Consider the following 55,560-nt stretch of genomic DNA (forward strand, 5'->3'; position numbering starts at 1 on the left):
AACGAACGACCTCCAGGTGCGTGGCGCCGCCGGGGGCGACATAGACCTTGCCGGGCTCCAGCAGGGCGCCGTCGGTGGCTTCCTGCACCTTGGCCCCGCTGGCGCGATCCAGGCGCGCGGCGAAGCTGGCGGTGAAGGTCGCCGGCATGTGTTGGGTGATGACCGTCGGCGGGCAGGTCTCGGGGAACAGGGTCAGGATCGACAGCAGGGCTTCCACCCCGCCGGTCGACGAACCGATCGCCACGATGTCGCCCGAGGGCATGAAGTCCTTGCGGCGCGTCGGCGCGGACGCCGGCGCGGCGCCGGCGTTGGTGCGGACCGAGGCGCGCGCCGCGATCTTCACCTTGGCGACGATCTCGGCCAGGGCTTCCTGGGTGCCGGTGGCGTCGGCGGGCTTGCCCACGCAGTCCACGGCGCCCAGTTCCAGGGCCCGCAGCGTCATCTCGGCGCCGGCCTGGGTCAGGGTCGAGACCATGACCACCGGCATCGGCCGCAGGCGCATGATCTTCTCGAGGAACTCGATGCCGTTCATGTTCGGCATCTCGATGTCGAGCGTGACGACGTCGGGGTTCAGGGCCTTGATCATGCCGCGCGCCTCGAACGGGTCGCCGGCGCCGCCGACCACCTCGATCTCCGGGTCACGGGAAAGGGCCGCCGTGATCAGGCTCCGCATGGTGGCGGAGTCGTCGACGACTAGAACGCGAATCTTCGGCATCAGCGACCCACCTTCCGGTAGGCGGTCAGGCCGCTGCTCTCGAACGCGGTGATGTTGCTGCCAACACGTTCCGAGTGGCCGACGTACAGGCGGCCGCCAGGCGCGACGAGCGGCGCGAAGCGGCTCCAGACGCGTTCCTGGGTGGGTTCATCAAAATAGATCACGACATTCCGACAGAAGATGGCGTCAAACGGCCCCTTCATAGGCCACGACGGACCGTTGAGATTTAGTTCCCGGAACGCGACGAGGCTGCGGGCGGCCTCGCAAACGCGCCAGGCGCGGCGATCCGAGGCGTCGCGCTCGAAATATTGGCCGCGCGCCGCCGCCGGAATGCCTTCCAGCAGCGATTCGTCGTAGACGGCCTCGCGACCCGTGGCGAGCACGTTGGTGTCGATGTCCGTGCCCAGGATCCGGATGTCCAGATCGGCCGCGTTCGGCCAGACCGACAGCACCGTGAAGGCCATCGAATAGGGCTCCTGGCCCGACGAGCTGGCCGCCGACCACAGGCGCAGGCGGCCACCGGCGCGGACCTTGTCGGCCACCGGCTCCAGCACGTTCTGACGCAGATCGTCGAAGTGGTGCGGCTCGCGGAAGAAGCGCGTGACGTTGGTGGTCAGCGCCCGGAGCATCTCCTGGCTCTCGTCATGGCCTTTGTCGCTGGCGACGAAGCTGCAGTACTCGGTGAACGAGCGCATGCCCAGATTGCGCAGGCGCTTGGCCAGGCGCGAATAGACCAGCGTCGCCTTGCTGTCGGGCAGGCTGATGCCGGCCAGGTCGTACAGCAGCGCGGCGATGCGCTTGAAATCGGCGGACGTGAACGCGAACTCGCCATCGACGAGGGCCTCGCGGCGGTCCGAAACGGATGAGGAACCAGTGGTCATCAGGCGGCCAGGGCCTCCCGTTCAGGCAGGATGCGGTCCAAGGAGATCTCGCTGATCATGCGGCCCTCGATCGAGATGATGCCGCGCACGAAGTTGCGGACGGTGTCGCAGGCCATGTCCGGGGTCGGTTGGATCATGTCGTCATTGATCGACAGGATGTCCGACACCGCGTCGACCAGCAGGCCGACCGTGCGGTCGCCCGCCTTGACGACGATGAAGACGCTGCGGACGGTCGGCTCGATCACCGGCATGCCCAGGCGGCAGGCCAGGTCCATGATCGGCAGCACCGCGCCGCGCAGGTTGATGACGCCGCGCATGAAGCCGGGCGATTGCGGGAGCACCGTGGCCGGGCTCCAGCCCCGGATCTCGCGGACCGCCATGATGTCCACGCAGTACTCCTGGTCCCCCACGCGGAAGGAGATCAGTTCCCGGCGGTCTATCCCTGTGGCGGTGGCATGGTCAGTCATGACTTTACTCCGCGGCGATGAGGGTGGGTTCGGTGGGGCGCGGCGTACCGCCTTCACGGCGGCGCATGGCGATGGTGGCGTCGACGTCGAGGATCAGCGCGACGCGGCCGTCGCCCAGGATGGTCGCGGCGGCGACGCCCTCGACCTGCTGGTAGTTCTGTTCCAGCGACTTGATGACGACCTGACGCTGACCGTGGATGGCGTCGGCCACCAGGGCGGCGCGCGAGCCGTCTTCACCTTCGACCAGCAGCACGACGCCGTCGGTCGGAGCGGGCGAGTGAGCGCGGTAGCCCAGGGCCTGGCCGACGTCGATCAGCGGCACGAAGCTGTCGCGGACCGCCAGCACGGAGCCGACCGGGCCCAGCGGGCGAACTTCTTCCGGCTTGGGACGCAGGCTCTCGACGATGGCGGCCAGCGGCACGACCAGGGTCTCGCCGGCGACGTCGACCACCATGCCGTCCAGGACGGCCAGGGTCAGCGGCAGGCTGAGCGTGAAGGTCGAGCCCAGACCGGGACGCGAGGTGATCGAGATGCGGCCGCCCAGGGCCTGGACCGAGCGCTTGACCACGTCCATGCCGACGCCGCGGCCCGACACGTCCGAGATCTTCTCGGCGGTCGAGAAGCCCGGCAGGAAGATCAGGTTGTCGATCTCCTCGTCGGTCAGCTGCAGGTCGGGGGCGATCAGGCCCTTCTTGACCGCGATGCCGAAGACCCGCTCGCGGTTGATGCCCTTGCCGTCGTCCGAGACCTCGATGACGATCCGGCCGCTGCGGTGCAGCGCGGCCAGGCGCACGACACCTTCGGGATTCTTGCCGGCCACCTTGCGCTCCTCGGGGCTTTCCAGCCCGTGGTCGATGGCGTTGCGCAGCATGTGGGTGATCGGGTCGGACAGACGCTCGATGACCGTCTTGTCGACCTCGGTGTTCTCGCCTTCCATCACCAGGCGAGCCTGCTTGCTCGTCATGTTGGCGACTTCGCGGACCAGGCGCGGCATGCGCTGGAACACCGACTTCACCGGCTGGGCGCGGATGGCCATGACGCTGTCCTGGATCTCGCGGGTGAGCTGTTCCAGCTCATCCAGACCCATGGCCAGGTTCGAGGACGGGGCGATGCCATATTCGCCGACGCGCTGCGCCAGCATGGCCTGATTGATGACCAGTTCGCCGACGAGGTCGATCAGGCGATCGATGCGCTCGGGATCGACGCGGATGACCGACTGGCCGGGACCCGGGACTTCGACCTGGGTGGCCTTCGGCGTGGCGGCGGCCGGAGCGGCGGCGGCGACGGCGGGCTTGGGTGCCTCGACGACCGGGGCCGGCGCGGCGGGCGCGACTTCGGCGACAGGTGCGGCGACGGGCGCCGGGGCGGCGATTTCGACGACCGGAGCCGGCGGAGGCTCTACAGCCTCGACGACGGGCGCTTCGGCGACGGCCAGCAGCGAGGCCATGGCGTCCTCGACCGCGGCTTCGCCCCGGGTGATTTCCAGGTCGCAGTCGCCGTCGACGAATTCGAAGACTTCGCGGATCGCGGCTTCGTCTTCCTCGGTCTCGAGGCGGACGCTCCAGGTCACGAAGGCGGCTTCGGGATCGAGGTCTTGCAGGGCCGGCAGGGCGCGGTCGTCCAGCGTCGCCTTGATCGGACCCAGGCGGTTCAGCTCACGAAGCAGCAGCGCCGTCTCGTTGGCCTTGCGGTAGAGGTCCGACTTCGGACGGATCGACACCGTCCAGACGTTGGAGGGGACCAGGTCGGCGTCGGCGGCCTGCGCCTCGACCGAGATGGTCTGCGGCACGAACACGAAGCCGAGATCGTCATCGTCCATGGCGTCGTCGGCGGCCACGACGGGCTCGGCGACGGGAGCCGGCGCGGCGTCCTCGACCACCACCGAAGCGGCGGCGGGGGCGGCGTTCGGGTCGGTCCAGGTTTCCAGCTCGGCGGCCATGGCGGCCGAGGCGGCCATGTCGACATCGCCCAGACCGCGCGCGGCGCTGACGTGGTCGGCCAGGATGTCGGAGGCGCGCAGCAGGACGGCGGCCAGCTCGACCGTGTTGGGCACCGAACCGGCGCGCACGGCGTCCAGCAGGGTCTCGAACACGTGGGCGAAGCGCACCAGCGGCTCGAGGCCGAAGGCGCCGGCGCCGCCCTTGATCGAATGTACGGCGCGGAAGACGGCGTTGACGGTTTCGCTGTCGCCGGCGCCTTCCTGCATGGCCAGGAGACCGCCCTCGAGGTCGGCGAGGAGCTCCTCGCATTCCTGGAAGAAGGTGACCTTGATGGCCTCTAGCTCGTCCATATCCCGTACGTCCTAATTCGCGTCTAGCAACGGGTAGTCAAAAACTCGGTACGCGGTACTGGCCGGGTTTAGGCAGCCACGCGACGGATCGCGTCGACCAGCTTTTCCGGGTTGAACGGCTTGACGATCCAGCCCGTCGCGCCGGCTTCGCGAGCCCGCTGCTTCTTGGCCGGGTCGCTTTCCGTGGTCAGCACCAGGATCGGGATGGCGCGATAGTCGTCGTCGACCCGCACCGCCTCGATGAAGCCGAAGCCGTCCAGCTTGGGCATGTTGATGTCGGTGATGATGATGTCCGGGCGATGGGCGGAGAGAACCTCCAGGCCATGCTCGCCGTCGACAGCCTCGACTACGTTGAAACCGGCGCCGACCAGAGCCATGCGCAGCATGTCCCGCATGGTCCGGGAATCATCGACCGTGAGAACCGTACGCGTCACGATTCAGCTCCTTGGAATTCCGCCGAGAGGAGCGCCCCTTCGGCGCCGAAAAGACGGGTGGTTTCGACAAAGGCCTCGGAAGGCCCCTTGATGGAAAAGACTTGGCCGTCCTGGTCCCACGCCTTGCGGGCGGCCAGCAGGACCTGCAGGCACAGACCGCCGAGGCGACGGACCTGATCGGCTTCCACGGTGATCGCCGCGCCGCGGCGTTCCAGGAAGGCGGCCTTGAGAGGGGCCGCGGCCTTCAGATCCAGGGTTTCAGGCAGCGCGATCGCGGCGGCCATTTAGAATTCCTCCCAACCATCGACGGCGGGGGCCTGGGCGACAGCCGCCGAACCACTGCTCCGGCCCGGGCGGGCGAAGGTGTTCAGGCGAGCCTGCTGCTCGGCCACCGGGTTGCGCGCCGGAGCGTGCTGAGCCGTGTCGGCCACAGCCGGACGGCTGTAGGTCGAGGAACCGTTGCCCACTTGGAAGCGGGCCATCAGGCGGACCAGTTCACCGGTTTCACCCTTCAGCGAGTGCGTCGCGGCGGTCGATTCCTCGACCATGGCGGCGTTCTGCTGGGTCACCTGATCCATCTGGTTCACGGCGGTGTTCACTTCGTTCAGACCGGTCGCCTGCTCGGCGGCCGAAGCCGCGATCTCGGTGACCAGCGCATCGATCTCGCCGACCTTCGCCACGATCCGTTGCAGCGCCTCGCCCGTCTGGCCGACCAGGCTGACGCCTTGGCTGACCTGCTGGGTCGAGCTGGAGATCAGAGCCTTGATCTCCTTGGCCGCTTCGGCCGAACGCTGGGCCAGGGCGCGAACTTCCTGGGCGACGACCGCGAAGCCGCGGCCCGCTTCACCCGCACGCGCGGCTTCGACGCCGGCGTTCAGGGCCAGGAGGTTGGTCTGGAAGGCGATTTCGTCGATCACGCCGATGATCTGGCTGATCTGCTTGGACGAGTTCTCGATCTCGCCCATGGCCGACACTGCCTGATGCACGACCTGGCCGCTATGCGTCGCTTCGCCACGCGTCGTCGAGACCACGTCCGAGGCTTGGCGGGCGCCCGAGGCCGTGCGGCGCACGGTGGCGGTCAGCTCGTCCAGGGCGGCGGCGGTTTCTTCCAGGCTGGCGGCCTGTTGCTCCGTACGGCGCGACAGGTCGTCCGAGGCGTGGGCGATCTCGTCGGCGCCGGTGCGCAGGCCGTCGGTCGAGGCGGCGATGACCTTCATCGTCTCCTGCAGCGAACCCATGGCGCCGTTGAAGTCGTCCTTCAGCTTGCGATACTCGCCGGGGAAGTCGGCGGTGACGCGGAAGGTCAGGTCGCCCGAGGCCAGTTTCTCCAGGCCCTGGGCCAGGTTGCTGACGACGGTCGAGGCTTCCTGGGCGGCGGCCGCGGCGGCGGCTTCCTTGGCGCGGCGTTCGTCGGCCGTGAGGGCGGCCGACTTTTCCTGCTCGGCCCGGAGCGTGTCCAGGTGCAGCTGGTTGTCGCGGAACACCTTCAAGGCCGTGACGATGGCGCCCAGCTCGTCGCCGCGCGTCATCTTCTCCAGGTCGATGGTGTTGTCGCCCTTCGACAGCTTGTCGGTGGCGCCGGCGATGTCGGAGATCGACTTGCGGGTCGTCATGACCGAGAACCAGGCCAGGGCGCCGACGGCGGCCAGGGTGATCAGCGACATGACGATCGTGGCGGTCATGGCGGCCTTGGCTTCAGCCTCGCGCTTGACCGTCTCGGCCTTGATGCGGGCGTTAGCGGCGCCGACCACCTGGTCGAGCTGCGTGCTCATCTTGGCGTATTGTTCTTCGAACGGCGCGACGAAGCCGACGGCCATGTTGAAGTCGACGCCGATCATGCCGCTGACCGTGTCGATGGCGCTGCGGCATTCGTCGAGCGACTTGATCAAGTCGGCGATCTTGCCTTGCTCGCTGGCCGGCAGGCGCGCCTTCAGGGCCGTGAGGTCCTTCTTGACCGAGTCCGTTTCCTTCAGGACCGCGGCCATGCGAGCGTCGTTCTTGGCGACGTCGATATTGCCGGCCTTGTGGGTCAGCACGGTGTAGAGTTCACCGTTGATGTTGGAGATGCGCTTGGACAGCGCCTGAATCTCCATGTTCTCGCGCATGTCGGTCTGAACAACATCGCGCAGCGCGGCCGACTGGCTCTGCTGAACGACGATGGCGCCGCCGGCCATCAAGGCCAGCATCAACAGCGCGAAAGCCGGCGCGAAGCCGATTTTAATGATCAACGGCAGATCGACGAGACGAATCCGTTTCATCGCAGGTCCCCTCCAACCAGCGTTCCGTGCCCACGGATCGCCAACATTGAAGCCGGATAATCCCGATAGATTCCTAACAACCTCTGACTTGGTTAAAAGGAATTCGACATAACCTGCGCTGGTAGCGCCCAGGTGGTCATTTGGTCGCAGGTCTGCGCGCGATGAATCTATAAAGAGCGGATTGCTCGATGACCGTCTCGTGACGGTCGCATCGATGGTTACTTGGAAGTAAACCACAATATTATTTTCCGACTCAGATTCTTTTAACTCGCACCTGCGAGAACCCTCCTGCGTCCGATTGGCGCGTCGTCCACAGGACGTGACACTTTTACTGGGAGCAGCGGGATGAAATATCCGATCGCTATTGCCGCGGGAATCGCTGGCAGCTTTTTCGTCGCTCAGGCCGCTTCGGCCGCTGGCGGCTTTGAAGACCAAATGGGCCGTTGCCTGCAGCAGTTCGCGAACACCCGCGACGCCGCTCAGGTGATGCTGGAATGCACCGCCGACGCCGGCAAGCTGTCGGACTGCAAGGTCGTCGACAACAGCGCCGCCGGTAAGGGCTTCGACAAGGCCGCCATGTGCATCGCCGAAAAGCTGCCGATGGGCGCCAAGACCGGCACCGTGAAGGTTCCGTTCCGCTTCCCGGGCGGCGCGTAAGCTTCTCCTCCACCTCGGGGGAACATAACGCCCTCGTCGACACGGTCGGCGGGGGCGTTCTGCTGTCTGCAGGTCAAGATTCATGCTGACCCGCCGCTTTACTTAGAACTCTTCCCACTCTTCCTTGATCGCCACCGCGGCGTTGCCGCGCGAGACCGCGCCCGGACGGCTGACCGGACGAGCGACGGGACGCTCCATGGGCGGCGCGCGCGTCGGCGTGGGCATCGCCGGCGCGACGGCCTTCTGGCGCGCCGAGATCGAGAACGCCGACACCTGCTTGACCAGCTCCAGCGTCTGACCCTTGAGGGAATAGGTCGCGGCCGTCGTCTGCTCCACCATGGCGGCGTTCTGTTGCGTGACCTGGTCCATCTGGTTGACGGCCGTGTTCACCTGGTTGAGGCCCGTGGCCTGCTCCTGGGCCGAGGTCGAAATCTGCTCGATCAGCCCGTCGATCTCGGCGACCTTGCTGACGATGCCGCGCAGCGCCTCGCCGGTCTGGCCGACCAGACCCACGCCGCGATCGACCTGGGCGGTCGAGTTGGCGATCAGGGTCTTGATCTCCTTGGCCGCGTCGGCCGAGCGCTGGGCGAGAGCTCGCACTTCCTGCGCGACCACCGCGAAGCCGCGACCAGCCTCCCCGGCCCGCGCCGCTTCAACGCCGGCGTTCAGAGCCAGCAGGTTGGTCTGGAAGGCGATCTCGTCGATCACACCGATGATGTTGCCGATCGAGCGCGAGCTGGTTTCGATCTCGCCCATGGCCGCCACGGCCTGGTCGACCACGACGCCCGACTTCTCGGCCTCGGCCTTGGCCCCGACCACCACGTCCTGGGCCTGCTTGGCGCCGGCGGCCGAGCGGCGGACCGTCGAAGTGATCTCGTCGAGGGCGGCGGCGGTCTCTTCCAGGCTGGCGGCCTGCTGTTCGGTGCGGCGCGACAGGTCGTCGGCGGCCACGCCGATCTCGTCAGCGCCCGAGCGGATGCCGTCGGTGGCCTCGCTCACCCGGCTCATCGCCTGCTCGAGAATGCCGACGGCGTTGTTGAAGTCGTCCTTCAGCTTCTGGAACTCGGACGGGACGTCGGCCGACAGGCGGCCGACCAGGTCGCCCTGGGCCAGGCGGTCCAGCGCCTCGCCCAGCGCCTGGACCACCGCGTTCTGGCTGGCCTCGGCGGCTTGGCGCGTCGCCTCCAGGCGCTGGCGTTCGGCCTCGATGGTCTCCAGATAGATCGAGATGGCGAAGTCCATGTCCAGCATGACCGCCTTCATCAGCGCGCTGACCGCGTCGCCGGCCTTGTCCGGATCGCCCTTGGCCATGAAGCCCTTGGGCCACTGCTCGTTGATCGTCGCCCGGATCAGGTGCTCGCTGACCACGGCATAGCCGCCGATGTACCAGCGCGGCTCCAGGCCGATGCGGGCGTGGGTCTGGCCGATGGTGCGCACGGCCTTGACGTAGGTGTCGTCGAACTCGGCGCGCGAGATCACGTCCCAATGGGTTTGCTGGCGGCTTGATGCGGCCTGCATGTGCTTTTCGTCGCCGAAGAACTTGCGGGTCTCGGGGTTGGCGCGGACCTTGGCGTAGAAGGCGTCCAGCGCCGGGCCGATGTTTTTGCGAATGACCGGCTGCAGCTCACGCAAGGCGCCTCGCGCCTTGTCGTCCAGGCCCATGAAGCCAATGCGCTCGCTGATCGCGTGATCCTGGCTCATGGCCACCCCCGTCTCAAAATGCGGGAACAGCCTCTTCTGGCATGCTTAATGCCGCCTTAAATATTCGCCCCGCGATGGCGACAGGATGCCGCACACAATTTCAGGGCGAGCGCTCATCCCTGGATGGCATCTCTCGTGAAAACCTTTGCACGCGCTGGAGAAAACCACCCGCCATGCGGCGTGGCGCCACGTCGCCAGGGCAAAGTCGGGCGCGACATTCTGCCGCGCCCGCCGCAGGACCTAGCCGCCGCGCTTCAGGGTCTCACGGGCGATGACCAGTTGCTGGATCTGGCTGGTGCCCTCGTAGATTCGGAAGATCCGCACGTCGCGGTACAGCCGCTCGATGCCGTAGTCGGCGACATAGCCGGCCCCGCCGAAGATCTGCACCGCCCGGTCGGCGACCCGGCCGACCATCTCCGAGGCGAACAGCTTGCTGGCCGCCGCCTCCAGCACGATGCCGGCGCCGGTATCGCGCTTGCGGGCGGTCTCCATGACCAACGCCCGAGCCGCCAGGGCCTCGGTCTTGCTGTCGGCGATCATCGCCTGGATCAGCTGGAAGCTGGCGATCGGCTGGCCGAACTGCTTGCGCTCGCTGGCGTAGGCCACGCAGTCCTTGATCAGCCGCTCGGCCACGCCCACGCAGACGGCGGCGATGTGCAGGCGGCCCCGGTCCAGCACCTGCATGGCGACCTTGAAGCCCTCGCCTTCCTCGCCCAGGCGATTCCAGGCCGGCACGCGGACATTGTCGAAAGTGACGTCGTGGATGTGAGCGCCCTGCTGGCCCATCTTCTTCTCGGGCTTGCTGACCGAGAGACCGGGGAGATCGCGCGGCACGAGGAAAGCCGAGACCCCCGAACCGCCCTTGGCGTCCGGATTGGTGCGGGCCATCACGGTGAAGAGCGAGGCCTTGCCGGCATTGGTGATGAACCGCTTGCCGCCGTTCAGGACGTAGTGGTCGCCGTCCAGCGTGGCGCGGGTCTGTACGGCGGCGCTGTCGGAGCCGGCCTCCGGCTCGGTCAGGGCGAACGAGGTGATGATGTCGCCGGACGCGATACCGGGCAGCCACTTGGCCTTCTGTTCGTCATTGCCGAACATGACGAGGCCCTGGCTGCCGATGCCGACATTGGTGCCGAACACCGAGCGGAACGCCGGCGAGGCGCGGCCCAGCTCGACCGCCACCAGCGCCTCTTCTTCCATGTTAAGGCCGAGGCCGCCGAATTCTTCGGGAATGGAGAGGCCGAAGAGCCCCAGACCCTTCATCTCTTCCACGACGTCGGCGGGCACCGCGTCGTCCTCGGCGACCTTGGCCTCGATCGGCCGCAGGCGCTCGGCCACGAAGCGGGCCACCGTCTCGATCAGCTGATCGCGGGTTTCCAGATCGAGGGCCATGCGCTTCCAACTCCCTGCGTCAAACGCTTGTTTTGACGCAGACTGTAGCGATGGCCCTCAAGAATGGAAGCCTTACCCTTGGGCCTTCTCAGCCTGCGCCAGCACGCTCTTGTGCATGCCGTAGGCGAAGTAGACGACCGCGCCGATGATGTGGGCGAACAGGAAGTAGAGCTGGGTCTTGGCCGGCAGGCTGTAGAAGAGATACAGGCACCCCAGGATGCCGGCCGGGGCCACGATCTGCCAGGCCGGGGTCGAGAACACCCGCGGACGGCTGGGCTCGCGACGACGCAGCACGATCACCGACAGGCCCACGGCGATGAACGCCGCCAGGGTGCCGGCATTGGCCAGCTCCGCGATGTCCTTCAGCGACAGGAAGCCCGACAGCACCGCCGACAGGGCGCCGGTCAGCAGGGTCATGACCACCGGCGTGCCGGTCTTGGCGTTGACCTTCGACAGGGCGCGCGGCAGCAGGCCATCGCGAGCCATGACGAAGAAGATCCGGCTCTGGCCGTACATGAAGGCCAGGATCACGGTCGGCAGGGCGACGACGGCGGCCAGGGCCACCAGCTGGGCCATCTTGCCGTGCTGCAGGCTCTCCAGGATGAAGACCAGCGGGGCCTCGCTCTTGGAGAACACTTCGGTGCGCGAGGCGCCGATCGAGGCGGCGGCGACGATCATGTAGATGGCCGTGCAGGCGGCCATCGAGCCGACGATGCCGATGGTCAGGTCGCGCTTGGGGTTCTTGGTTTCCTCGGCTGCGGTCGACACCGCGTCGAAGCCGTAGAAGGCGAAGAAGATCAGGCTGGCGGCGGCCATGACGCCGATCTTGGCTTGGTCCGCCCCGCCTCCGGCGGGCACGTGGGCCGAGAAGCCGTTGGGCATGAACGGCGTGAAGTGGCTGGCGTCGAACGCCGGCAGGCACAGGGCCACGAAGATAACGAGCGCGATGATCTTCACGAAGACGAGGATCATGTTGACCGTGGCGCTCTCGCGGGTGCCCAGCGCCAGCAGGCCCGCCACCGCCATCGAGATGATCACGGCCGGCAGGTTGACGATCCCGCCGGCATGCGGGCCGGCCAGCAAAGCGTCGGGGAAGCCCGCCATCTTGAACAGGCCGTGGGCGTGGGCCGACCAGCCGACGGCGACCGCCGCGCAGACCAGGGTGTATTCGAGGATCAGGCTCCAGCCGACGAACCAGGCGACCGGCTCGCCCATCGCCGCGTAGCTGTAGGTGTAGGCGCTGCCCGCCGCCGGCATCAGGGTCGACAGCTCGGCGTAGCACAGGGCGGCGCAGGCGCAGACCGCCCCGGCGATCAGGAACGACAGGATCACGCCCGGCCCGGCCAGGCCCGCCCCGACGCCGGTCAGGGTGTAGATGCCGGTGCCGACGATGGCCCCGACGCCCAGGGCCACCAGGTGGTACCAGCTCAGGGTCTTCTTCAGTTGATGGCTGTCCGCGTGGCCAGCGGTGATGGTGTCGATCGACTTGCGACGCGTCCAGAAGCTCACTTTAGGGTCCCTCCGACTCTTGGAGCGGACCATGGAGTGGGTTTCGTTCCCCGCCAAGCCTTGATCCTAGAAGAAAATCCTCGTCAGGGCGTAGGCCAGGACCGCGACGGCCACGGTGACCGTCACCAGCATGATGGCCAGCCTCGGCTTGACCTCGAGCAAGGCCTTGGGGCCGAGCTTGGCCGAGATGGCCCCGACGCCGGCCAGCAGCAGGAAGCTGGAGCAGGTCGCCATGGTCGTCACCAGCGCCGGCGGGATCAGTCCCAGCCCGCGCGCTGCGGCGAGAGCCGCAAAGCCTAAAACGAAAAGCGGCGGGGCCTTCAGGCCGCCAACGACGCCGCCCTCCTTGGAGCGGGTCAGCATCAGGCCGATCAGGATGACCGCCGGGCCCAGCCAGACGATGCGGGCCAGCTTGGCGAGCGCGGCGGTGCTGGCCGTCTCGGGCGAGACCGAGGCCCCCGCCCCGGCCACCTGGGCGACATCGTGGATGGAGAGGCCGAAGAACACGCCGGCCTGGTGGGCGGTCAGGCCCAGCGCTTTGGCCAGAGGCGGATAGGCCAGCATGGCCACGGTCGAGAGCAGGTTGACCCCGACGATCACGAGGGCCGTCGTGCGCTGGTTGGCTGGGCTGGCCGGCGCGGCCTGCGAGGCCGCCAGCGCCGCCGAAGCGCCGCAGATCGAGCAGGCGGCGGCGGCGATCAGGGCCTCGGCGAACGGCAGGCCCAGGGCGGTCCCGGCCAGCGCCCCGATGCCCAAGCCGCCCAGCACGACGGCGCCGCTGGCGACGATGGCCGGACCGCCCAAGGCGGCGAATTCGCTCCAGCTGATCTGGGCGCCCATCATGGCCACGCCCAGCCGCAGGCCGGGCTTGGCGAAGAGGTCGAGACCCGCGCCCAGCTGGGCCTGCAGGCCCAGCGCACCGAGCATCATGCCCAGGATCACCGCGACCAGCGGCGCGGGGGCGTGCAGGTTCGTCGCCAGCAGCTTGGCCAGGACGGCCAGCAGCAGACCGGCGGCGAGGCCGGGACCCAGCTTGCCCGCATTCACCCGAAGGGCGGCGGCGGTCATCCCCGGACGGTGTCCTGGGTCGGGAAGTGCGCGTCGGCCTGATGCGACTGGGCCAGGGCGCAGCGGTTCGACAGCCGCTCGTTCAGCCGGCGCACCGTCTGGCTGCCGGTCTTCTCGAAGGCGAACGGCAGGATGCCGTGGACGATGCAGGCCAGGCCCGCGCCCAGCAGGGTGAAGCCGAAGCTCCAGGCCACGCCCATGTGCTCGCCATAGCTTTCGCCGACCGACTTGGGATGACGCGTGAAGGAGAGGTCCATCGGTGCTGCCCAGCTTGATTGTCCGAGCCTCCTAGGATGGCGAGGATTCGAAGAAAGACATGGTTTGAAAGGTTACCATTCGCGGGCTAAGGAGAATTCCATTCTCTCAATCGTGGGATCGCGAGATGATTGATCTCGATCAGATCGACCGCCGCCTGCTGGCCATCCTGCAGGAGGACGCCACCGTCGCCATCGCCGAGCTGGCCGAGCGGGTCGGCCTGTCCCAGACCCCCTGCTGGAAGCGCGTCAAGCGCCTGCAGGACGCCGGCGTCATCATGGCCCGCGTCGCCCTGCTGGACCGCGAGGCCCTGGACCTCAACCTGACCGTCTTCGTGGCGGTGAAGACCGGCCGCCACGACGAGGACTGGCTGACCACCTTCGCCGCCGGCGCCAAGGCCCTGCCCGAGGTCGTCGAGTTCTACCGGATGAGCGGCGAGGTCGATTACCTGCTCAAGGTCGTGGTCCGCGACATCGCCGCCTATGACCGCTTCTACAAGCGCCTGATCGCCACCGCCCCGCTGACCGACGTCTCGTCCAGCTTCGCGATGGAGCAGATCAAGTTCACCACCGCCCTGCCGATCTGCCCGGCCTGACACCGCGCGCGCGGCGGCGCCGCTTCACGCGGCCGGGCCGCTGAAGGGAGGGATGGAAAGGGACGCGGAGCGCCGGACAGCGTCCGGAGGATGAGTAAGTAGAGACCGTTTCGACGAAGCCAGACGCTCCGCGCGGCCGTTGTCCGAAAGCCTCCGGGGCGCGGGGTGTTGACCCGCTCCGGAAGAGGCCTTCGACGGGCGGAGGGATTGGCCATCCCGTCCGGACCGCAGACGCGATTTCAGCGCCTGCCTGCTGCGTCATCGGCCCGACATCCCACGTCGTTTCTGTGTTCCAGGGCCGACCGCCGCCAGAGGGATGCAGTTGTGGGGTTTCCCCCGCACCGACGAGCGCTTCCCGCTCGACCACCCCCGACAGCCGTCACGATCGCCGGCCGGACGTCCCTTCCAAGCCATCGGGTGAGGAAGAGTATGGGCCGGCGCTGAACGCGGATCATCCAGGGTCGCGTAAAATCGACAAGCGGTTGATTTCGCGAGGTTCGATCTCGCCAATTCCGAGGACCCAGCCCGCTGTATCCCCGTAGTCACCCTCTCCCACAGGGAGAGGGAGGGACCCGCGCAAAGCGCGGGAGGGTGAGGGGTTACACCCTCTCCGGCAAACCTGCCGGCCCCGCCGCCCCCCCAACCGTCATCCCGCGCTTTATGCGCGGGACCCATCGTTCAGCTTCCAGGTGAGAGCCCAGGCCCGCACCGCCCCTGCGGCGGACAAATGGGTCCCGCGCATAAAGCGCGGGATGACGGGATTGTTTAGATCAGCGAGAAGCCTTCCGCCCCGGAAGAGCGCCCATCTTAAATCTCACGGCGAGACGATCGCAGGGCTGTCCAGGTCACTCAAGGACGACGCTCCGCGTCGCCGCCACGCGGCCGCCGGAGGCGGTCCTTGACTGACCTGGACAGCCCTGCACGCTGCAGCCTCCAAGAGATTTAAGGAGGGCACCCGACGCTGGGGCGTCGGGCGTGACTTCACTAGGGAAGTTCGAAAGGGGCGCAGAGGACGCCCAGACGCAACCGAGAAAGGCTCGGCGCTAAGCGGCGATGCCTCGCCAGGTTTCAACCTTTTCGGGGCGCCTGACGTTTGGCCCGAAGATCATCACCTCAGACCCTTCATATCGACTGCGAGCAGACCAACTGAGCGCAAAGTTCTCGCGCTCATAGCCCCTATATAGATCAGTGATAGGATCAACATTATCGTACGATATGATCCATTTTTGCTCAATCTGACTGACGAGTTCCGCGATCGCTGCGTGGTCGTCGTGCTTATAGTGGTTCTGATATAGCTTCTTACCTTTTGTGTAGTAAGGCGGATCTAGATAGACAAGGGTGCGTGCTGGAAGGCTTGGGAGCCTTTGCTGAATGAATGCCGCCGCATCCAGATTTGTAAGGCTAATACGCGAGCCGTACTCGGCGACCTGCAAGATCCGCTGGATCAAATCATCCTTGTTGTATCTCGCATCGATCTTCCACTCGCTCGTCTGAGCGTTACCCCCAATCACGCCTCCTGCAAGAATGCCGGAACGGTTAGTACGATTGAGAAAGAAGGTCGAAAACCCAAGCGCCAAAGTTGAGGCGCTGGAATCTCGCTGCACGGCCTTTTGAAGCAGGCGCTCTTCGAGGGTGATCGGACGCTCCTCGATCAGGGCGCACAGCTCGTCTGGCTGATCGAGAACAGATCGCCAAAAGGCGTATACTGAGCGGTTCAAGTCGTTGAGGTGAACATGGCTGACATACTCAAGGTAGAGGAGCGTTAGGCCGATAGCGGCCCCCCCTGCATAGGGCTCCGCGTAGTGCCCACCCGTCAGTTCGTTCAGCTTAAGCAAATCAATCACATACTGCGATAGACGAGCCTTGCCGCCGGGATATCTAAGAGGCGTATTGAACTGCATGGCCCTCTCCAACGGCGGCACACTAGGGGCAAAAGGGTCGTGCTGGCCAGGGGCTCAACCGCGAATTTTGTCGTGGATTTTCATCAGGAGCGGATGCCAACGCTGCCAATTAAGTTTTATCTGACGCGGGTCTAGCACTTGATTGAGATCGTGCATTGCTCGATGGAGCGAACGGATCGAATGGCTCTGGCCCGTATCCTCCGAAAGCCCGTTTCGGGCATCTACAAGATCGCGATCACGGCTCTCAGCGTCCACAACGTTGAGAACCTTCCTAATCTTCGTGTCGAGATTAATGCCGTAGTCACTCCAGTGAGCGCGCCCACTTGGTAGCCGAATCCCTTCGTGGATCAGGAACGCTTCGCACGAGAGCTCAAGGAAGACGCGCAGAAGCATCGCGGATGCGTTCGGTCGTTCGTCAACGAGGATCTCTCGACACTCTCGGTAAAGCCCCGTGAGACGAGGGCCAGAGACATGGAGCGTATTCGCTCGATCGGCGGGCGCCAGCGTGGCCCGACTCAACGGATCGCGCTTGGGATGCCTACCACCCTTCTCGTCGCTTTTGCCGTCACTGCTCTCGCCGCGATTGGGATCACCTCTGTCCGCGTCAGAGTCCTCTCCGGAACCGCCACCGCCACCGCCACGATCGGAGCCACTTCCGCTGCCGCGTTCGTCACCATCGGAGTCGCGGTTACCCGTATTAGAAGCACCACCTTGTTCGTCATTAGCCCCGCTATTCTCATCTCGCTCAGTTTGCTCGCCCTCGAACTTGGCTAGCAATGAGGTCAGCAGGGTGTTGCGAAGCTGCTCGCTCTTGATGGCATCAACTGAGACGGCTGATGCGCTGAGAATTTGCTTCAAGACCTCAATAGATGTCTCGGGATTGAGGCCGAGCTCCAAGCGATAGGGCGCAACCCCAGTAAGTTTGATTCCGAATTTCCGGGCATAATTCTTGGAAAAAGTGCTTAGAAGACGATCCGCGTTCGTTGTGCGGTCTCGCAATCCAAGTTGTTCGGCATATACTTCCGCGCTGATCGGCGAGAGATGTTCCAAGACGACCATCGAGAGCGTTCGCCGTTTATCTTGAAACTTGTTCGCCCTGTCCTGCGCAAACGGGTCCCAATCCTCAAGGCCAGCGCCATCCTGTTCATTCGTATGCCTACGATAGACGTCAGGTCTCGCCTCATTGATCGATGTGTACAGGATGGCCCGCACCTGCCGGATCGGATTCTTCCGGAACTCCTTACCCAATTCGCGAAACGCGCTGGCCCAACTTGTGCCGTCAGCTAGGGCCGGTTCATTGAGAACCTTGATTGCCGTAATCCGACGATTCCCTTCGCAGACGATGAACTTACCCTTGTTTTCGGGCCTCGCGTCCGGTGCGACCCAAATGAATTCGCCACGGCTAGGTCGCTCACTCAACAAGCTCTGCGCGAGAGCGATCAGCTTTTTGCCCTGTCGGCGGACCATGGCCTTGAGCGCTGCGGGTTGATCAGGATTGGGCTCCATCCGAAAGTTGTCTTCGTCGACTAGAAGGTCGACAACGTTAAGAACCCGAACATCGTCCACATTCATAGACGCCCGCCTCGCGGTCGCGCTTCGCACCATCTCATCACCCCATCCGAGAGCGACAAGCTAAACCATTACTTTTCCGCGAGTCAAAGCGCCGATATATTGGAGGTACCGCCTCGTCCGTCGCTAAGTCAGCGCCTTAGGCAGACATCAAACCAAGTCTGCGTTCTGGCTGCTCCTGAACGATACCCCCTACTCCGGCCACAAATCCTGCACATCGCCCTTGCGGTTCAGCATGTGCGTGGCCCGCTTGATCAGCATCAGCAGGCGCTCCTTCCGGCCGTCCTTGTCATAGGTCAGGGTCGTGCGGGCCAGGCCCTCCAGCATGAACCGCGCGAGGTCGCGGCTGGCCTGGAACCTCGGACCCGCGCCGGCGTGGAGGATCTTCAGGAAGTGGTCGCCGGCCTGGGCGCGGTCGAACTCGGCTTGCGCCGGCGCGAGGAGGGCGTGGATGGCCGGGTCGGTGCGGCCGGCGTCCTCGAGCTCGCCGAAGGCCTGGAAGGGCGTCGAGTGCAGCAGGTCCCAGTAGCTGTCGATCGCGTGCTCGGTGACGTCGGCGCCGGCGGGCAGGTTCTCGGCGGCGGCGCGGAACAGGGTCGAGCGCTCGGCCTGGATGTGGGCCACGGCGGCCTCGACCAGGGCCTCGCGGGTCGGGAAATGGTAGAGCATCGCCCCGCGGGTCAGGCCCGCGGCGTCGGCGATCACCGGGTTGGTGGCGGCGTGGTAGCCGATCTCGGCGATCAGGCGCATCGCCTGGTCCAGAATCCGCGCGCGGGTCTTCTGGGATTTCGGCGTGTCCTTGGCGAGGCGGGCGGCGTCCATGGGGCTGATCTAGTGCCCGCGATGCTGCACCGCAACAGCGGAGGAACCCCAAGCCGCGAAAGGGATTGCTTATCCGTCCAGAATTTTGACGTTTGCGTCGAAACTGTTCAGTTCTCGGGCAGTTGGAAGCGGCTGAACGGTAAGCGGCGCCTTAACAACGGGTAAATCCGCCGCACCGCCATTTCATCAAAGCGACACGCAATCAGCTTAATCGCCAGCCGTTGGCCGCCATCGTTCCGATCCGGGGACTGAACGATTTGCGGCGCTTCAACGGGGGTTGACCATGAGCGCCGACGTCGCCGTTCGCCGCTACCGTTCCGTCTTCATCAGCGATCTGCACCTGGGCACCCGAGGGTGTCAGGCCGAGCTGCTGCTGGACTTCATCCGCCACATCGAGTGCGACAAGCTCTATCTGGTCGGCGACATCATCGACGGCTGGAAGCTGCGCAGCGGCTGGTACTGGCCCCAGGCCCACAACGACGTGGTCCAGAAGATCCTGCGCATGGCCCGCAAGGGCACCGAGGTCATCTACGTCCCAGGCAACCACGATGACCGCATCCGCGACTTCTGCGGCGTGCACTTCGGCGGGGTGATCGTGGCGCGCGACGTGATCCACGAGGCGGCCGACGGCAAGCGCTACCTGGTCGTGCACGGCGACGAGTTCGACGGCGTCGTGCAGCACGCCAAGTGGCTCGCCTTCCTCGGGGATTGGTCCTATAGAACCATCCTCATGCTGAACACTGTGGTGAATCGCCTGCGGCGTCGCCTGGGGTTCGGCTACTGGAGTCTCTCGGCCTATCTGAAGGTCAAGGTGAAGAACGCGTTGCATTTCATCGAGAACTTCGAGGCCGCCGTGGCCGATGAAGCTCGGCGTCGGGGGGTGGACGGCGTGATCTGTGGTCACATCCACAAGGCCGAGATGCGCGACATCGACGGCATCCGCTACATCAACGACGGCGACTGGGTCGAAAGCTGCACGGCCCTGGCCGAGCACGCCGACGGCCATCTCGAGATCCTGGAATGGGCCAAGCTGCGCTCGTGGTCGGTGATCGATCGCGCCCGTTCGCTCACCCCGCAGACCGCTGAAGGCGCCGAAGAGACGTTGCCGGAGCCCGCCGCCGCCTGATGAGAATCCTGCTTGCTACCGACGCCTGGGAACCTCAAGTCAACGGGGTGGTTCGCACCCTGAGCCGGGTGACCGAGGAACTGCGCGCCCTTGGCCACGAGGTCGACGTCGTCAGCCCCGAACAGTTCCCGACCTTCCCGCTGCCGACCTATCCCGAGATCAAGCTGGCGATCGGCGCGTACGAGCCGGTGCAGGAGCGGTTCAAGCAGTTCGAGCCCGAGGCGATCCACATCGCCACCGAGGGGCCGATCGGTCTGGCCGCGCGCCGCATCTGCCTGGAGTGGAAGCTGCCGTTCACGACCAGCTACCACACCAAGTTCCCGGAATATGTCTCGGCCCGCCTGCCGCTGCCGCTGGCGGCCGGCTACACCTACATGCGCTGGTTCCACAAGCCGTCGGGCCGGCTGATGGTGGCCACGCCGACCATGCGCGACGAGCTGGCCAAGCACGGCTTCCGCAACCTGTCGCCCTGGTCGCGGGGCGTCGACACCGACATCTTCAAGCCGCGCGAGCCGGGCGATCCCGACCCGTTCGAGGGCCTGCCGCGCCCGATCTTCCTCAATGTCGGCCGGGTGGCCGTCGAGAAGAACATCGAGGCCTTCGCCAGCCTGGACCTGCCCGGCACCCGGGTCGTCATCGGCGCGGGTCCCCAGCTGGAAGAGCTGGCCGAGAAGTATCCCGAGGTGAAGTTCCTGGGCGCCAAGTTCGGCGACGAGCTGGCCCGCTACTTCGGCGGGGCGGACGTGTTCTGCTTCCCGTCCCTGACCGACACCTTCGGCCTGGTGATCCTGGAGGCCATGGCCGCCGGCGTGCCGGTGGCGGCGTTCTCGGCCCCGGGCCCGGTGGACATCATCCCCGGCTCCAACGCCGGCGTGCTGGCCCCCGGCCAGACGGACGGGCTGAAGGAGGCATGCCTGGCCTGCCTCGACCTCGACCGCACCGTGGTCCGCAAGTTCGCCGAGAAGTTCTCGTGGCGCGCCTGCGCCGAGGAGTTCTTCCGCAACCTGCAGCCCTATCCGGAGCCGGAGAAGACGCGGTTCTGGCGGCGACTGCGGCGCCTGGCGCGACTGCGGAAGAAGACGGCGGCCTAGAACACCCTGCCCTGCAGCCACAGGATGGCCGGGTAGGTCGCCAGCCAGGTCCAGAAGAAGCGGTTGAGGCCGAACAGGCACGCATTGGCCAGGTGGAAGGCCGCCGCGACCACGAGGCCGGCGATCAGGGCCGGCTGCCACAGCAGGGTCAGCGGGAAGGCCAGTTCGAAGCCCATCACCGCCCAGGACATGGCCACCAGCAGGCGCGGCCGCTCGGCGAAGCGGCGCAGGCCTTGCGAGACCGGATAGGCCGAGAACTGGAAGACGTCCCGCAACGCCCGGCCCGAGCGCCAGTCGGGGTTCACGATCTTCACCCCGCCGGAGATGAAGTAGCTGAGCATCAGCTGCGCCCCGAGATAGCCGAACGGCAGTTCCTTTAGCGCCGGGGTCGGCAGCAGGCGCGCGGCGACCAGGCACCACAGCGCCAGCAGGCCCATGCGGTCGCTGCCGCCGTTATAGGGTCCCTGGAAACGGTGCAGGATCAGCAGCGACAGCCCCGCCAGCCCGACCAGCGGCCAGGGCGCGGCGAGGCCCGCGACCACCAGGACACACAGCGCGATCCGGGCGCCGAACAGCATCCGCTCGTCGCGGAAGCCGCGCAGGTGCTCCAGGCTCTGCTGGATCAAAGCGAGCGCCAACAGGATTTCGGTCAGGCGGGCGGCGGCCTCTAGACTCATCGGACGTCGATGTCCTTGAACAGCCGGGGCGCGGGCTGGAACAGGATCTCCTCGGCGTCGCGACTGACGAAGATCAGGCGGAAGCACAGCCACGGCCGCGCGGGGTCCTGGGACCCGGCGGCCAGGTCGGCGGCGATGCGCTTGAAGAGCTCGGCCTCGCTGTGTTCCGGCGTGCGGTCCTCGGCCAGGCGCTCGGCGCAGCTCATCACGAACAGGGTCTGGCTCCAGTGCGGGTTCCAGACCAGGCGGGTCAGCAGGGTCGCGATCGAGACGTGCCGCGGCCGTGGCCGGAACTCCCGCCAGGTCCCGGTCGCATCCCCCGGCGAGGCCAGCAGGGCGTATTCGACGCGCGGCGCCGGCGCGATCACGTCGAAGAAGTTCCACGACGGGATCAGCGCGGGGAGCAGGAGCTTGAGAGGCGCGAGCAAGGGGCCCTACTTCAGCCCATCCTGCGCCAGCGTGTGCGCGACCACCGCATTGGCGTGGCCATGGCCCATGCCGTGCTGGTCCTTCAGAAGCGCGACCAACGCCATGTGCTTGGCGGGATAGCCGTCACGCACGATCTGTTGCCAGTGGCCGATCGGCTGTCCGTATTTCTTCTCGATCGACGGGAAATAGGACGCCGGTCCCTTCACGGGGTCTTGGGTCATGAGCAACTCCTGGTCGCTCCGGTATCGCACCGGGCGACCGAGGTTCGCAACGGCGGCCTTATCGTCCCTCTCCCGCAAGGGGAGAGGGATTGGACGCTTCCCCGTGATCAGACGGTCGGCACCGTCCCGCCGTCCACGACGAATTCCGCGCCGTGAACAGAGGCGGCGCGATCCGAGGCCAGATAGGCGATGACATCGGCGACCTCGAAGGGTTCGGCCCCGCGACCGATCGAAATGCCGCCGAGGCCCCGCAGGACGAGCTGGCGCGCATCCTCGATCGTTCCGCCATTGGCGTCCTGCAGACGCTTGAGGAACACCCCGGTCGACTCGGTCATGATCCAGCCAGGAGAGACGACGTTGACCCGCACGCCCTTGGGACCCAGCTCCTTGGAGATCGACTTGCTGTAGGTCCTGAGCGCGGCCTTGGCGGCGGCGTAGGCCGTGGTCGCCTCCGGCAGGGGCAGGACCGACTGGATCGAGGTGACGTGCACCACGGCGCCTGAGCCTCGCTCGATCATCTGCGGGATCAGCAGGCGATCGAGACGCACCGCGGCCAGAAGGTTCAGATTCAGCTCGGACAGCCAGTAATCGTCCGTCAGGGCGACGAAACCGCCGCCCGGTGTGGTCGAGCCGCCCATGACGTGGGCGAGGATGTCGATCCCGCCCAGACGCTCGAGCGCCGCCTTGGCGAAGCTCTCCCCGCCCTGCGCCGTCGTCAGGTCCGCCTGGACGAACTCGACGCCGTCCATGGGTTCCAGGTTTCCGCGGGCGGCGGTGATCACCCGGGCGCCGCCGGCCAGGAAGCGCTCGACGGTAGCGCGGCCCAAGCCCTTGGTGCCGCCGCTGATGAGCACGCGCTTGCCGGCGAATTCGGTCGGATCAGCCTTGAAGGTCATGCCGTGATCTCCAGGGCCTTGATGGCGTCATTCTCGAGCGTGAAGCGGTAGGTGAAGCGGATCGGGCTGCCCTTGAAATCGCCATGGGCGGGGCCCTCGACGACGACCTGACCGTCTTCGCGCCGGGCGGTATCCGGCATGAAGATCGCCTTCACGGGGACCACCTCTTCCTCGAACAGGCGCCTCAGTTCGGCATGCCCGCTAAAGACCGCGCCATTGTCCGTGACGACGGTGTCGGCCGCGAACGGCTTCAGCATGCCGTCCACGTCGAGCCGTGCATTCGCGGCCACATAAGCGGCGATCGGGGATGGAAGGTCGAGCGACATTGTTTCTGTCCTCCTTGCTGCACGCGCAGCCAGGACGGCTGGGAAGTGCGCTTGCCAATCAAGGTAGCGGTGGACAATCCTCGCGATAATCAGGACAATTCGGAACGTTTCGTCACGAAAATCGGGACAATAATGGAAAGCAGCCTGACGGAACTGGACGCCGTTCTCATGGTCGCCCGCCGAGGCAAGTTCCGCACGGCCGCGCTTGAGCTCGGGGTTTCAACGACCGCGCTCAGCAACGCGGTGGGAAAGCTGGAGCGCACGCTGGGCGTACGGCTTTTCAATCGGACGACGCGCAGCGTCTCCTTGACGGAGGCAGGCCAGCAATTCGTCGAGCAAGTAGCGCCGGCCGTCCGGGACATCCACGAGGCGATGGACGCCGCGCGCTCTCAACAGGCGACGCCTTCGGGCACCCTGCGCATCAACGCCTTCCCGACAGCCGCGCGGGAGATCTTCTCCTGGCTGGTCCTGCCGTTCCTGCGCGCGCACCCTCAGGTCCATATCGACATCGTCACGGAGGGGCGGCTGGTGGATATTGTCGCGGGCGGCTTCGACCTCGGCGTCCGTAGCGCCGACCTCGTGCCGGTCGACATGATCGCCCTCCCGTTGGGAGGCGCGCGGCGCAATGTCGTGGTGGGCTCACCGCGCTATTTGGAGGCGCACGGGACGCCCATGATCCCTCAGGACCTCAACAAGCATTCCTGTTTCCGCGTCCGGCTTCCCAATGGCGCGATCTATCGCTGGCCGTTCGAGAAGGATGGGCAATCGGTCCATATCGACGTCGAGGGGGCCATCACCCTCGACGAAGCGAGCCTGGCGCGCACGGCGGCCCTCGCTTCCGTCGGTCTGACCCTGGCGATGGAGTCCGACGTACGGGACGACATCGAGGCGGGCCGCCTTGTGCGCGTGCTTGAGGATTGGACGCCCACCCTGGCGCCCTTGAGTCTCTACTATCCGAGCCGGCGCAACCCGACCGCCGCGTTCAAGGCCTTCATCGACTTCGCGCGGCGGCATGGTGGAACCAGCGACGCCCCGAGACCTCCCGCCTAAGCCGCCGGCGGTTTCACCGTGCGGATCTTCTCGACCAGGTCCTTCAGCTGCTCTTCCGTCAAGGCGCTGCGGATCACGTAGCCGTTGATCACCAGGCCCGGCGTGCCTTGCAGTCTCAGCAGGGCGGCCTCGCGTTCGTTGCGCAGCAGGATGGCGTCGATGTCGGCGCCGTGGGCCTTCAGGTCGCTGGTGAGCTTGCTCCAGTCGACGCCGGCTTGCTTGGCGACCGTGTCGATCATGTCCCTGTCGCTCAGCCGCGTGGGCGAGAGCATGAAGGCCCGGTGCACCGCGTCGTAGCGGCCCTGATAGGTCGCCGCCAGCGCCACGCGGGCCGCGTGCTCGGACACCTCGCCGAAGATCGGCCATTCCTTGTGGACCACGGCCAGGCGGCGGTCGGCCTTCAGGGCGTTGGCCAGCACCGGCTCCATGCGCTTGCAGTAGCCGCAGTTGTAGTCAGCATAGATCACGACGATGACGTCCGGATCGGCCGCCCCGGCGCGGGGCGCGCCCGGGCCCTGGATGAGGTCCTTGAAGCCGTACTCAAGGGCGTTGGCCGGCGCGGACACGGCAAGGGCGATCAGCGTGGCGGCCAGCGCCATGACGTGACGGAAAAGCATACTGTACTCCGGGGAAGGCGGTCGGCCGGCCGACCTACCCCTCCTGCCCGCCGCGCTTGGGCTTGCAGGGCTTGAGGATCACCTTGTCGATCCGCGAGCCGTCCATGTCGACGATCTCCATGTCGAAGGCGCCGATGGCGACGTGCTCGCCCTCTTCCGGGATGCGGCCCAGGCGATCGAGGATCAGGCCGGCCACGGTGTGGTAGCCGCCGTCAGCCTCGAAGTTCTCGCCCAGGTGATCGTTCAGTTCCTGGATGTCGAGGCGGGCGTCGATCAGCCAGCTTCCGTCCTCGCGGCGGATGAAGCGCTTCTCGTCGTCGTCGTGATCTTCCGGGAAGTCGCCGGCGATCATCTCCAGCAGGTCCAGCGGCGTGATCGCCCCCTGCAGCGAGCCGAACTCGTCGACCACCAGGGCCATGTGCAGGCTGGTCTGCTTGAACACCGCCAGGGCCTTCAGCAGCGACATGGTCTCGGGGATGGCGACCGGCTGCTGGACGTGGGCCTTCAGGTCGAGGGGCTCGTTCGACAGGCAGGCGTCCAGCAGGTCCTTCTTGAGGACGACGCCGATGTCGCCGTCGAGGTCGTCCTCGGTGGCGACCAGGATGCGCGAGTGGGCGCTGGCGCGGATCTCGGTCAGCACCTGTTCGGGCGTGTCGGCCAGCGACACCCAGAAGAGGTCGCGGCGCGGGGTCATGGCCACGCGGACGGGGCGGTCGCCCAGGCGCAACACCTCGTTGATCATCGCCCGCTCCTCCGGCTCGATCAGGCCGGCGTCGGCGCCTTCGGCCAGGACGGTCTCGACCTCTTCGGAGGTGATGCCGCTGTTGCGCTCGTCGCGCACGCCCATCAGCTTCAGCACGGCGGCGGTGGAGACGGTCAGCAGGGTCACGAACGGGCGCAGCACCGTGGCGACGATGGCCAGGAACGGCGACATGCGGCGGGCGATGACGTCCGGGAACATCAGGGCCAGGCGCTTGGGCACCAACTCGCCCAGGATCACCGAGACATAGGTCAGGCCGATGACCACGATGGTGGTGGCGATGGCCTCGGAATATTTGGCCAGGGCCGGGATGCTGGTCTCGACCCACGCATCGAGCGCGCTGGCGATGGTGGCCTGGCCGTAGGCGCCGGCGAAGATGCCGATCAGGGTGATGCCGACCTGGACGGCCGACAGGAACCGCGTCGGGTGCTCGGCCATGTCGAGGGCCAGCTTGGCCCCCCTGTCGCCCCGCTCGGCGAAGCCTTGCAGGCGGGCCTTGCGGGCCGAGACGACGGCCAGTTCGGACATGGAGAAGACCCCGTTCAACAGAACGAGGAGGAAGACGACGGCGAGCGCGACGAGGATCATGGCCCTGCAGGGTCAAGGACGCGGGCCCGGACGGCGACCGCGGCGCGGGCATATGGGAGGCCCGGCAGTCGTCACTATACAAAGAAAAACGCCGTGGCCCATAGGACCACGGCGTTCGTCACGTTTTGAAACGTCGGCTGCCGCAGAACCTGTCCGTCACGAACAGGTTCTGCCTCTAAGCATTGGAGCTTGGCGGGCGCCGAAACCGGCGGCCACTTTCGGCTGCCAAGCTCCGATTACGAAGCCGGACGCGCCATCACGGTCTTGTTGGCGACGACGCCCTTCTGAGCGTCGTGCTGGCCCGGAGGCAGCGGGATCAGGCCACGGCCCTGCAGGTAGCCGCCACGGCCCGTGGCGGCGTCCGAGGTGAACTCCTTCAGGAAGTCTTCCAGCCCCGGGGTGACGCCGATATTGGCCTTCTTCACGTAGATGAAGAGGGTGCGCGACAGCGGGTAGCTGCCGTCCGAGATGGTCTGGGCCGAGGGCTTCACGCCGTTGACGGTCGCGCCCTTGATCTTGTCCATGTTCTCTTCGAGGTACGACCAGCCGAAGACGCCGACCGAGCCCGGGGTCTTGGTCAGGGTGCCGACGATGGCGTTGTCGTTCTCGCCGGCGTCGATCCAGCCGTCGTTGCGCAGCGGATCGACCTGGGCCTTGAACTTCTTCTCGTTGTCCGAGCGGATGGCGTCCAGGGTCGGGTACTTGCGGGCGCCGGCCTCGATGGCCAGCTCGACGAAGGCGTCGCGGGTGCCCGAGGTCGGCGGCGGGCCGTAGACCTGGATGCGGTTGCCCGGCAGGCCGCCGGCCACGTCGTCCCAGGTCTTGTTCGGATTGGCGATGAACTGACCGTTCTTATACACGACCTTCGACAGGCCCATGTACAGGTTCTCGGTCTTGAAGTTGTAGTCGGCGCCGTCCTTGTCGGTGGCGATGACGATGCCGTCGAAGCCGACCTTGATCTGGATGATGTCCTTGATGCCCTTGGCGGCGCAGGCGTCGAACTCGGCCTTCTTCATCGGGCGCGAGGCGTTGGCGATGTCGGGGAAGCCTTCGCCGGCGCCCGAGCAGAACAGCTTGATGCCGCCGCCGGTGCCGAGGCTTTCGACCTTCGGAGCCTTCTTGCCCGACTTCTTGGCGAAGTTCTCGGCGGTGCGGGTGGCGAACGGGAACACGGTCGACGAACCGGCGGCCCACACATAGTCGCGGGCGGCGTGGGCGGGCGCGGCGGCCAGGCCCGAGAGGGCGACGGCGGCGGCCGCGCAGGACAGGAGCTTCTTCATGGTGAGTTCCTAGGGATGAAGCAAAAGGGTCGGACGGACCGCCACGGCCCGCCCGGAAACTTGGCGTGGCTTAGAAGTCCAGCTGGGCGCGCAGCTGGAACTGCTTGATGTCGTAGTCCTGGTTCAGGCCGATATTGTCCGACTTGCCGTCGGTGTAGTTGGCCTGGAAGCGGACGTACGAGACCGGGTAGTAGTTCAGGCCGACGGTCCAGCCCGTGTACTTGCCGGCCTGCGAGACGGCCGGTTTGACGTTCAGGGTGTCGTAGGCGTCGGTCAGGTCGGCGTAGTCGTAGCGCACGGCAAGCTCGATGCCGCCCATGCCGCCGGCCGTGACCGGGTTCAGGATCTTGGGACGCTTGATCTCGCCGGCGACCGGATCGTAGTTGCGCATCTCGCCGGTCGGCCAGAACGACACGAAGGCGTAGCCCACCTTGGCCTTCGGGTCCTTGCCGACCGCCGCGCCGCCCGTGCGGGTGATGTCGATGTTCGAGTACTCGCCTTGGATCGAGAACGGGCCATGGATGTACATGCCCTCGACGGCCAGGGTCTTGTCGCGGTTGCCGATGGCGCCCGTGGTGTAGAACGTGGTGCCGTTGGTGTAGGCGGTCGTCGTGCGGCCCGTATAGGCGAAGGCGCTCTCGTCGCCGCGGTTGCGGTAGCGGTACGACAGGGCGACGTGCAGCTTGTCGGTGTCGGTGTTGATCGGGGCGAAGTGGCCGCGCGCGGTGACGCCGAAGCGCTCCTTGCTGTCGGCGCCGGCGTTGGCGACGTCGGCGGTGTTGATGCTGTTGCCCTGGACGGCCAAGGTCGCTGAATAGTTGTAGCCCTGGTACTTGGCGACCGCGCTCAGCAGATAGGTGTCGATGCCGAAGTCACCGTACGGACCCCGGTCCATGAAGGTGATGAAGCGGGTCGAGGTCAGGTTCTCCAGGCCGGCGGCCTTGAGGTTCCCGAACAGCAGGGAGACCTGTTCGTTGGGCTTGTATTCGATGACGACGTCGTCCCACGAGGCCGCGCCGCCGTTCACCCAGCCGCCCTCGGCCTTGTAGGCGAAGTAGTTGTTCAGCTTGCCCTCGACGCCCAGGAACACCTGGCGACCGCGCCAGTTGCTGGTCTTGAAATCACCGCCCGGACCGTCGCGGCTCACGTCCTGGTTGACGTAGTCGACCAGGATGCGACCCCGAAACTTGAACATCGTGTCGTCGTTAGAGAACTGCGGCGCGCCGCTCCACTTGTAAGCCATATCCTGAGCTTGGGCCGCGACGCCCAGGCTCAGAGCAAGCGCGACGCCCAGCGCCGAACCGGCGACCAGCGAGGTCTTGATGCTCATGTGAGATATCCCCTTGAAGGCCCTGACTCTCACGCCCGTACTCGGACGGGATCAGGACACTTGCGGGCTTAACACGCGGGATATGACGGTTCGGCGAACGTTGTATTGCGAACGAGTGACAAGTGTTTTCAACCGGTTATGCTGTGTCGCCATCGCAACAAAATTTAACGTTCGCGGATTTGGGAAAAGTCCGGACGCAGAGGGTTTCCGGCGGATGTCTCGCGCACGGAAATCGGCGCAAAGAAAAAGGGCGGCTCATCGCTGAGCCGCCCTCCGTCATTTCAGGACCAGAAGCTGGATCCTAGTACTTCACGCGCAGCTCGATGCCGTAGGTGCGCGGCGGGTTGAAGTTCGCATAGTCACCGATCGTGCCGCGGTTGGCGGCCGAGATGCGGTAGATGTGCGATTCATTCAGCAGGTTGCGCGACCACAGCGACAGGCTGGCCGAACCGGCGTCGCCCATGGCGATGTCGGCGAGGGTCAGGTTGCCGTTGACGATGAAGCTGCTGTCACCCTTGACCGCGACGTTCTGGACCAGCTTGCCGGTCGGCGAGACGTCGGCGAACTCGGTCTGGAACGAGTACTGGGCGTCGGCGTAGTTGGCGTCCAGGTGAGCCTTGAACGTCATCGAGCCGACCGGCTGCTTGAAGTCGATATAGGCCGAGGCGGCGTTCGGCGGCGTGTAGACCACGTTGACCGGGAACGGCGTGCCTTGCGGGACGTCGGCGTTGCCGGTGAACGGGAACGGCGCGGCCGGGACCTTCACGTCGGTGTAGGCGTACGAGACGCCGACCACGATCTGGTTGGTCACCTGGGCGGTCAGATCAGCTTCGAAGCCGCGGATCTTCGAGGTGCCCGGCGCATTGCGGGTTTCCTCGGTGTGCGCGCCTTGGGTCGGGCTGCCGGGGGTGGTGTCGACGTTGTCGAAGTCGATCTGGGTGCCGTCGCGGTTCATGGCGTAGGCGGCCAGGTTCAGACGGACGCGGTTGTCGAGGAAGTCCATCTTGGCGCCGATTTCGTACGCCTTGACCTTTTCGGCGTCGAACGCCTGGAAGGTCTGCGAACGGTCGTTGGCGCCGCCGGCGCGGTAGCCGGTCGAGTACTTGGCGTACAGGTTGACGCCTTCGGCGGCGTCATAGGCCAGGTTCACCAGCGGGTCGAAGCGGCCCTTGTCGTAGGTGAAGGTGAAGTTCGTGGCCTTGCCGTTGACGATGTAGAGCGTGCCGTCGCGCTTGTCCTTCGTGTAGCGACCGCCAACCGTCAGGTGCAGCTTTTCCATCGTCGCCGGGGTGTAGGTGCCCTGGCCGTAGATGGCGTAGCTCTCGGCGTCGGCTTCCGAGGCGCGCGTCAGGAAGCGCGTGCCGCGCTCCCAGCCGGCGGTGCCGGCGGCGGCCTTCGACGTGCCGGCCGACGAGCGGATGGTGTAGGCGGTGCCGTCGGCGTTCCACTGGTTGGTGAACGGCGTGGCGGCCGATTCCTTGGCGTGTTCCTTGAAGTAGTACAGGCCAGCGACGTACTGGAAGGTGTCGCCGAAGTCGCCGACAGCCTGGAATTCCTGGCTGTACTGGTTCTGATACAGGTCCGACAGGCTGTAGCGGCCGAACGTGGCGTTCGGGGCGAAGACGTTACGGGCTTCGACGCCCGAGTTGTCCCACTGGTTCGTGCCGACGGCGCGGGCCGCGGTGATCGAGCGCAGCTGCAGGTTCGGCGAGACGTTGTACTTCAGCGTCATCATGGCGCCGCCGGTCTCGTCGAGGCTCGGCTGTTGCACGGTGCCGATGTCCGAGGCCTTCTGGCGGCTGGTGTGGATCTGCACCAGCGGGGCCAGCGGGTTGATCGTGCCGGCCGGAGCGCTGGCCGAGGCCGTGACTTCAGCCAGGGTGCGGACGCGCTTGCCATAGGGGTTGTAGTTGATCAGCTGGCTGAAGAACGGGGTGTTCTCGTCCTTGGCGTAGTCGATCGCGATCAGGGCGCTGAACTTATCGTTCGGCTTGTAGAGCGCCTGGATGCGGCCGCCCTTGCGGTCGTACTGGTTCCAGCCGGCTTGGCCCGCCATCGGGTTCTTGATGGTCGGATCCTGGTGTTGCAGCAGGCCGTCGACCTTAATCGACAGGCCGTTGAACTCCGCGAAGTCCTGGTGCAGCTCGGCGGTGTAGGCGCCGTAGTTGCCGACGCCGGCGACGATGCGGCCACCGGCCACGCCCGACGGGCCCTTCGAGACGATGCTGACCGCGCCGCCTTCGGTGTTACGGCCGAACAGCGTGCCTTGCGGGCCGCGCAGCACTTCGACGCGCTCCAGGTCCAGCAGGGCGACGTTCAGGCCTTGTTGGCGGCCCAGATAGACGCCGTCGATATAGACGCCGACGCCTTGGTCGCGGGCGGTCTGGTTGGCGTCGAACGGGACGATGCCGCGGATGCCGACCGTCAGGGCCGACTGGCGGGCTTCGAAGGTGGCGACGCGCAGCGAGGGGATCGCGCCGTCCATCAGGCTGATCAGGCTCTCGGCGTGGCGGTCGGCCATGGCCGTGGCGCTCAGCACCGAAACGGCGATCGGCGTGTTCTGCAGGTTGGTCTCACGCTTCGTCGCGGTGATGACCACTTGGTCCAGCGAGGTGTTGTCCGAAGCGGCGGCGGTGTCGGCGGCGTAGGCGGCTTGAGCCGTAGCCATCACGAGGGCGATCACGGCCGCCCCTTCGAGATATTTACGCATCTAGAGGTATCCCCTTGTTGGTGCCCGGGGGATAGGCCGTCAGCAGTGATGCTTCAGTGACACCCATATGTACGTTTTACGACGTGATAATTTTGCGCCACAGACACCGTGCGTAAAAGCATCCCGGTTTGTGTCAAAGTGTTTCCGGAACATTTCAGAGAACGGCGATAGCCGAACAACTGAAGATTGCGGTTCGCACGTCGGGTACCGCTTCGCTTTCTAATCACCACTAGAATTATATGGTTGTGATTATCTCGACGCGGCGCGCCCAAACCTCCGGCCCCGCTTCCGGGATCTAGGATAACCAGGCACGGATGCACGGATCCGCGCGCCGTCATCTCGCCGACGCGGTCTTGGAATCTGAGGGAACACGGAACAGTCCGCCCGGGCGAGCACACGCGTCAGGGGGCGCCCGCCACAAAATGGGGACGTCGCCTACAGCAGACGGGTACGGATGATCTGCGACAGCAGGTCGATCAGCGACACCGCGACCACGATGACCAGCACGATGCAGCCCGTCTGGTCGAACTGGAAGGCGTTGATCGAGTCGAACAGGATCTGGCCGATGCCGCCCGCGCCGATGATACCCAGCACCGTGGCCGCGCGGCTCGACGACTCGAAGCGGTAAAGCGCGTAGCTGGTCCACAGCGGGGCCACCTGCGGGATCACCCCCCAGACGATCTCCTGCAGCTTGACCGCGCCGGTGGCGCGCACGCCCTCGACCGGCCCCTTGTCGATCGACTCGACGGCCTCGGCGAACAGCTTGGCCAGCACGCCGCCCGTGTTGAACATGATCGACATCACGCCGGCGAAGGGCCCCAGGCCCACGGCGGTGATGAAGATCAGCGCCACGACCAGGTCGGGCACCGAACGGATCAGGTCCAGGATCCGGCGCACCGGCTGCTGGATCCAGACGGGGGCGATGTTGCGCGCGCCCAGCAGGCCCAGCGGGATGGCCACGATGATGGCCAGGGCCGTGCCCCACAGCGCCATCTGGACGGTCTGCCACATCTTGCCGATGAACAGGCCCCACTCCATCGACATGAACAGCGCCGGATCGGTGAACGGCTTGAAGAACAGCTTGGCGAAGTTGCCGGTCCGCTCGGTGTCGGTGAACAGCTGCGGGAACTTGTCGATCTCGGCCGGCTTGAAGCTGAGGATCAGCAGCAGGATGACCCCGCCCCAGAGGGCGGTGTCGAAGGCCAGGGCCGAGGCCGAGCGCTTGGGCGGCGCGGGAATCCCCCCATCATTCTTGGCGGCGTCGCTCATCTAGGACCTCAGTTGGCCGGCGTCGCGGCGACGCCCGCCTTGCCCTCGGCCGCCAAACGCTGGGTCTTGATGGCTTCCAGCGCCTTCTGGGCCTCGGCGATCTTGGCCTGGTCGCCGGCTTCACGGGCCAGGCCCAGCTGCTCGGTGGCCTCCATCTCGCGCACGACCAGCAGGTGGGTGTCGTCGGCCGGCTTGAAGCCGCCGATCGACAGCTTCTTCAGATAGCCGCGCTGCTGCTGTGCTTCCGGGGTGTCGCCTTGCGCATAGGTCAGGAAGAACTGGCGCAGCTTTTCCTTCACGACCGGGTCGAGGTCCTTGCGCCAGACGATCGGATCCTCGGGGAGGGTCGGCGATTCCCAGATCACGCGAATCTTGTCGGTGACGCCCTCGCCGCGCGCCTTCGACAGGCCGATGGCGGTGGAGTTGTTGGTCGCCGCGTCCAGCTTGCCGTTGGCCACCGCGAACAGGTTGGCCTGGTGGTTGGCGCTGATCACGGTCTTGAAGCAGGCTTCCGGCTTCTTGTTGGCCGGGATGAACACGTAGGTCATCGGGGCCAGGGTGCCCGAGGTCGACTTCTTGTCGCCGATGCCGAAGTTCAGCGTCTTGTCGCACTTCAGCAGGTCCTGGATCGTCTGGATCTTGCTGTCGGCCGGGACGATGATCACCGACTTGTAGCCGTCGGTGCCCGATGGATCGAACGTGCGGGCGAAGACCTCGCCGTTCGAGCGGCGCACGGCCTCCAGGCCCGACTGGTTCGAGAACCAGCCCACATCCGTCTGCTTGGCGCCCATGGCCACGATCAGCGACGAGTAGTTGGACGAGAAGAACGGCTTCACCTTGAGGCCGGTCTGCTTTTCCATGTCGGCCAGGATGGGCTTCCAGTAGCCCTCCATGTTCTGGGCGGACTCGGTGGACAGGATCGAGAAGGTGATCGTGTCCTTGGCGGCCGGGGCGTCCGACTTCTGGCCGCACGAGGCGAGGGCCAGGGCCGAGCAGGCGGCGGCGATGACGAGGGCCGAGCGGCGGCTGATCATTGTGGGGCTCCTTCCCAGAAGACGTCTTCGAATTCCGGGCCGTAGATATCGATGAGTTGTTCGCGCTTCAGACCGTCGGCCGGGCCGTCATAGACCTTCTGGCCGGCCTTCAGGGCCACGACCCGGTCGCAGTAGCGCAGGGCGTAGTCCACCTGGTGCAGGGTGACGACGACGGTCAGGCCGTCGCTTTGATTGAGATCACGCAGGATCTCCATGACCTTGCGCGCCGAAACGGGGTCGAGCGAGGCGACCGGTTCGTCGGCCAGGATGATCTTGGCCTTCTGGACCAGGGCGCGGGCGATGGCGCCGCGCTGCTGCTGGCCGCCCGACAGGGTGTTGGCGCGCTGGCCGGCATAGTCCGAAACCCCCACGCGATGCAGGGCCGCCATGGCCGCCTCGCGGGTCTCTTTCGGCCAGCGGCCGAACAACCCCTGCAGGAAGGGAATGCGACCCAGCGAGCCGAGGGCGACGTTGCTGAACAGCGACAGCCGGCCGACCAGGTTGAACTGCTGGGCGATGAAGCCGATGCGGATGCGCGCCTTGCGCACCTCGCCCGACACCCGGCCCTTGGCCTGGACCGGTCCGCCGAAGGCGTCGATGTGGCCGCCGTCATCGATGGTCTGCAGACCGTCGATGGAGCGGAGAAGCGTCGATTTCCCAGAGCCGGAAGGCCCAATGAGCGCGATCATCTCGCCTCGAGCGACGTCGAGGGAGACGGTGTCCAGCGCGCGTCGCGACCCGAAGGTCTTGGAAGCGGCGCGGATCGAAAGAACAGGGTCCGACGTCATGGTCGGGGCGAATCCTTAACGTGGTTTCGGTGCTTGGGAAATGCGTTCTCCGGTTTGGGGCAGGTAAGCAATGGATTTGTGACGGCCCGTGGATCGTTTGGCCTCAAACCGGGGCTGCAAAAGGGACTTTACATCCCGGTTCAATGACCCTATTTCGCTCGCTCCGGCGGACCCGAAGTCCTCTAAAACGCTGCTAACGCCGGCCTGGGTTTAACTTCCAACAGGGGGTTACGTGAATTGCGCACGTACCAATCTCCCCTGGACCTGGTCCGTGAGCGGTCACCGGAACGTCCCGTCGCACTCGTGCGGCCTGACGCGGTTTCCGTAGCTGCGCGCTGGTTCCAGTCCGAATTTAAAGGCGACGTCTTCTATGCGGTAAAGGCCAATCCTTCGCCGTGGGTGATCCGTGACCTGGCCGCGGCCGGCGTCCGATCGTTCGACGTCGCGTCGCTGAACGAGATCGAACTCGTGGCCGAACAGGCCCCGGGCTCGCGCATGGCCTTCATGCACCCGGTCAAGAGCCGCGCCGCCATCTCGGCCGCGTATTTCGACCACGGCGTGAAGACCTTCTCGTTCGACACCCACGAAGAGCTGGCCAAGATCCTGGACTCCACCGGCCAGGCCAAGGACCTCAACCTGATCGTCCGCATGGGCGTGCAGGCCGAGGGCGCGGCCTACAGCCTGTCGGGCAAGTTCGGCGTCGAGCCGCACAACGCCCCGGGCCTGCTGCTGGCCGCGCGTCGCGCCACGCAGGACCTGATGGGTCTCAGCTTCCACGTCGGCAGCCAGTGCATGCGGCCTACGGCTTACCAGGCGGCGATGGCCCAGGCCTCGCGGGCCCTGGTCCGCGCTGGCGTGCTGGCCGACGTCGTCGACGTCGGCGGCGGCTTCCCGTCGATCTATCCGGGCATGGTCCCGCCGGACCTCTCCGAGTATCTGGCGGCCATCGACCGCGGCTTCGCCGAGATGATGGTCCACGAGAGCACGCAGCTCTGGTGCGAGCCGGGCCGCGCCCTGGTGGCCGAAGCCTCGTCGCTGCTGGTCAAGGTCGAGCTGAAGAAGGGCGACGCGCTCTATCTGAACGACGGCTCGTACGGCTCGCTGTTCGACGCCGCCCACATGAAGTGGCCGTTCCCGGTGAAGCTGTTCCGCAAGAACGGCGAAGTCGAAGCGGTCGAAGAGGGCCTCAAGCCCTTCCGCTTCTACGGCCCGACCTGCGACAGCGTCGACCACATGCCCGGCCCGTTCTACCTGCCGGAAAGCGTGGACGAAGGCGACTATATCGAGATCGGCATGCTGGGCGCCTATGGCGTGGCGATGAACACCCGCTTCAACGGCTTCGGCGAGACCGACACCGCGCAGGTGCACGACGCCCCGATGGCCTCGATGTACGGCCTGGCCAAGCGCTCGATCCCGGCGGTCCGCCAGGAGAACGAAGAGCGCAAGATCGTCCGCTTCTCGCGTCCCAAGGGCGCGGCCGGCAAGCGCAAGCGCCGCCGCTAGGACGATCGTCCGCACACGACTTCAACGGCCAGGGCTCATCCCCTGGCCGTTTTCGTTTCAGCCTGGACTTTTGCCCGGCCGCCCGACAAACGGGACTTCCGGTTGAGCGGAGCAGGTATGACCACGGCGTCGGCGCAAGAACACGATCATCCGTCCGTCTCGAACGGTCGGATGAAGCCCTTCATGATCCTGGTCGTCTTGCTTCTGGCGGCCCAGTTCCTGGCTGGCGGCACCCTGCTCAGGGGCGTCGGCCCCAGCGACAGCGTCGTCTACAACACCATCTGGGTGCACGAGTTCAACGCCGCCCTGAGCCGAGGCGAGTGGCCGCCCCGCTGGTTGCCCGGAGCCTTCCATGGCCTGGGGGCGCCGTCGTTCTATTATTATCCGCCGCTGGCGTTCCAGGTGGCGGGCCTGGTCGATCTCGTGACCTTCCACAAGCTGGACACGCTGGTGGTCACCGCCTGGGCCTGCTTCCTGCTGCTGCTGGCGTCGGGCGCCGGCATGTTCTTCTGGCTGCGCGCCCGCACGGGCGACCGCTGGGCCCTGGTCGCCGCGGTCGTCTACATGCTGGCGCCGTACCACACCGTCGACTTCTACCTTCGCGGGGCCTTCGCCGAGCTCTCCGCCGCCGCGGTGCTGCCCTGGGTGCTGTGGACCCTGGACCGCGCGGCCTCCAACTGGCGCTGGATCCCCGGCCTGGCCCTGGCCTATGCGGCCCTGGCCCTGGCGCACCTGCCCAGCGCCATGCTGGCCACCCTGTTCCTCATCCCCGTCGCGGCCTTTTGGCGGCTATGGACCGCGCCCGCCGCCGAGCGGATCGCCATGGCCGCGCGCTGCCTGGCGGGCGGCGTCCTGGGCCTGGCCCTGGCGGCCGGCTATCTGGGCCCCGCCATGACCATGCAGGGCGCGGCGCAGATGAACTGGCTGTGGGCCAATGACGCGGCCTCCTGGGGCCTGCTGGCCTGGAAGCACTGGCCCGCGAACAACTTCATGACGATCGTGGCGCTGTGCAGCTGGACCGCCGGCGCCACCGGCCTGGCGGCGCTGCTGGCGGCCTTCGATGCGCCGAACCGCCAGGCCGCCGTCCCGGCCACGGTGTTCGGCGGCGTCGCGGTCCTGGGCACGGTGCTGCACGCCACGCCCTGGGTCTGGAGCATCCACCTGCTGTCGCAGGTGCAGTTCTCCTATCGGATCATCGTGGTCAGCGAGGTCTGCGCCGTCGCCGCGCTGGGCCTGGCCATCGCCGCCGGCCGACCGCGCCGCCTGATCGCCCTGCTCAGCGTGCCCGCCGCGCTGTTCCTCTGGACCCTGGCCACCGCCGCGCCGAACCTGCGCAACGTCAACATCTATCCGGTGGACCCGGTCGGCCTCAGCCTGATCGAGGCCGGGCGCGCGCCCAACGAGCATCTGCCCGCCGGCTATGGCGCGTTCTATCCGGACTTCACCAATCCGGACCTGGTCAACGGCTTCCCCGGCCTGCCCTTCGTCGATGTCGGACCCGGCGGCAAGGTGCTGGCCGCCAACGGCTACCCGGACGGCAGCGTGGCCATGGACCTCGACCTGCCGGCTCCGGCCAAGGTCGTGGTCAAGCGGTTCTACTTCCCGACCTGGCATGCCGAACGGGTGGACGGCCGCGCCAAGACCCCGCTGAAGGCCCAGGCCGACGGCCCGTGGCGGTTCGTGTCCTTCGAGGCGCAGGCCGGTCGCCACATCTACCGCATTCGCCAAATCGCCACGCCCACCGAGCGCATCAGCGACGCCGTCGCCCTCATCGCGCTCCTGGCCGTCGCGGGCCTGCTGATCGGCCCGATCGTGGTCCAACGGCGACGCGCGAGGCAGGAAAAGTCGGAAACCGCGATTGGGACTCGATAATCGTCGCAAACCTTCTATATAGCGCGCCCTTGCAACCTATCCCCTCGCCGGTCGCTCCGTCCCGGCGTGCTCGCGGGTCACGACGGGCGCTCACCTTCAGAGGAACCTCTGTCATGAACGCTCCCGTTCCGAACAACACCAAGGCCGAACTGCTGCAGAACGTCGTCGAGCACATCGACATCACGTCGTTCGACGCCCGTCCGATCATCGACTCCATGCGCAAGATGTCGTTCAGCTCGCGCGACACCGCCCGCGCCGCCGACATCTTCAACATGGCCCTGGCCGACAAGGCCTGCTCGCCCTGGCTGATCCTGGCCGGTTCGACCTCGGCCGGCGGCTGCATGCACGTGTACCGCGACATGGTGAAGAACGGCATGATCGACGCCGTGGTCGCCACCGGCGCCTCGATCGTCGACATGGACTTCTTCGAAGCCCTCGGCTTCAAGCACTACCAGGCCGCCGGCCCGGTCGATGACAACGTCCTGCGCGACAACTACATCGACCGCATCTACGACACCTATATCGACGAAGAAGAGCTGCAGAACTGCGATCACACGATCCTGGAGATCTGCAACCGCCTGGAGCCGCGCGCCTACAGCTCGCGCGAGTTCATCTGGGAAATGGGCAAGTGGCTGTCGGAAGGCAACGCCAAGAAGCCCGGCTCGCTGATCCAGACCGCCTATGAAGAAGGCGTGCCGATCTTCTGCCCGGCCTTCGTCGACAGCTCGGCCGGCTTCGGCCTGGTCAAGCACCAGAAGGAACGCATCGCCGCCAAGCAGCCCTATCTGATGATCGACGCGGTCGCGGACTTCCGCGAACTGACCGACATCAAGATCGCGGCCGGCACCACGGGCCTGTTCATGGTCGGCGGCGGCGTGCCCAAGAACTTCGCCCAGGACACCGTCGTCTGCGCCGAGATCCTCGGCGTCGAGGCCGACATGCACAAGTACGCCATCCAGATCACGGTCGCCGACGTGCGCGACGGCGCCTGCTCGTCGTCGACGCTGAAGGAAGCCGCTTCGTGGGGCAAGGTCGACACCACCTACGAACAGATGGTCTTCGCCGAAGCCACCACGGTCGTGCCGCTGATCGCTTCGGACGCCTATCACCGCGAAGCCTGGAAGGGCCGCGAGAAGCCGCGTTGGAACAAGCTGTTCGGCAAGTAAGCTTGATCCGACTCTAGCGAAAATGCAGGGTCCCCGGAGTTTCTCCGGGGGCCCTTTTCGTATGCGTGTTCTGGCCCTTGCCGCCGTCCTGACCTTGGCCGGCTGCGCCACCTTGAGCGGCGATGACGCCCCGACCGGACGCTACCTGACCAAGGCGCAGTTCGACGCCCGCGACCACCTGGCCCCGCCGCCCGCCAAGGGCTCGCCGGAAGCGGAGAAGGATCGCCAGATCTTCCTGGCCACCCGCAAGCTGGAAGGTACGCCGCGCTGGGCGATCGCCCAGGCCGACGACAACGAAGAGCATCTGCTGGCGGACTACACTTGCGCGCTGGGCTACACGCCGACGCGCGAGCGCAATCCCAAGCTCAACGCCATGCTGCTGCGCCTGGGCCGCCAGGTCGATGGCGAGGTGGCCCGCGCCAAGCTGAAGTACCGCCACCCCCGCCCCTTCCGGTCCGAGAAGGGCGCGCTCTGCATCAAGCCCAGCCTGGGCTTCGCCCTGACCCCGGACTATCCGTCCGGCCACGCCACCTGGGGCTGGACCGTGGGCCTGCTGCTGGCCGAAGCCGCGCCGGACCGCTCCGAGGCGGTGCTGGCCCGCGCCCGCGCCTTTGGTGAGAGCCGGGTGATCTGCGGCGTCCACAACGCCAGCGCCGTCGAGGCCGGCCGCAAGACCGCCGAGAACCTGATCGCCGCCCTGTGGAGCTCCGAGGCCTTCAAGACCGACCTGGCCGGGGTCCGCGCCGAGCTGGATGCGACCCGTGCAGCGGCCTCCCCGCCCGACCCGGCGCGCTGCACCGCCGAGGCCAACCTGCTGAGCGCGCCGCTGCTCTAGAGCATGGCAGCCGAAAGTGTGGGCGGTTTCGGCGCCTGCCATGCTCCAAGTATTTGACGAGAGCCTGTCTGTTTCAGATTTCATCTGAAACAGACAGGCTCGGGCGGCAGCCTTGCGACTGTCACGTTCCAGGCGCAGTTTCCCCCGCACCTAGTTCGGGGAGATCTTCCGTATGCGCTTCAAGCTCGCCCTCGCCGCCGGCGCGGCCGTCGTCATCGCCGCCTCCGGCTTCGCCGTGGCCCGCCAGGCCGCTCCGCAGCAGCAGGGCTACCTGCCGCCCGGCGCGCTGGACACGTCCAAGGTCCTGCCGCCCGCGCCCAAGGAAGGCGAGCCGCGCTACGAGAACGACCGCAAGATCTTCCTGGCCACCCGCGCCCTGAAGGACACCCCGCGCTGGACCCTGGCCCAGAACGACGTCGACGAGCGCAAGATCGTCGGCGACTTCGCCTGCGCCATGGGCTTCACCCCCGATCCGGCCAAGTTGCCCAAGCTGACGGCCCTCTTGATGAAGCTGCGCTTCGACGTCGGCGACGCGGTCAACAAGCCCAAGGACCTCTACCAGCGCAAGCGCCCCTACCTGATCGACGAGGGTCCGATCTGCGTCGACAAGAGCGACGCCCTAGCCAAGAGCCCGGACTATCCGTCGGGCCACACCACCTGGGGCTGGACCGTCGGCCTGATCCTGGCCGAGGCCGACCCAGCCCACGCCACGCCGATCCTGGCCCGCGCCCGCAGCTTCGGCGAAAGCCGCCTGGTCTGCGGCGTCCACAACTCCAGCGCCATCGACGCCGGCCGCACCAACGGCGCGGCCCTGGTCGCCGCCCTGCACGGCTCCAAGGCCTTCCGCGACGACCTGGACGGTGTGCGTGAAGAGATCGCCGAAGCCCGCAAGTCGGCCGCCGCCCCGGCCCAGTGCGACGCCGAAGCCGCGCTGATCGCCAAGTCGCCGTACTAATTCCCCTCTCCGCTCATCCCCGCGAAAGCGGGGAGCCAAGTGGACGTTCAGGATCAAGCTGGGCCGAGGTGCGAAATCCCTCGGCTCAGCTTGGGTCCCCGCTTTCGCGGGGATGAGCGGATGGGGTGAGTGGTTGCGCACATGTGCGCGGCGCTCTACCTGTGGGGCATGGCCCACGGCTCTCCTTGCGGACACGATCATCATAACCACGGCGTCGCTGGCGCCTCCCTGGCCGCCGAGCTCGCGGCGGCCGAGGCCCGCTGCGCGGCCGCCGAGCAGCGCCTGACCGCGCCCCGTCGGCGGGTGCTGGAGCTGCTCCTGGAAGCCGGCCAGCCGGTGAAGGCCTATGACCTGATCTCGACCTTCGGGGGCGACGGCCCGCCGGCCAAGCCGCCGACCGTCTACCGCGCCCTCGACTTCCTGGAGAAGCAGGGCTTCGCCCACCGGATCGAGAGCCTCAACGCCTATGTCGCCTGCCGCAAGGAGGCCGACGGCCACGCCGCCGCCTTCCTGATCTGCGACTGCTGCGGCGCGACCCGCGAGATCGAGCCCAAGGCCAGCGCCGACATCATCGCCGCCGGCGCCTCGGCGGGCTACGCCCTGACGGCGGTGACGATCGAGGCCCACGGCCTCTGCGCCGATTGCAAGCAGGGCTAACGCCCCCTCCTCCGCTCATCCCCGCGAAAGCGGGGACCCAAGCGGCGTGGAAAGGTCTGGCGCAGCGCGAAATCCCGAACTCAGCTTGGATCCCCGCTTTCGCGGGGAGGAGCGGTTGAGGTATTGGCGTTATTCAAAGCCAAGATCGGGACAAAGAATGACGACCGCTGAGACCCTCCCCGGCGTCGAGATCTGGCGCGGCGGCGTCAACACCTGGGACTGTGACGAGATGGGGCACATGAACGTGCGCCACTATGTCGTCCGCGCCCAGGAGGGGCTGATCGGCCTGGCCGCCGAACTGGGCATGCCGCAGGCGTTTTCGCCGCACGCCAACGCCACCCTGCTGGTCAAGGAGCACCACGTCCGCTTCCTTCGCGAGGCCCATGCCGGCGCGCCCCTGACCATGCTGGGCGGGGTGATCGAGATGGGCGAGACGGAAGCCAAGCTGCTGCAGCTGCTGGTCCATCCGGGCTCGGGCGAACTGGCCGCGACCTTCCAGACCACCGTCGTCCACGCCACGCCACGCGAGGGCCAGCCGTTCCCGTGGCCGAAGATCGCCCGTGAGCGCGCGGCGGCCCTGAAGGTGGAAATCCCGGAGAAGGCCCAGGCCCGCAGCATGGACCTGTCGCCCTTCACCCCGACCGCCAGCCTGGACCGCGCCGAGACGCTGGGCCTCTCGCGGATCGGCCTGGGCGGCCTGCTGCCGTCCGATTGCGACGTATACGGACGGATGCGCGCCGAGCAGTTCATCGGCCGGGTCTCGGACGGCATCGGCTCGTTCATCCACCCGTTCCGCGACGTCGTGGTCGCGCACGCGGACAACAAGCCGACGCGGACCGGCGGCGCGGTGCTGGAGTACCGGATCGTCTACCTGGCCTGGCCGCGCGCCGGCGACCGGGTGGAGATCCGCTCGGGGCTGATCGGCACGGACGCGCGGACCATGCGGGTGGCGCACTGGCTGCTGGACCCGGCGACGGGCGAGCCGTGGGGGACCTCGGAGGCGGTGGCGATCACGTTTGACCTGGATGCGCGCAAGGTGGTCCCGGTGAGCGAGGCGGCGCGGGCGGCGTTGGCCGTGCATGAGGTGAAGGGTTTAGCCCTCTAGAACCCCCAACTCCGTTTCCCCGGCGAAAGCCGGGGCCCAGATTCAGCCTGAGCGGTTTGGGATGACGCGCCAGATTCCGAGCTATTCGGTTTCGCGCCCTGGGTTCGATCTGGGTCCCGGCTTTCGCCGGGAAGAACGGGTTTATGGAGCCGTCGCCATATCGAACAGCGCGTCCCGCACCACGTCCGGCCGCTCCATCGGCAGGAAGTGGCTGGTCCCCTCGACGACCTCGATCTTCACGTCCCGCCCCCGCCGCGCGAACCGCTCGCCCACGACGCAGGTCGAATGCTTCTGAGCCTTCAGGATCCGCACCGGGGCCTTCACCTGCTTCACCGCCCGCCACGGATCATGCGCCTGAGCGGCGTAGTTCGAGGCCTCCCACGCGGGCGCGCAGGCCAGCTCGACCTTGCCGTCCTGGCGCTGGACGAAGCCGCCGGCGACATAGTCGGCCAGCATGGTCTCGGGCCAGGTCTTGAAGGCGCCACGGCCCTTGTAGCCGGCGAACACCTGCTCGCGGTCGTCGAACACGGCCCGGCGGCGCAGGGCCGACTGGACCAGCGGCATGTGCTTCCAGAGCCGTCCCGAGGTCCACGGCGCCTTGGCGTAGAGGGTGGCAAGCCACGGCATGATCACCGGGTCCAGCAGGACGAGGCCCTTGACCCGGTCCGGACGCTCGGCAGCCCCCAGCAGGCTGACCGTGCCGCCCATAGAGTGGCCGGCCAGCACCAGCGGCGGGCCGTCCAGGGCGTCCAGCAGGCCGGTCAGGTCATCGCGCAGGTCGCGCCACGAGCGGCGGCCCTCGGGATTGGCCGGCAGGGTCGTGTCGCCGTGGCCGCGCTGATCGATGGCCAGGATGCGCAAGCCCGCCGCCAGGGGCGACAGCAGCACGCGATAGGTCTGGGCGTTGAAGCCGTTGGCGTGGACGAAGACCACGTCGATCGGCCGGTCCTGGGGTCCGAACTCAAGGCCCGCGATCTCGCCGCCGGGAACGGCCACGGAGCGCTTGCGAGGTTCGCGAAAGACGGCCGCGTCCATCGGCTGGGCTCCTGTTACCGGCGTGTGACTAAGGTAGGCCTCCGAACCCCCGCCGTCCATGGAGCCGTGTGACGATACGCCATTCCCTGTCATCCCGGCCTTGGCCGCGTCAGCGCGGAGAGCCGGGATGACAAGGGTCTAGAGCGTTTCAGTCGGCTCCTAGGCCTGGGTCACCTGCCACTCGCCGCGCGCGTCCTTGCAGGCGCTGTAGCGCTGGCTGGAGGCGCGCTGGCCGCCGCCGGCGACCGAGGCGTCGATCACGCGGCAGCTGGCGACCTGCTGGCCGTAGGGACGCACCAGCGACGAGGCCGCGTAGCCGGTCGCATAGCCGTTGCGGCCGACCAGCACCCAGCCGCCCGTCGGGACCACGCCCAGGGCGTCGAAGCTCTCGCCCGCCGCGACCTTGCCGACCACCGCGCTCTTGGTCGACGGACCGGCGCGCAGGTTGGCGTTCGAGCTGGCGACATAGGCGCCGCCGGCGGCCTCGAAGCTGGGCAGGCTCTGGACGCCCGCGCCGTAACGGATGTTGCGGCCGTCGATCGGCGGGCCGTAGCTGGACGACAGCACGTCGATGCGGCCCGAATTGCCGGTGCGGCTGTTGGTCCAGGTCTGGGCGACGCCGGTCTCCAGCGCCTTCTTGGTGGCCTGTTCGGCCAGGTTGGCGTCGGTGGTCTGCATGCGGCAGCCGATATAGCCGCCCGCCGCCGCGCCGGCGGCCGCGCCGACCAGGGTGCCGAGGGTCTTGTTCTTGCCGCCGACCTTGTTGCCGAGCAGAGCGCCGGCCGCCGCGCCGATCAGGGCGCCGCCTTCCTGCTTGCCGCCCGAGCCTTCGCAGGCGAACAGTCCGCCCAGGCCGCGCGACTGGGCCAGCACCGGAGCCGGCGCGGCGATCAGGCTGGAGGCCGTGGCGGCGATGGCCAGGGCGGTGAACATGTTGCGGGTCATTGGCGGAGATCCTCTTCCGTCAGGTCAGTGTTGTCGTCGTCTCCCGCCCGGTTGATAGTGTTATCAACGATAAGGGAGACCAAAGGCATGAGCGGCCACGATCAGGACGAGTATAGCTGTTTCAAGGTCGAGATCGAGGCCGGCGTCGCGCACATCCAGTTGAAGCGCCCCGAAGCCATGAACACCATGACACGGCCCTTCTGGAACGAGCTTCCCGCAATTGTAAAAGATATTGATGACAATGCGCGGGCCCGCTGCATCGTCATCTCCTCGACCGGCAAGCACTTCAGCGCCGGCATGGACCTTTCGGTGTTCACCGACGACGAGGGCGTCACCGCCAGCCGTGACGGCGACCGCCACGTGGCCGGCGAGAGCTTCCGCCGCTTCGTCCACGTGCTGCAGGACAGCTTCAGCTGCCTGGACAAGGCCCGCATGCCGGTGATCATCGCCATCCAGGGCGGCTGCATCGGCGGGGCGGTCGACTTCGTCAGCGCCTGCGACATCCGCTACGCCAGCGCCGACGCCTTCTTCCAGATCCAGGAGATCAACATCGGCATGACCGCCGATGTCGGCACCTTCCCGCGCCTGTGCAAGCTGATCCCCGAGGGCTGGGTGCGCGAACTGGCCTATACGGGTCGCCGCCTGCCGGCCCAGCGCGCCAAGGAGATCGGCCTGGTCAACGAGGTGTTCGACACCCACGAGGCGCTCGTGGATCACGCCCTGGCCACCGCCCGCGAGATCGCCGAGAAGTCGCCCCTGGCCGTGGCCGGCAGCAAGGTGATGATCAACTACGCCCGGGATCACTCGATCGCGGACGCCCTGGACTACATCGCCACCTGGCAGACGGGGATGTTCTCGGGCGCGCACATGGCCGAGGCGTTCACCGCCAAGGCGCAGAAGCGGGACGCGGTGTATCCGGACCTGCTGCCGCTGAAGAAGAAGATGTAAGGACCTGAAGCCCTCTCTCTATGAGAGAGGGTTTTCTTTCGCCCTACCCCGCGTACGTAAACGCCATCGGCGCATCCGCCGCCGGCAGGCAGCTGCGGTCGATCGGCTTGGTCGGGTCCTGGAAGAAGCTGCGGATCGCCTTGCGGGCGCACGGGCTGTTGCGCGACACGCCGTGGGTGGCGTTGGTCACGATGACCACCTGCGAGCCCTGGTAGCCCTTGGCGGCGGCCAGGGTCAGGGGCGGCGGGCAGCCGGGGTCGATCTCGGCGGCCAGGAACAGGGTCGGGATGGCGGTCTTGACCGGTTCCTGTTCGGCCTTGGAGATCGGACCCACGTCCAGCGCCTTGCAGACGTCGTGGATGCGCTGCATCGACACCACCATCAGGCGGGCGACGGGGTCCTTCTCGGTGCCGTCCGCCACGGCGGCGCGGCTCTCGAACGGGATTTCCTCCTTGCAGAGGTGGGTCATGAACTGGCCCTCGCTGTAGTAGTCGCGGTTGTCGACGAACTCGGCGACCGGCGACAGGTCGCCCTCGATCACCTTCCAGATGTCGCGCGGCAGCACGCCGGCGGTGAAGTAGCTGGCGTCCATCAGCCAGCCGCCCAGGTCGTCGGCCGTGTAGGTCTTGCCGCCCACGGTCTGCGGGCCGGCGAGGTAGCGCTCGGCGACCACGGCCAGCTTGGCCTTGAGGTCCGGATAGCGCTTGGCGCACTCGGCCACGACCGCGCACTTGGCCATGACGATGTCGATCGAGGTCGAGACCATGGCCGGACCGCCGACGGTCCAGTCGGCCTCGGGCGGCCACGGCGAGTCCTGCACCACCGCCCGCACGCCCTGCGGCTCATGGGCCTGGATCGCGGCCTCGATGCGGGTGCCGTACGAACCGCCGAACAGGTCGATCTGCTTGTAGCCAAGCAGCTTGCGGATGTCCTGGACGTCCTTGGCCACCTCGACGGCATTGTAGCGCGAGATATCCACGCCCTTGGCCTGGAAGGCCTTCAGGCAGGCGACAATGCCTTGGGCGTCCTGGTCGGTCGGCGGGCCGGCGTCGGTCAGGTGGGTGCCGGGGCAGTCGAGATTGGGGCTGGAGAGGCCGCCGCCGCGCTGGTCGATGAACACCCAGTCCTGGTCCAGCGCCACGAACTCGCGCGAGGTCTTGCTGGCCAGCAGGCGCGGCAGGCCCTTCAGGGCCGAGCCGCCCGGACCGCCGTGCAGATAGATCACCGGCGGCTGGCCGGCCTTGGGTTCCGAAGCGTGGACGACCGCGAAGGCGACCTTGATCCGGCGGCTCTTGGCGCTGCCCCGCGTCTCGTCGACGACCAGGTTCATGCAGTCGACCTTCAGGCCTGTGGCCTTGTAGTCGCCGGCGCAGGCGGTCTTCTGGAGTTTCGGCGCGGTCGCGTGGGCGGCTCCGCCCAGGGCGGACAGGGCCAGAACGCCGGCGGCGGCGATCCAGGACAAACGCGACATCGAACACTCCTGCGATTTTTCGTGCATCAACACCAAGGTTAATGCCCACCGCAAGACCTCTCTCTAAAAGCGATAGGTCATCGAGACGACGGCCGAGGTCTGCGTCCGGTCGCGGACGATCGGACTGTTCCTGGCCTCGCCGACGATGTTGCCGAGCGCGCCCGTCGCGACGAGGTTGACCCGGTCGTTCACGCGATAGATGGCCGCCAGGCTGGCCGTCACGTCCTTGACCCCGCCGCCCGGATGGAAGACCGGCAGGCCCGAGGCCGCGGACTGGACCCCGGTCACCCCAAAGTAGCGGTCGTTATAGCTGCGGTCGGCCCAGGTCGCCGAGACGGCGGGCATCAGGACGAGACGCCTGGACAGCGGCACGGGGACCGCGAGGCTGCTGTCCACCAGGGTTCCGGCGACGCCGCCGGACAGGACCTTGGTCGCGCCGAGGCTCAAGCGCACGCCGTGCCGCTTGTAGTCGACCGCGACCCGCGCGCCGAGGCCGCTGCCCAGGCGCCCGATCCCGACCGGCGTGTCCGCCTGCCGATAGCCGCGCACATAGGTCGTCGCCGCCGAAACGATCAGCCCGTGGGTCTTGACCACCTGGTAGCCGATCCCCTTGCGCGGATTGGCGAAGAAGCGACCGTAGCGCAGCTCGACCACCGGCACGACGGCGACACGGTAGCGGTCGGAGCCCTGGTAGCGGGGGACGCTGAGCACGGCCACGCCCAGCACGGTCCGGTCCTGCATGATGGTCGGGACGTTGAACGCCGGCGCAGCGGCTTCGGGCGCGCCGCCCGAAGCGGGATAAAGGATCATGTCTGGCCTCCTCGCCCCATAGACGCCGCCGCGGCGGCAGTCCCCCATCGGGCGGCAGGCGAGAGGCTAGAGGCCGGGCGGCATCTCGGCGTCGGTCAGGTCGGCGCCGTCGAGGCGGGCGCGGCTCAGGTCGGCCTCGATGAAGCGGGCGCGGGGCGCGCTGACGCCCTTCAGATTGGCGCCGCGCAGGATGGCGCGGGTCAGGTCGGTGCGGATGACCCGGCCCTCGGCGATCTTCAGCGGGCCGAGCTTGGCGCCAGTCAGGTCGGCGCGGGTCAGTTGGGCGTCCACGAGGCGCGCGCCGCGCAGGTCGGCCCCGCGCAGCTTGGCCCCGCGCAAATCCGCGCCGGCCAGGTTCGCGCCTTGCAGCTGGGCGCCGTCCAGGTCCATGCCGAAGAACACCGCCTTGGGGGCGTAGAGGCCCGACAGGCGGCGATCCTTCAGACGGCGCAGCGGACGGAAATCGACCTCGGCCGCCTTGGCCGCCCAGCCCTCGCGGCCGTCCGACTTGCAGAACAGCTCGTGGGCTTCCAGCACCTCGTTGAGGGGCAGGTCGTCGACATAGATGATCGGCGGCGGGGCGCGCAGCACCTCGGTCAGGTCGGCGTCGGTCAGGTCGGCGCCGCTGACGTCGACGCCCACCATGATGGCCCGGCGCAGCGAGACCTTGGCCATGTCGGCATTATGCAGGTTGGCGCCCGATAGGTCGGCCCCGTCCATGACCGCGTTGGCCAGCTTCGCGCCCTGCAGGGTGACGTTGGAGAGGTCGGCGTCGGTGAAGTCGGCCTGGCGCGCGAAGGCCCCCGACATCTGGGCGCCGTTCAGGTTGGCCCCCTGCAGCATGGCGTAGTCCAGCTCGCCCGGCCGCTTGGAGTGCTCCAGGATCCGCAGGCCCTTCTCGCCATCCTGCACGGCGGTGACGCCCTCGCGCAGGTCGCAGCTGGAGAGGTTGGCTCCGCCCAGATTGGCCCCGCGCAGGCAGGCTCCGCGCATGTCGCAGCGGGAAAGATCGGCGTCGCGCAGGTCGCTGTCGCGCAGGTCGGTCCCGTACAGCGTCGCGCGGGTCAGCTTGGCCCGGCGCAGCGAGGCGCCGCCCAGCAGCGCCCCGGTCAGGTCGGCCTCCGACAGGTCGACGCCGTCCAGCTCGTAATTGTTCAGGTTGACGTACTGCAGCACCGCCCGGCGCCCCTTGGGCAGGCCCTTCAGGTACCGAGCATGGCTTTCCAGCGCCTCACGCACCGCGGACGGGTGGAGATTGCGGATCAGGCTCGGTCGTGAAGACGCGGCGGACGGCATAGCGGTAGCGGAGCGCTCCGGCGGGTACGCGGTGAACTGGGGAACGGTCTCCAAGGTGCCAGATCAGCTTTAATCCATCGTTTAGAGCGCGGTGGATTGTCGCGGAGAGGTGTGGATTTCTGGGTCCTGAAACCCCTCTCTCATGGAGAGAGGGAGGGGCCCATCGCGAAGCGATGGGAGGGTGAGAGGGTACGCCCTCACCAAATGAAACTCTGACCTAGCAGCGCGTACTTCAAGGATTTCCGGATTTTCCGGCAGGCGGTGAAACCTCTCACCCTCCCACGCCTTCGGCGCGGGCCCCTCCCTCTCTCTAAGAGAGAGGGATTTTACCCCCTACAGCCACCCCTTCCGCCTGAACCACAGCAGCGGCGCGGCCGCCGCCAGGATCATGAAGCCGATGGCCATGGGGTAGCCCTCCAGCCACTGCAGCTCGGGCATGTGGACGAAGTTCATGCCGTAGATGCCGGCCACCAGGGTCGGGGGCAGGAAGATCACCGAGAACACCGAGAACACCTTGAAGATCGAGTTCTGCTCGATGTTGATCAGGCCCAGCGCCGCGTCGAGCAGGAAGGTGATGTTGCTGGCCACGTAGCTGGAGTGGTCGGTGATCGACTGGACGTCGCGCTGCAGCGATTTCAGGTGGTCGCGCAGTTCCTTTGAGCCATCGAACTGGTCGGCCAGGGCCGCGAAGCTGAGCAGGCGAGCCAGGCTGACCAGGCTGTCGCGGGCCTTGGAATTGACGTTCTGGGCCCGGCCCAGGCGGTTGAGGATGCTCTCGAACGCCGCGCCGCGCGGGCGGCTGAAGATGGCGCGCGACTGCACCTCGACCTCGGCGGCGGTGCGCTCGAGGATGTCGGCGGTGCGGTCGACGATGGCGTCCAGCAGACCCAGGAAGGTCTGCAGGCCGTTAGGGCACAGGCTGGGCTGGCGCTCGGCCTGGGCGGCGAACACCGAGAAGGCCTTGGGCTCGACATAGCGGATGGTGATCAGCCGCGCGCCGGCCAGGACGAAGGTGACGGGGGCGGCGGTCGGCAGGTCGCCGTCGGCGTTGACCAGCACCGTGGCGGTCATGAACGTGCCGCCGTCCTCCTGGTAGAGGCGCGAGGAGGCCTCGATCTCGGCCATCTCTTCCCGCGTGGGCAGCAGCAGCCCGATCGACTGCTCGACGGCGACTTCCTCGGCGCGGGTGGGTTCGACCAGCTCGATCCAGACGGCGTCGGACGGCACCCGCCAGTCGGGCGACAGACCGCCGGCCTCGAAGCCCGGCGCGCCATGACGGAGAATTCTAAGCATTGAGCCGCCCCTCAAGCCTGCCCGTCGGGCAGGCTTGCTCCTTGAGAGGCGCGTTCTAACGGCGAAACCGAATACACTTTCGCCTAACGCGCTGCGGGTCGGGTGTGCCCCGGCCCGCGTTCAAGGTCAACGCGCTCCCGATTTAGCGGGGAGCGTTCTGCTTGTTGCTCGTGTCGCTCGACGAACCACCACCAGCGGCGGCCTCGATCAGGGCGGCGATACGATCGGTCGAGTCCGCGGCCTGGCCGATGATGTCCAGCGGCGAGGAACGAACCGAATTGGCGACCTGGTTGGCGGCCTGCTTGGCGGCCGAGACCACGGCGTTCTGGGCCATGGCGATCTTGCTGGTCGCGACGGCGATCTTGGTCGCCTGGGCGTCCTGGTAGATGAAGCCGTTGGTCGGATAGACGCTGGTGCCGAGGTCGCGGATCGGGTCGTACCAGACCTTGACCTGCGTCCAGTCGCCGTTGGGCGAGACGTCGACGACGGTGACGTCCTTTTCGATCTGGCCGCGATCGCCTTCGATGATCGACCAGTTGGCGTGGGTGACCTGGATGACCCGATCCGTGAGCACCTGGCTCACGAAGGCCACGTGGCCAAGGTTCATGCGGGCGGTGGGCTTGAAGGAGAGGACGGAGCCGATCTTCGGCACCGAACCGGTGTCATACTTGCCAGCGGCCTGGCCCCACCACGTCCGGGCGTCGCCAAAGATCTGGATACCCGACATCAGACGGGCGAACGGTACGCATTGCCAATAGCCGTCAGCACTGGCCGTCACCGGCGCAAAGCTGATCATGGCGGCGGCAAGCAGGGAACCCAGAAGGGCCCTGGTCCGTTTCGTCATGCTGTGGGTACTCCCCCGCGTCACTGGGCAAGGGATAACCTTCTCAGAAAGACGTGAAAAGAGTGTTTATGCCGCACCCGCGAGCGCCAAGCGGCGCTGTTTCCAGTGCGCCGCCCAAGTCTTCATGCGCTCCCGACACGGACTTTCGATGATGTGGTAGGAGATCGCCGACAGCGGGACCAGCGAGGCGACAATCAAGGCCCAGACCAGAACCGGCAGCTTGTCGCCATCGATATTGAGCAGCTTGCCCGCCGCATTGATCGCCAGGATCTTCCACGGGATGCAGATCATGTAGGTCGAGTAGCTGATCTCGCCGAGATAGACGAAGACTGCCTGTCCAGCAAACTCGAAACCGGTCTTGGCGAGGCTGGCGAGCATGAAAATAAGCCCCCCAAGAAGCATCACAATAACCAGATCGGGTGCGGAAAACTGGATCGCGCCAAGCGTGGCCATGCCCAATAAAGCGGCGCCGTAGCCGGCAAGTCGGCTGGGGAATCGGTCCGAGCGCCACAAGGCGTGCAGCGCGCAGCCGAAGGCGAAGCACGGCACGATGCGCAAGGCGCCCCACTGGATGGTCGCCTCGGTCAGCGGGAAACCGGCCAAGGCCTGGAAGACGGGATAGATCACGGCGATGAACGCCAGCGCGCCCAGCACCGCGATCAACGGCCGCTCGCGCAGCCTCCACGCCGCGAAGGCGAAGGCCGGGAAGGTCAGGTAGGCGAACCACTCGGCCGAGATCGACCACGAGGCGTGGTTCCAGCCCGATACGGGGGCGAAGCCCCAGGCGTGGACCAGCAGCAGGTTCGCCGGCAAGGCTTTCCAGGCCAGGATGTTGGCGTCGACGGAGATCCCCACGAGGCCCGCGACGATCGCCATGGCCCCGACGCCGGCCAGGGTGGCCAGGTGCAGCGGATAGACCCGCGCCAGCCGGTTCCACAGGAAGTCACCGTAGCGGAACCGCCCCTCCCCGAAGCCGCGCAGATAGACGTGGCAGAGGATGAAGCCCGACAGGACGAAGAACGCCTCGACCCCCAGATAGCCCTTTTCGGCGATCGCCGGCGTGAAACCGACGTCCAGCTTGGGCCAATAGTGGAACATCACCACCCAGAAGGCGGCGAAGAACCGCAGCGCGGTCAGGGGCTTGATGTGGGCGGCGTCCTGCATCGACGGCGTTCCTTAAGGGCCCGGTCCTTCCGCCCCCACGGTGGAAAGATCAGCGTTACCCGCCTATCTCGCTGTGTTACATGTATGCGTACGCGAAACGACGGCTTGGCCGATAACCTTAGAGAGGACCGATGAACGAACTCCTTAGCCTCGTCGCCGACCCGGCCGCTTGGGCCGCGCTGGTGACCCTGGTGGTCATGGAAGTGGTCCTCGGCATCGACAACCTGGTCTTCATCTCGATCCTGTCGAACAAGCTGCCGCCCGAGCACCGCACGCGGGTCCGCCGCATCGGCATCTCGCTGGCGCTGATCATGCGCCTGGTGCTGCTGTCGACCATCGCCTTCATCGTCGGCCTGACCGCGCCGGTCTTCGACCTGGGCATCGCCGGCCCGGTCGGTTCGCACGGCGAGCCCGGCTTCGAGACCGCCTTCTCGTGGCGCGACCTGATCCTGATCGCCGGCGGCGTCTTCCTGATCTGGAAGGCGACCAAGGAGATCCACCACAGCGTCGATCCCGGCAAGAGCGACGACGTGCTGGAGAAGGACAAGACCACCCAGGTCATCTCCAACGTCGGCGCGGCGATCTTTCAGATCATCCTGCTGGACCTGGTGTTCTCGATCGACTCGATCCTGACCGCCGTCGGCATGACCGACCACCTGCCGATCATGGTCGCCGCCGTGATCATCGCCGTGACCGTGATGCTGCTGGCCGCCGACCCGCTGGGCAACTTCATCAACGACAACCCGACCGTCGTGATGCTGGCCCTGGGCTTCCTGCTGATGATCGGCACCGTGCTGATCGCCGAGGGCTTCGGCGCCCACGTGCCCAAGGGCTACATCTATACGGCCATGGCCTTCTCGGCCGGGGTCGAGGGCCTGAACATGCTGTCGCGCAAGCGCGGGGCGAAGAAGGACCACTAGCGGCTCCCACCGAAATTGCGCTTTTGCCCTCGAAGGCCCCCTGAAGCGCGACGCCCCCTACATCCGCGCCCTGGAGCGTGGTAGTCGGCTCGCCCGGTTACCACGCTTCCCAGGGCCACGATGACCTCGCAGACCTTTACCGACGCCGAGCGCCGCCTGACCCTGACGGCGCTGATGATCGTCTTCCTGCTCAGCGCCCTGGACCAGACGATCGTCTCGACGGCCATGCCGCGGATCATCTCCGAGCTGAACGGCCTGAACCTCTATTCGTGGGTGACCACGGCCTACCTGCTGACCTCGACGGTGATGGTGCCGATCTGGGGCAAGCTGGGCGACATCTTCGGTCGCAAGCCGGTGCTGATCACCGGCATCTCGATCTTCCTGGCAGGCTCCTGGCTGTCGGGCCTGTCGGGCGAGTTCGGGACCATCCTGGGCATGCCGGGCATGGTCCAGCTGATCGTGTTCCGCGCCCTGCAGGGCATCGGCGGCGGCGCGCTGTTCACCACCGCCTTCGCCATCATCGCCGACCTCTATCCGCCGCGCGAGCGGGGCAAGTTCGCCGGCATCTTCGGCTCGGTGTTCGGCCTGGCCAGCGTGCTGGGCCCCATCATCGGCGGCTATTTCACCGACCACGGCACCGTGCAGATCGGGACCCAGACGATCGCCGGCTGGCGCTGGGTGTTCTACATCAACCTGCCGCTGAGCTTGCTTTCGCTGTTCATGGTCATCGTCAAGATGCCGCCGCTTGAGCATCGCCGGGCCGGCAAGATCGACTTCCTGGGCGCGGCCCTGCTGATCGCCGCCTTCGTGCCGCTGCTGCTGGCGCTCAGCCTGGGCGGCCACAACTTCGCCTGGCGCTCGCCGCAGAGCCTGGGCCTGTTCGCCCTGGCCGCCGTGTCGCTGGCCGCCTTCGTGGTGGCCGAGACCAAGGTCTCCAACCCGATCCTCCCCATGCACCTGTTCCAGAACAAGGTGTTCACCACCGCCAACCTGGCCGGCTTCCTGATCTCCATGGCCTTCATGGGCGTGGTGATGTTCCTGCCGCTGTTCCTGCAGCTGGGCCGGGGCGTGCCGGCCACGGTCAGCGGCATGACCATGCTGCCATTGATGGCCGGCCTGATCATCAGCAGCACGGTCGCCGGTCAGCTCGTCTCCAAGACCGGCAAGTACAAGCCCTACATGCTGGGCGGCGCGACCATCCTGCTGGTGGCGGTGTTCCTGCTGCACGACCTGTCGAAGATCCACAGCCTGCCGCTGCTGTGCGCCCTGCTGGCCTTTGTCGGCCTGGGCCTTGGCCCCGGCCAGAGCCTGTTCAACATCGCCACCCAGAACGCGGTCGACCCGCGCGACATCGGCGTGGCCACCAGCTCCAACCAGTTCTTCCGCCAGATCGGCTCGACCGTCGGCGCGGCCCTGGCCGGGACCCTACTGACCGCGCGCCTGGCCAGCCTGCCCGGCGGCGGCCTGGACCTGGGCAAGCTGGAAGGCATGGCCGTCCAGGCCGCCGCCAAGGGCCAGGCGGCCCACGCCGACCCGGTGCTGCAAGGCGCGCTGATCAACGCCGTCAGCGGCGTGATGGTCGCGGCGCTGTTCGTGATCGCCGCCGGCCTTCTCGTGATCCTGATGATCCCCGCCCTGCCCCTGCGCTCGCACCAACCGGCGGCGGGCGCCCCAATTTCAGGCAAGGATGGGCTGGTCAAGGACGAGCCGACGAACTGAGCTATTTCCAGCGGGCCTGCACCGCCGTCTTCACCGAGGCCGGCACCGGCGCATAGCCCAGGGCCGTGACGTCGGCGTCGCCGTTCGCATAGCCCCAGGTGAAGAAGTCGCGCACCCGCTTGGCGCGGTCGGGCGCGGCGTCGTCGCGCAGCAGGCCGTAGCTGACCAGGACCAGCGGCCAGGTGGCCTTGCCCGGCCGGTCCAGGGTCTGGACGCCGAAGCCCTTGCTGGCCGTCCACGGCGCGCCGCTGGCGAAGGACGAGAACGCGGCCGGCGACGGCGTCACGAACGCCCCGTCGTGGTTCTTCAGCGCCACCAG

51 protein-coding genes and 2 pseudogenes (2 of these 53 only partly in view) are annotated in these 55,560 nt (G+C 66.9%); 16 read left to right on the plus strand and 37 right to left on the minus strand.

The genetic code is table 11. The features are described from left to right. From AC07YH_RS09955 to AC07YH_RS09985, 7 genes and pseudogenes are all read right to left on the minus strand, one after another. Window positions 1-715, minus strand: partial view of a protein-glutamate methylesterase/protein-glutamine glutaminase gene (locus tag AC07YH_RS09955; protein WP_494746843.1) — the 5' portion only. Its footprint begins 320 nt before the window's first position; the window shows 715 of its 1,035 coding nt (coding positions 1-715); its start codon is at window positions 713-715; its stop codon lies off the left edge, out of view. Beyond that, a complete protein-coding gene (locus AC07YH_RS09960) occupies window positions 715-1,596 on the minus strand; it encodes a CheR family methyltransferase (RefSeq protein WP_494746844.1) in 882 nt (293 codons plus the stop codon). Before AC07YH_RS09960 ends, AC07YH_RS09955 begins: the two co-directional genes overlap by 1 nt. After that, window positions 1,596-2,063: a chemotaxis protein CheW gene (locus AC07YH_RS09965; RefSeq protein ID WP_494746845.1), complete on the minus strand. Its 468-nt coding sequence runs from the start codon at window positions 2,061-2,063 to the stop codon at window positions 1,596-1,598. The genes AC07YH_RS09960 and AC07YH_RS09965 overlap by 1 nt, the downstream gene beginning before the upstream one ends. 4 nt (window positions 2,064-2,067) lie before the next feature. Continuing rightward, window positions 2,068-4,353, minus strand: coding sequence for a chemotaxis protein CheA (locus tag AC07YH_RS09970; protein ID WP_494746846.1), 2,286 nt, complete (start codon window positions 4,351-4,353; stop codon window positions 2,068-2,070). Between the two features lie 68 nt (window positions 4,354-4,421). Then, the gene (locus AC07YH_RS09975; protein ID WP_099581620.1) at window positions 4,422-4,787 is read right to left on the minus strand and encodes a response regulator; all 366 of its coding nucleotides are present in this window, start codon (window positions 4,785-4,787) and stop codon (window positions 4,422-4,424) included. After that, the gene (locus AC07YH_RS09980; protein ID WP_494746847.1) at window positions 4,784-5,071 is read right to left on the minus strand and encodes an STAS domain-containing protein; all 288 of its coding nucleotides are present in this window, start codon (window positions 5,069-5,071) and stop codon (window positions 4,784-4,786) included. Before AC07YH_RS09980 ends, AC07YH_RS09975 begins: the two co-directional genes overlap by 4 nt. After that, window positions 5,072-7,092 (minus strand): annotated as a pseudogene (locus AC07YH_RS09985) (methyl-accepting chemotaxis protein). It abuts the gene before it with no gap. A gap of 298 nt (window positions 7,093-7,390) precedes the next feature. Between AC07YH_RS09985 and AC07YH_RS09990 the strand changes: the two are divergent. Beyond that, complete coding sequence (locus AC07YH_RS09990; RefSeq protein WP_099444777.1) at window positions 7,391-7,702, plus strand: hypothetical protein; 312 nt, start codon at window positions 7,391-7,393, stop codon at window positions 7,700-7,702. 102 nt (window positions 7,703-7,804) lie between these two features. Here AC07YH_RS09990 and AC07YH_RS09995 read toward each other — a convergent pair whose 3' ends face one another. The 5 genes from AC07YH_RS09995 to AC07YH_RS10015 form a co-directional block, all read right to left on the minus strand. Further along, the gene (locus AC07YH_RS09995) at window positions 7,805-9,403 is read right to left on the minus strand and encodes a methyl-accepting chemotaxis protein (RefSeq protein WP_494746848.1); all 1,599 of its coding nucleotides are present in this window, start codon (window positions 9,401-9,403) and stop codon (window positions 7,805-7,807) included. A gap of 240 nt (window positions 9,404-9,643) precedes the next feature. Further along, window positions 9,644-10,792 carry an acyl-CoA dehydrogenase family protein gene (locus tag AC07YH_RS10000; protein ID WP_494746849.1) on the minus strand — a complete coding sequence of 383 codons (1,149 nt, stop codon included), beginning with the start codon at window positions 10,790-10,792 and terminating at the stop codon, window positions 9,644-9,646. A gap of 72 nt (window positions 10,793-10,864) precedes the next feature. Continuing rightward, window positions 10,865-12,334, minus strand: coding sequence for an amino acid permease (locus AC07YH_RS10005; RefSeq protein WP_494746850.1), 1,470 nt, complete (start codon window positions 12,332-12,334; stop codon window positions 10,865-10,867). A gap of 33 nt (window positions 12,335-12,367) precedes the next feature. After that, on the minus strand, window positions 12,368-13,369 hold the full coding sequence (locus tag AC07YH_RS10010; protein WP_494746851.1) for a putative sulfate exporter family transporter: 1,002 nt from the start codon (window positions 13,367-13,369) through the stop codon (window positions 12,368-12,370). After that, the gene (locus AC07YH_RS10015) at window positions 13,366-13,626 is read right to left on the minus strand and encodes a DUF6356 family protein (protein ID WP_494746852.1); all 261 of its coding nucleotides are present in this window, start codon (window positions 13,624-13,626) and stop codon (window positions 13,366-13,368) included. The genes AC07YH_RS10010 and AC07YH_RS10015 overlap by 4 nt, the downstream gene beginning before the upstream one ends. A 125-nt stretch (window positions 13,627-13,751) precedes the next feature. Between AC07YH_RS10015 and AC07YH_RS10020 the strand changes: the two genes are divergently transcribed. Next, window positions 13,752-14,219 carry an Lrp/AsnC family transcriptional regulator gene (locus AC07YH_RS10020; protein WP_494618909.1) on the plus strand — a complete coding sequence of 156 codons (468 nt, stop codon included), beginning with the start codon at window positions 13,752-13,754 and terminating at the stop codon, window positions 14,217-14,219. A 673-nt stretch (window positions 14,220-14,892) separates the two neighbouring features. Further along, window positions 14,893-14,976: pseudogene (locus AC07YH_RS10025) on the plus strand (hypothetical protein); the annotation flags it as partial. Between the two features lie 286 nt (window positions 14,977-15,262). Here AC07YH_RS10025 and AC07YH_RS10030 read toward each other — a convergent pair. The 3 genes from AC07YH_RS10030 to AC07YH_RS10040 all read right to left on the minus strand — a co-directional run bounded on the left by AC07YH_RS10030 (window position 15,263) and on the right by AC07YH_RS10040 (window position 18,511). Beyond that, entirely contained in the window at window positions 15,263-16,120 is an 858-nt protein-coding gene (locus AC07YH_RS10030; RefSeq protein ID WP_494746853.1) for a DNA adenine methylase, read from the minus strand. Window positions 16,121-16,174: 54 nt separating this feature from the next. Continuing rightward, window positions 16,175-17,692, minus strand: coding sequence for a hypothetical protein (locus AC07YH_RS10035; protein WP_494746854.1), 1,518 nt, complete (start codon window positions 17,690-17,692; stop codon window positions 16,175-16,177). A 189-nt stretch (window positions 17,693-17,881) separates the two neighbouring features. Beyond that, window positions 17,882-18,511 (minus strand): TetR/AcrR family transcriptional regulator, encoded by a 630-nt coding sequence (locus AC07YH_RS10040; RefSeq protein WP_494618911.1) that lies wholly within the window; start codon window positions 18,509-18,511, stop codon window positions 17,882-17,884. Window positions 18,512-18,794: 283 nt separating this feature from the next. Here AC07YH_RS10040 and AC07YH_RS10045 point away from each other — a divergent pair, with 283 nt between their 5' ends. Together AC07YH_RS10045 and AC07YH_RS10050 are read left to right on the plus strand one after the other, a co-directional pair. Continuing rightward, complete coding sequence (locus AC07YH_RS10045; protein WP_494746855.1) at window positions 18,795-19,637, plus strand: UDP-2,3-diacylglucosamine diphosphatase; 843 nt, start codon at window positions 18,795-18,797, stop codon at window positions 19,635-19,637. Next, the gene (locus AC07YH_RS10050; RefSeq protein WP_494746856.1) at window positions 19,637-20,728 is read left to right on the plus strand and encodes a glycosyltransferase family 4 protein; all 1,092 of its coding nucleotides are present in this window, start codon (window positions 19,637-19,639) and stop codon (window positions 20,726-20,728) included. The genes AC07YH_RS10045 and AC07YH_RS10050 overlap by 1 nt, the downstream gene beginning before the upstream one ends. Here the strand turns inward: AC07YH_RS10050 and AC07YH_RS10055 are convergent. The 5 genes from AC07YH_RS10055 to AC07YH_RS10075 form a co-directional block, all read right to left on the minus strand. Further along, window positions 20,725-21,405, minus strand: a complete 681-nt coding sequence (locus tag AC07YH_RS10055) for an HTTM domain-containing protein (protein WP_494746857.1) — start codon at window positions 21,403-21,405, stop codon at window positions 20,725-20,727. The two genes, AC07YH_RS10050 and AC07YH_RS10055, sit on opposite strands and share 4 nt — an antisense overlap. Continuing rightward, window positions 21,402-21,833: a hypothetical protein gene (locus AC07YH_RS10060; RefSeq protein WP_494746858.1), complete on the minus strand. Its 432-nt coding sequence runs from the start codon at window positions 21,831-21,833 to the stop codon at window positions 21,402-21,404. The genes AC07YH_RS10055 and AC07YH_RS10060 overlap by 4 nt, the downstream gene beginning before the upstream one ends. A gap of 6 nt (window positions 21,834-21,839) precedes the next feature. Continuing rightward, window positions 21,840-22,055: a DUF4287 domain-containing protein gene (locus tag AC07YH_RS10065; RefSeq protein WP_494746859.1), complete on the minus strand. Its 216-nt coding sequence runs from the start codon at window positions 22,053-22,055 to the stop codon at window positions 21,840-21,842. A gap of 107 nt (window positions 22,056-22,162) precedes the next feature. Further along, a complete protein-coding gene (locus AC07YH_RS10070) occupies window positions 22,163-22,951 on the minus strand; it encodes an SDR family oxidoreductase (RefSeq protein WP_494746860.1) in 789 nt (262 codons plus the stop codon). Next, window positions 22,948-23,277: a nuclear transport factor 2 family protein gene (locus AC07YH_RS10075; protein ID WP_494746861.1), complete on the minus strand. Its 330-nt coding sequence runs from the start codon at window positions 23,275-23,277 to the stop codon at window positions 22,948-22,950. The genes AC07YH_RS10070 and AC07YH_RS10075 overlap by 4 nt, the downstream gene beginning before the upstream one ends. Before the next feature lie 51 nt (window positions 23,278-23,328). Here AC07YH_RS10075 and AC07YH_RS10080 point away from each other — a divergent pair, with 51 nt between their 5' ends. Next, complete coding sequence (locus AC07YH_RS10080) at window positions 23,329-24,327, plus strand: LysR family transcriptional regulator (RefSeq protein ID WP_494746862.1); 999 nt, start codon at window positions 23,329-23,331, stop codon at window positions 24,325-24,327. Here the strand turns inward: AC07YH_RS10080 and AC07YH_RS10085 are convergent. From AC07YH_RS10085 to phnC, 8 genes are all read right to left on the minus strand, one after another. Beyond that, window positions 24,324-24,944, minus strand: coding sequence for a DsbA family protein (locus tag AC07YH_RS10085; protein ID WP_494746863.1), 621 nt, complete (start codon window positions 24,942-24,944; stop codon window positions 24,324-24,326). The genes AC07YH_RS10080 and AC07YH_RS10085 overlap by 4 nt on opposite strands. A gap of 34 nt (window positions 24,945-24,978) precedes the next feature. After that, a complete protein-coding gene (locus tag AC07YH_RS10090) occupies window positions 24,979-26,292 on the minus strand; it encodes a hemolysin family protein (RefSeq protein ID WP_494746864.1) in 1,314 nt (437 codons plus the stop codon). 236 nt (window positions 26,293-26,528) lie between these two features. Continuing rightward, entirely contained in the window at window positions 26,529-27,572 is a 1,044-nt protein-coding gene (locus AC07YH_RS10095; RefSeq protein WP_494746865.1) for a substrate-binding domain-containing protein, read from the minus strand. 70 nt (window positions 27,573-27,642) lie between these two features. After that, a complete protein-coding gene (locus tag AC07YH_RS10100) occupies window positions 27,643-28,902 on the minus strand; it encodes an OprO/OprP family phosphate-selective porin (protein WP_494746866.1) in 1,260 nt (419 codons plus the stop codon). A gap of 301 nt (window positions 28,903-29,203) precedes the next feature. Continuing rightward, window positions 29,204-31,612, minus strand: coding sequence for a TonB-dependent receptor (locus tag AC07YH_RS10105; RefSeq protein WP_494746867.1), 2,409 nt, complete (start codon window positions 31,610-31,612; stop codon window positions 29,204-29,206). Between the two features lie 435 nt (window positions 31,613-32,047). Next, window positions 32,048-32,881, minus strand: coding sequence for a phosphonate ABC transporter, permease protein PhnE (gene phnE, locus AC07YH_RS10110; RefSeq protein ID WP_494746868.1), 834 nt, complete (start codon window positions 32,879-32,881; stop codon window positions 32,048-32,050). A gap of 8 nt (window positions 32,882-32,889) precedes the next feature. Further along, a complete protein-coding gene (gene phnD / locus AC07YH_RS10115) occupies window positions 32,890-33,915 on the minus strand; it encodes a phosphate/phosphite/phosphonate ABC transporter substrate-binding protein (RefSeq protein ID WP_494746869.1) in 1,026 nt (341 codons plus the stop codon). Then, entirely contained in the window at window positions 33,912-34,703 is a 792-nt protein-coding gene (gene phnC / locus AC07YH_RS10120) for a phosphonate ABC transporter ATP-binding protein (protein ID WP_494746870.1), read from the minus strand. Before phnC ends, phnD begins: the two co-directional genes overlap by 4 nt. A 237-nt stretch (window positions 34,704-34,940) precedes the next feature. On the opposite strand from phnC, the gene AC07YH_RS10125 reads away from it, so the two are divergent. The 7 genes from AC07YH_RS10125 (at window position 34,941) to AC07YH_RS10155 (ending at window position 42,796) form a co-directional block, all read left to right on the plus strand. Further along, the gene (locus AC07YH_RS10125; RefSeq protein ID WP_494746871.1) at window positions 34,941-36,206 is read left to right on the plus strand and encodes a type III PLP-dependent enzyme; all 1,266 of its coding nucleotides are present in this window, start codon (window positions 34,941-34,943) and stop codon (window positions 36,204-36,206) included. Window positions 36,207-36,323: 117 nt separating this feature from the next. After that, window positions 36,324-38,078, plus strand: a complete 1,755-nt coding sequence (locus tag AC07YH_RS10130) for a 6-pyruvoyl-tetrahydropterin synthase-related protein (protein WP_494746872.1) — start codon at window positions 36,324-36,326, stop codon at window positions 38,076-38,078. Window positions 38,079-38,191: 113 nt separating this feature from the next. Further along, window positions 38,192-39,244: a 1,9-bis(guanidino)-5-aza-nonane synthase gene (locus AC07YH_RS10135; RefSeq protein WP_494746873.1), complete on the plus strand. Its 1,053-nt coding sequence runs from the start codon at window positions 38,192-38,194 to the stop codon at window positions 39,242-39,244. 61 nt (window positions 39,245-39,305) lie between these two features. Next, entirely contained in the window at window positions 39,306-40,079 is a 774-nt protein-coding gene (locus AC07YH_RS10140) for an acid phosphatase (protein WP_494746874.1), read from the plus strand. Window positions 40,080-40,251: 172 nt separating this feature from the next. Further along, on the plus strand, window positions 40,252-41,034 hold the full coding sequence (locus AC07YH_RS10145) for an acid phosphatase (protein WP_494746875.1): 783 nt from the start codon (window positions 40,252-40,254) through the stop codon (window positions 41,032-41,034). A gap of 168 nt (window positions 41,035-41,202) precedes the next feature. Next, a complete protein-coding gene (locus AC07YH_RS10150) occupies window positions 41,203-41,691 on the plus strand; it encodes a transcriptional repressor (protein ID WP_494746920.1) in 489 nt (162 codons plus the stop codon). Between the two features lie 157 nt (window positions 41,692-41,848). Continuing rightward, window positions 41,849-42,796, plus strand: coding sequence for a thioesterase family protein (locus AC07YH_RS10155; protein WP_494746876.1), 948 nt, complete (start codon window positions 41,849-41,851; stop codon window positions 42,794-42,796). A 141-nt stretch (window positions 42,797-42,937) separates the two neighbouring features. On the opposite strand, the gene AC07YH_RS10160 is transcribed toward AC07YH_RS10155, so the two are convergent. Both AC07YH_RS10160 and AC07YH_RS10165 read right to left on the minus strand, forming a co-directional pair. Further along, window positions 42,938-43,831, minus strand: a complete 894-nt coding sequence (locus AC07YH_RS10160; protein WP_494746877.1) for an alpha/beta fold hydrolase — start codon at window positions 43,829-43,831, stop codon at window positions 42,938-42,940. Window positions 43,832-43,990: 159 nt separating this feature from the next. After that, window positions 43,991-44,776: an SH3 domain-containing protein gene (locus AC07YH_RS10165; RefSeq protein WP_494746878.1), complete on the minus strand. Its 786-nt coding sequence runs from the start codon at window positions 44,774-44,776 to the stop codon at window positions 43,991-43,993. Window positions 44,777-44,863: 87 nt separating this feature from the next. On the opposite strand from AC07YH_RS10165, the gene AC07YH_RS10170 reads away from it, so the two are divergent. Then, entirely contained in the window at window positions 44,864-45,724 is an 861-nt protein-coding gene (locus tag AC07YH_RS10170; protein ID WP_494618938.1) for a crotonase/enoyl-CoA hydratase family protein, read from the plus strand. Between the two features lie 43 nt (window positions 45,725-45,767). On the opposite strand, the gene AC07YH_RS10175 is transcribed toward AC07YH_RS10170, so the two are convergent. The 6 genes from AC07YH_RS10175 to AC07YH_RS10200 all read right to left on the minus strand — a co-directional run bounded on the left by AC07YH_RS10175 (window position 45,768) and on the right by AC07YH_RS10200 (window position 52,602). Then, window positions 45,768-47,195 carry an alpha/beta hydrolase gene (locus AC07YH_RS10175; RefSeq protein WP_494746879.1) on the minus strand — a complete coding sequence of 476 codons (1,428 nt, stop codon included), beginning with the start codon at window positions 47,193-47,195 and terminating at the stop codon, window positions 45,768-45,770. Window positions 47,196-47,258: 63 nt separating this feature from the next. Next, window positions 47,259-48,005: a MipA/OmpV family protein gene (locus AC07YH_RS10180; RefSeq protein WP_494746880.1), complete on the minus strand. Its 747-nt coding sequence runs from the start codon at window positions 48,003-48,005 to the stop codon at window positions 47,259-47,261. 66 nt (window positions 48,006-48,071) lie between these two features. Further along, window positions 48,072-49,301: a pentapeptide repeat-containing protein gene (locus tag AC07YH_RS10185; RefSeq protein ID WP_494746881.1), complete on the minus strand. Its 1,230-nt coding sequence runs from the start codon at window positions 49,299-49,301 to the stop codon at window positions 48,072-48,074. Between the two features lie 333 nt (window positions 49,302-49,634). Then, window positions 49,635-50,594: a magnesium transporter CorA family protein gene (locus AC07YH_RS10190; RefSeq protein WP_494746882.1), complete on the minus strand. Its 960-nt coding sequence runs from the start codon at window positions 50,592-50,594 to the stop codon at window positions 49,635-49,637. Between the two features lie 142 nt (window positions 50,595-50,736). Further along, window positions 50,737-51,438, minus strand: coding sequence for a CHAP domain-containing protein (locus AC07YH_RS10195; RefSeq protein ID WP_494618943.1), 702 nt, complete (start codon window positions 51,436-51,438; stop codon window positions 50,737-50,739). 66 nt (window positions 51,439-51,504) lie between these two features. Further along, on the minus strand, window positions 51,505-52,602 hold the full coding sequence (locus AC07YH_RS10200; RefSeq protein WP_494746883.1) for an acyltransferase family protein: 1,098 nt from the start codon (window positions 52,600-52,602) through the stop codon (window positions 51,505-51,507). 131 nt (window positions 52,603-52,733) lie between these two features. Between AC07YH_RS10200 and AC07YH_RS10205 the strand changes: the two genes are divergently transcribed. After that, entirely contained in the window at window positions 52,734-53,522 is a 789-nt protein-coding gene (locus AC07YH_RS10205) for a TerC family protein (protein WP_494746884.1), read from the plus strand. Between the two features lie 120 nt (window positions 53,523-53,642). After that, window positions 53,643-55,241, plus strand: a complete 1,599-nt coding sequence (locus tag AC07YH_RS10210) for an MDR family MFS transporter (RefSeq protein WP_494746885.1) — start codon at window positions 53,643-53,645, stop codon at window positions 55,239-55,241. Between the two features lies 1 nt (window position 55,242). Here AC07YH_RS10210 and pstS read toward each other — a convergent pair whose 3' ends face one another. Then, window positions 55,243-55,560, minus strand: partial view of a phosphate ABC transporter substrate-binding protein PstS gene (gene pstS / locus AC07YH_RS10215; RefSeq protein WP_494746886.1) — the 3' portion only. 690 nt of this gene lie beyond the right edge of the window; only the last 318 of its 1,008 coding nucleotides appear in the window; its start codon lies beyond the right edge, outside the window — the gene reads right to left on this strand; the stop codon is at window positions 55,243-55,245.

The sequence above is a fragment of the Caulobacter sp. GW456-12-1-14-TSB4 genome (assembly GCF_059424195.1).

Excerpts from the sequence above, each read along its gene's own strand:
- AC07YH_RS10065 (WP_494746859.1), bottom strand. The coding sequence starts at position 22,055 with ATGACCCAAGACCCCGTGAAGGGACCGGCGTCCTATTTCCCGTCGATC.
- AC07YH_RS10190 (WP_494746882.1), bottom strand. The coding sequence starts at position 50,594 with ATGCTTAGAATTCTCCGTCATGGCGCGCCGGGCTTCGAGGCCGGCGGT.
- AC07YH_RS10055 (WP_494746857.1), bottom strand. The coding sequence starts at position 21,405 with ATGAGTCTAGAGGCCGCCGCCCGCCTGACCGAAATCCTGTTGGCGCTC.
- phnE (WP_494746868.1), bottom strand. The coding sequence starts at position 32,881 with ATGAGCGACGCCGCCAAGAATGATGGGGGGATTCCCGCGCCGCCCAAG.
- AC07YH_RS10030 (WP_494746853.1), bottom strand. The coding sequence starts at position 16,120 with ATGCAGTTCAATACGCCTCTTAGATATCCCGGCGGCAAGGCTCGTCTA.
- AC07YH_RS10165 (WP_494746878.1), bottom strand. The coding sequence starts at position 44,776 with ATGACCCGCAACATGTTCACCGCCCTGGCCATCGCCGCCACGGCCTCC.
- AC07YH_RS10050 (WP_494746856.1), top strand. The coding sequence starts at position 19,637 with ATGAGAATCCTGCTTGCTACCGACGCCTGGGAACCTCAAGTCAACGGG.
- AC07YH_RS10070 (WP_494746860.1), bottom strand. The coding sequence starts at position 22,951 with ATGACCTTCAAGGCTGATCCGACCGAATTCGCCGGCAAGCGCGTGCTC.
- AC07YH_RS09980 (WP_494746847.1), bottom strand. The coding sequence starts at position 5,071 with ATGGCCGCCGCGATCGCGCTGCCTGAAACCCTGGATCTGAAGGCCGCG.
- AC07YH_RS10205 (WP_494746884.1), top strand. The coding sequence starts at position 52,734 with ATGAACGAACTCCTTAGCCTCGTCGCCGACCCGGCCGCTTGGGCCGCG.
- AC07YH_RS09970 (WP_494746846.1), bottom strand. The coding sequence starts at position 4,353 with ATGGACGAGCTAGAGGCCATCAAGGTCACCTTCTTCCAGGAATGCGAG.
- AC07YH_RS10135 (WP_494746873.1), top strand. The coding sequence starts at position 38,192 with ATGAACGCTCCCGTTCCGAACAACACCAAGGCCGAACTGCTGCAGAAC.
- AC07YH_RS09995 (WP_494746848.1), bottom strand. The coding sequence starts at position 9,403 with ATGAGCCAGGATCACGCGATCAGCGAGCGCATTGGCTTCATGGGCCTG.
- AC07YH_RS10130 (WP_494746872.1), top strand. The coding sequence starts at position 36,324 with ATGACCACGGCGTCGGCGCAAGAACACGATCATCCGTCCGTCTCGAAC.
- AC07YH_RS09965 (WP_494746845.1), bottom strand. The coding sequence starts at position 2,063 with ATGACTGACCATGCCACCGCCACAGGGATAGACCGCCGGGAACTGATC.
- AC07YH_RS09960 (WP_494746844.1), bottom strand. The coding sequence starts at position 1,596 with ATGACCACTGGTTCCTCATCCGTTTCGGACCGCCGCGAGGCCCTCGTC.
- phnD (WP_494746869.1), bottom strand. The coding sequence starts at position 33,915 with ATGATCAGCCGCCGCTCGGCCCTCGTCATCGCCGCCGCCTGCTCGGCC.
- AC07YH_RS10075 (WP_494746861.1), bottom strand. The coding sequence starts at position 23,277 with ATGTCGCTCGACCTTCCATCCCCGATCGCCGCTTATGTGGCCGCGAAT.
- AC07YH_RS10175 (WP_494746879.1), bottom strand. The coding sequence starts at position 47,195 with ATGTCGCGTTTGTCCTGGATCGCCGCCGCCGGCGTTCTGGCCCTGTCC.
- AC07YH_RS10020 (WP_494618909.1), top strand. The coding sequence starts at position 13,752 with ATGATTGATCTCGATCAGATCGACCGCCGCCTGCTGGCCATCCTGCAG.
- AC07YH_RS10000 (WP_494746849.1), bottom strand. The coding sequence starts at position 10,792 with ATGGCCCTCGATCTGGAAACCCGCGATCAGCTGATCGAGACGGTGGCC.
- AC07YH_RS10005 (WP_494746850.1), bottom strand. The coding sequence starts at position 12,334 with ATGGTCCGCTCCAAGAGTCGGAGGGACCCTAAAGTGAGCTTCTGGACG.
- AC07YH_RS10095 (WP_494746865.1), bottom strand. The coding sequence starts at position 27,572 with ATGAAGAAGCTCCTGTCCTGCGCGGCCGCCGCCGTCGCCCTCTCGGGC.
- AC07YH_RS10045 (WP_494746855.1), top strand. The coding sequence starts at position 18,795 with ATGAGCGCCGACGTCGCCGTTCGCCGCTACCGTTCCGTCTTCATCAGC.
- AC07YH_RS10015 (WP_494746852.1), bottom strand. The coding sequence starts at position 13,626 with ATGGACCTCTCCTTCACGCGTCATCCCAAGTCGGTCGGCGAAAGCTAT.
- AC07YH_RS10160 (WP_494746877.1), bottom strand. The coding sequence starts at position 43,831 with ATGGACGCGGCCGTCTTTCGCGAACCTCGCAAGCGCTCCGTGGCCGTT.
- AC07YH_RS10185 (WP_494746881.1), bottom strand. The coding sequence starts at position 49,301 with ATGCCGTCCGCCGCGTCTTCACGACCGAGCCTGATCCGCAATCTCCAC.
- AC07YH_RS10210 (WP_494746885.1), top strand. The coding sequence starts at position 53,643 with ATGACCTCGCAGACCTTTACCGACGCCGAGCGCCGCCTGACCCTGACG.
- AC07YH_RS09990 (WP_099444777.1), top strand. The coding sequence starts at position 7,391 with ATGAAATATCCGATCGCTATTGCCGCGGGAATCGCTGGCAGCTTTTTC.
- AC07YH_RS10170 (WP_494618938.1), top strand. The coding sequence starts at position 44,864 with ATGAGCGGCCACGATCAGGACGAGTATAGCTGTTTCAAGGTCGAGATC.
- AC07YH_RS10035 (WP_494746854.1), bottom strand. The coding sequence starts at position 17,692 with ATGAATGTGGACGATGTTCGGGTTCTTAACGTTGTCGACCTTCTAGTC.
- AC07YH_RS10180 (WP_494746880.1), bottom strand. The coding sequence starts at position 48,005 with ATGATCCTTTATCCCGCTTCGGGCGGCGCGCCCGAAGCCGCTGCGCCG.
- AC07YH_RS10195 (WP_494618943.1), bottom strand. The coding sequence starts at position 51,438 with ATGACGAAACGGACCAGGGCCCTTCTGGGTTCCCTGCTTGCCGCCGCC.
- AC07YH_RS10140 (WP_494746874.1), top strand. The coding sequence starts at position 39,306 with ATGCGTGTTCTGGCCCTTGCCGCCGTCCTGACCTTGGCCGGCTGCGCC.
- AC07YH_RS10090 (WP_494746864.1), bottom strand. The coding sequence starts at position 26,292 with ATGATCCTCGTCGCGCTCGCCGTCGTCTTCCTCCTCGTTCTGTTGAAC.
- AC07YH_RS10100 (WP_494746866.1), bottom strand. The coding sequence starts at position 28,902 with ATGAGCATCAAGACCTCGCTGGTCGCCGGTTCGGCGCTGGGCGTCGCG.
- AC07YH_RS10150 (WP_494746920.1), top strand. The coding sequence starts at position 41,203 with ATGGCCCACGGCTCTCCTTGCGGACACGATCATCATAACCACGGCGTC.
- AC07YH_RS10200 (WP_494746883.1), bottom strand. The coding sequence starts at position 52,602 with ATGCAGGACGCCGCCCACATCAAGCCCCTGACCGCGCTGCGGTTCTTC.
- AC07YH_RS10155 (WP_494746876.1), top strand. The coding sequence starts at position 41,849 with ATGACGACCGCTGAGACCCTCCCCGGCGTCGAGATCTGGCGCGGCGGC.
- AC07YH_RS10085 (WP_494746863.1), bottom strand. The coding sequence starts at position 24,944 with ATGCTTTTCCGTCACGTCATGGCGCTGGCCGCCACGCTGATCGCCCTT.
- AC07YH_RS10105 (WP_494746867.1), bottom strand. The coding sequence starts at position 31,612 with ATGCGTAAATATCTCGAAGGGGCGGCCGTGATCGCCCTCGTGATGGCT.
- AC07YH_RS10145 (WP_494746875.1), top strand. The coding sequence starts at position 40,252 with ATGCGCTTCAAGCTCGCCCTCGCCGCCGGCGCGGCCGTCGTCATCGCC.
- AC07YH_RS10040 (WP_494618911.1), bottom strand. The coding sequence starts at position 18,511 with ATGGACGCCGCCCGCCTCGCCAAGGACACGCCGAAATCCCAGAAGACC.
- phnC (WP_494746870.1), bottom strand. The coding sequence starts at position 34,703 with ATGACGTCGGACCCTGTTCTTTCGATCCGCGCCGCTTCCAAGACCTTC.
- AC07YH_RS10010 (WP_494746851.1), bottom strand. The coding sequence starts at position 13,369 with ATGACCGCCGCCGCCCTTCGGGTGAATGCGGGCAAGCTGGGTCCCGGC.